This is a genomic window from Deinococcus taeanensis (genome assembly GCF_020229735.1).
Taxonomy (GTDB): domain Bacteria; phylum Deinococcota; class Deinococci; order Deinococcales; family Deinococcaceae; genus Deinococcus; species Deinococcus taeanensis.
Genome location: NZ_CP083456.1, coordinates 289,023 through 344,803, shown reverse-complemented (window position 1 = coordinate 344,803; position 55,781 = coordinate 289,023). Strand labels below are relative to the sequence as shown.

At 67.0% G+C, this 55,781-nt stretch carries 52 protein-coding genes and 1 pseudogene (2 of these 53 cut by a window edge); 17 read left to right on the top strand and 36 right to left on the bottom strand.

What is annotated here, in order from left to right:
* On the bottom strand, positions 1–401 hold the 5' portion of the coding sequence (locus LAJ19_RS15295; protein ID WP_225523372.1) for a heavy metal translocating P-type ATPase. It extends 1,828 nt beyond the left edge of the window; only the first 401 of its 2,229 coding nucleotides appear in the window; its start codon is at positions 399–401; its stop codon lies beyond the left edge, outside the window.
* Between the two features lie 413 nt (positions 402–814).
* On the opposite strand from LAJ19_RS15295, the gene LAJ19_RS15290 reads away from it, so the two are divergent.
* Positions 815–1,075 (top strand): cold-shock protein, encoded by a 261-nt coding sequence (locus LAJ19_RS15290; protein ID WP_225523637.1) that lies wholly within the window; start codon positions 815–817, stop codon positions 1,073–1,075.
* A gap of 284 nt (positions 1,076–1,359) precedes the next feature.
* Complete coding sequence (locus LAJ19_RS15285) at positions 1,360–2,295, top strand: ABC transporter substrate-binding protein (protein WP_225523371.1); 936 nt, start codon at positions 1,360–1,362, stop codon at positions 2,293–2,295.
* A 219-nt stretch (positions 2,296–2,514) separates the two neighbouring features.
* On the opposite strand, the gene LAJ19_RS15280 is transcribed toward LAJ19_RS15285, so the two are convergent.
* Entirely contained in the window at positions 2,515–2,862 is a 348-nt protein-coding gene (locus tag LAJ19_RS15280; RefSeq protein WP_225523370.1) for a hypothetical protein, read from the bottom strand.
* 460 nt (positions 2,863–3,322) lie between these two features.
* Between LAJ19_RS15280 and LAJ19_RS15275 the strand changes: the two genes are divergently transcribed.
* The gene (locus LAJ19_RS15275) at positions 3,323–4,708 is read left to right on the top strand and encodes a serine hydrolase domain-containing protein (protein ID WP_225523636.1); all 1,386 of its coding nucleotides are present in this window, start codon (positions 3,323–3,325) and stop codon (positions 4,706–4,708) included.
* Positions 4,709–4,807: 99 nt separating this feature from the next.
* On the opposite strand, the gene LAJ19_RS15270 is transcribed toward LAJ19_RS15275, so the two are convergent.
* From LAJ19_RS15270 to LAJ19_RS15245, 6 genes are all read right to left on the bottom strand, one after another.
* A complete protein-coding gene (locus LAJ19_RS15270; RefSeq protein WP_225523369.1) occupies positions 4,808–4,987 on the bottom strand; it encodes a hypothetical protein in 180 nt (59 codons plus the stop codon).
* A gap of 22 nt (positions 4,988–5,009) precedes the next feature.
* Positions 5,010–5,309, bottom strand: coding sequence for a helix-turn-helix domain-containing protein (locus tag LAJ19_RS15265; protein WP_225523368.1), 300 nt, complete (start codon positions 5,307–5,309; stop codon positions 5,010–5,012).
* 89 nt (positions 5,310–5,398) lie between these two features.
* Positions 5,399–6,094, bottom strand: coding sequence for a hypothetical protein (locus LAJ19_RS15260; RefSeq protein ID WP_225523367.1), 696 nt, complete (start codon positions 6,092–6,094; stop codon positions 5,399–5,401).
* A 1-nt stretch (position 6,095) separates the two neighbouring features.
* On the bottom strand, positions 6,096–7,685 hold the full coding sequence (locus LAJ19_RS15255; protein WP_225523366.1) for a pyrroloquinoline quinone-dependent dehydrogenase: 1,590 nt from the start codon (positions 7,683–7,685) through the stop codon (positions 6,096–6,098).
* 59 nt (positions 7,686–7,744) lie between these two features.
* Positions 7,745–8,125, bottom strand: a complete 381-nt coding sequence (locus tag LAJ19_RS15250; protein ID WP_225523365.1) for a c-type cytochrome — start codon at positions 8,123–8,125, stop codon at positions 7,745–7,747.
* On the bottom strand, positions 8,118–8,735 hold the full coding sequence (locus LAJ19_RS15245) for a TetR/AcrR family transcriptional regulator (RefSeq protein WP_225523364.1): 618 nt from the start codon (positions 8,733–8,735) through the stop codon (positions 8,118–8,120). The genes LAJ19_RS15250 and LAJ19_RS15245 overlap by 8 nt, the downstream gene beginning before the upstream one ends.
* Before the next feature lie 694 nt (positions 8,736–9,429).
* Between LAJ19_RS15245 and LAJ19_RS15240 the strand changes: the two genes are divergently transcribed.
* The gene (locus LAJ19_RS15240; protein WP_225523363.1) at positions 9,430–10,347 is read left to right on the top strand and encodes an aldo/keto reductase; all 918 of its coding nucleotides are present in this window, start codon (positions 9,430–9,432) and stop codon (positions 10,345–10,347) included.
* Positions 10,348–10,499: 152 nt separating this feature from the next.
* On the opposite strand, the gene LAJ19_RS15235 is transcribed toward LAJ19_RS15240, so the two are convergent.
* Together LAJ19_RS15235 and LAJ19_RS15230 are read right to left on the bottom strand one after the other, a co-directional pair.
* Complete coding sequence (locus LAJ19_RS15235; RefSeq protein WP_225523362.1) at positions 10,500–11,639, bottom strand: GGDEF domain-containing protein; 1,140 nt, start codon at positions 11,637–11,639, stop codon at positions 10,500–10,502.
* Positions 11,640–13,504: 1,865 nt separating this feature from the next.
* Positions 13,505–14,656: a sugar ABC transporter substrate-binding protein gene (locus tag LAJ19_RS15230; protein WP_349774840.1), complete on the bottom strand. Its 1,152-nt coding sequence runs from the start codon at positions 14,654–14,656 to the stop codon at positions 13,505–13,507.
* An 840-nt stretch (positions 14,657–15,496) separates the two neighbouring features.
* Between LAJ19_RS15230 and LAJ19_RS15225 the strand changes: the two genes are divergently transcribed.
* On the top strand, positions 15,497–16,498 hold the full coding sequence (locus tag LAJ19_RS15225; RefSeq protein WP_225523360.1) for a hypothetical protein: 1,002 nt from the start codon (positions 15,497–15,499) through the stop codon (positions 16,496–16,498).
* 74 nt (positions 16,499–16,572) lie between these two features.
* On the opposite strand, the gene LAJ19_RS15220 is transcribed toward LAJ19_RS15225, so the two are convergent.
* The 11 genes and pseudogenes from LAJ19_RS15220 to LAJ19_RS15170 all read right to left on the bottom strand — a co-directional run bounded on the left by LAJ19_RS15220 (position 16,573) and on the right by LAJ19_RS15170 (position 24,067).
* Positions 16,573–17,079 carry a hypothetical protein gene (locus LAJ19_RS15220; RefSeq protein WP_225523359.1) on the bottom strand — a complete coding sequence of 169 codons (507 nt, stop codon included), beginning with the start codon at positions 17,077–17,079 and terminating at the stop codon, positions 16,573–16,575.
* Positions 17,080–17,373: 294 nt separating this feature from the next.
* Complete coding sequence (locus LAJ19_RS15215; RefSeq protein WP_225523358.1) at positions 17,374–18,336, bottom strand: homocysteine S-methyltransferase family protein; 963 nt, start codon at positions 18,334–18,336, stop codon at positions 17,374–17,376.
* Between the two features lie 385 nt (positions 18,337–18,721).
* On the bottom strand, positions 18,722–18,997 hold the full coding sequence (locus LAJ19_RS15210; RefSeq protein WP_225523357.1) for a metal-sensitive transcriptional regulator: 276 nt from the start codon (positions 18,995–18,997) through the stop codon (positions 18,722–18,724).
* A gap of 250 nt (positions 18,998–19,247) precedes the next feature.
* A complete protein-coding gene (locus LAJ19_RS22120) occupies positions 19,248–19,373 on the bottom strand; it encodes a TlpA family protein disulfide reductase (protein WP_432804252.1) in 126 nt (41 codons plus the stop codon).
* 57 nt (positions 19,374–19,430) lie between these two features.
* Entirely contained in the window at positions 19,431–19,787 is a 357-nt protein-coding gene (locus LAJ19_RS15200; protein ID WP_225523356.1) for a hypothetical protein, read from the bottom strand.
* The gene (locus tag LAJ19_RS15195; protein WP_225523355.1) at positions 19,784–20,080 is read right to left on the bottom strand and encodes a rhodanese-like domain-containing protein; all 297 of its coding nucleotides are present in this window, start codon (positions 20,078–20,080) and stop codon (positions 19,784–19,786) included. The genes LAJ19_RS15200 and LAJ19_RS15195 overlap by 4 nt, the downstream gene beginning before the upstream one ends.
* A gap of 246 nt (positions 20,081–20,326) precedes the next feature.
* Positions 20,327–20,806, bottom strand: a complete 480-nt coding sequence (locus tag LAJ19_RS15190) for a YeeE/YedE family protein (protein ID WP_225523354.1) — start codon at positions 20,804–20,806, stop codon at positions 20,327–20,329.
* Entirely contained in the window at positions 20,803–21,378 is a 576-nt protein-coding gene (locus LAJ19_RS15185; protein ID WP_225523353.1) for a YeeE/YedE family protein, read from the bottom strand. The genes LAJ19_RS15190 and LAJ19_RS15185 overlap by 4 nt, the downstream gene beginning before the upstream one ends.
* A 61-nt stretch (positions 21,379–21,439) precedes the next feature.
* On the bottom strand, positions 21,440–22,255 hold the full coding sequence (locus tag LAJ19_RS15180) for a sulfite exporter TauE/SafE family protein (protein ID WP_225523352.1): 816 nt from the start codon (positions 22,253–22,255) through the stop codon (positions 21,440–21,442).
* Positions 22,252–22,569 (bottom strand): rhodanese-like domain-containing protein, encoded by a 318-nt coding sequence (locus LAJ19_RS15175; protein ID WP_225523351.1) that lies wholly within the window; start codon positions 22,567–22,569, stop codon positions 22,252–22,254. Before LAJ19_RS15175 ends, LAJ19_RS15180 begins: the two co-directional genes overlap by 4 nt.
* Before the next feature lie 116 nt (positions 22,570–22,685).
* A pseudogene (locus LAJ19_RS15170) lies at positions 22,686–24,067 on the bottom strand (MBL fold metallo-hydrolase).
* A gap of 326 nt (positions 24,068–24,393) precedes the next feature.
* On the opposite strand from LAJ19_RS15170, the gene LAJ19_RS15165 reads away from it, so the two are divergent.
* On the top strand, positions 24,394–24,786 hold the full coding sequence (locus LAJ19_RS15165; protein ID WP_225523350.1) for a methyltransferase family protein: 393 nt from the start codon (positions 24,394–24,396) through the stop codon (positions 24,784–24,786).
* A 47-nt stretch (positions 24,787–24,833) separates the two neighbouring features.
* On the opposite strand, the gene LAJ19_RS15160 is transcribed toward LAJ19_RS15165, so the two are convergent.
* The 3 genes from LAJ19_RS15160 to LAJ19_RS15150 form a co-directional block, all read right to left on the bottom strand.
* Entirely contained in the window at positions 24,834–25,709 is an 876-nt protein-coding gene (locus LAJ19_RS15160; protein ID WP_225523349.1) for a LysR family transcriptional regulator, read from the bottom strand.
* Positions 25,710–25,818: 109 nt separating this feature from the next.
* Complete coding sequence (locus tag LAJ19_RS15155; RefSeq protein WP_225523348.1) at positions 25,819–26,553, bottom strand: ArsB/NhaD family transporter; 735 nt, start codon at positions 26,551–26,553, stop codon at positions 25,819–25,821.
* A 58-nt stretch (positions 26,554–26,611) separates the two neighbouring features.
* The gene (locus tag LAJ19_RS15150; RefSeq protein WP_255639856.1) at positions 26,612–26,944 is read right to left on the bottom strand and encodes an SLC13 family permease; all 333 of its coding nucleotides are present in this window, start codon (positions 26,942–26,944) and stop codon (positions 26,612–26,614) included.
* Between LAJ19_RS15150 and LAJ19_RS15145 the strand changes: the two genes are divergently transcribed.
* Entirely contained in the window at positions 26,934–27,203 is a 270-nt protein-coding gene (locus tag LAJ19_RS15145) for a hypothetical protein (RefSeq protein ID WP_225523347.1), read from the top strand. The genes LAJ19_RS15150 and LAJ19_RS15145 overlap by 11 nt on opposite strands.
* A 296-nt stretch (positions 27,204–27,499) precedes the next feature.
* Here LAJ19_RS15145 and nhaA read toward each other — a convergent pair whose 3' ends face one another.
* Positions 27,500–28,804 carry a Na+/H+ antiporter NhaA gene (gene nhaA / locus LAJ19_RS15140; RefSeq protein WP_225523346.1) on the bottom strand — a complete coding sequence of 435 codons (1,305 nt, stop codon included), beginning with the start codon at positions 28,802–28,804 and terminating at the stop codon, positions 27,500–27,502.
* A 499-nt stretch (positions 28,805–29,303) separates the two neighbouring features.
* Between nhaA and LAJ19_RS22115 the strand changes: the two genes are divergently transcribed.
* A complete protein-coding gene (locus tag LAJ19_RS22115) occupies positions 29,304–29,564 on the top strand; it encodes a helix-turn-helix domain-containing protein (RefSeq protein WP_432804248.1) in 261 nt (86 codons plus the stop codon).
* 839 nt (positions 29,565–30,403) lie between these two features.
* Positions 30,404–30,601: a hypothetical protein gene (locus tag LAJ19_RS15135; protein WP_225523345.1), complete on the top strand. Its 198-nt coding sequence runs from the start codon at positions 30,404–30,406 to the stop codon at positions 30,599–30,601.
* Between the two features lie 155 nt (positions 30,602–30,756).
* Here LAJ19_RS15135 and LAJ19_RS15130 read toward each other — a convergent pair whose 3' ends face one another.
* The 3 genes from LAJ19_RS15130 to LAJ19_RS15120 all read right to left on the bottom strand — a co-directional run bounded on the left by LAJ19_RS15130 (position 30,757) and on the right by LAJ19_RS15120 (position 33,408).
* Positions 30,757–30,954: a hypothetical protein gene (locus LAJ19_RS15130; protein WP_225523344.1), complete on the bottom strand. Its 198-nt coding sequence runs from the start codon at positions 30,952–30,954 to the stop codon at positions 30,757–30,759.
* A 169-nt stretch (positions 30,955–31,123) separates the two neighbouring features.
* Complete coding sequence (locus LAJ19_RS15125) at positions 31,124–32,845, bottom strand: ATP-binding protein (protein WP_225523343.1); 1,722 nt, start codon at positions 32,843–32,845, stop codon at positions 31,124–31,126.
* Entirely contained in the window at positions 32,842–33,408 is a 567-nt protein-coding gene (locus LAJ19_RS15120; RefSeq protein WP_225523342.1) for an NB-ARC domain-containing protein, read from the bottom strand. Before LAJ19_RS15120 ends, LAJ19_RS15125 begins: the two co-directional genes overlap by 4 nt.
* A 901-nt stretch (positions 33,409–34,309) precedes the next feature.
* Between LAJ19_RS15120 and LAJ19_RS15115 the strand changes: the two genes are divergently transcribed.
* Positions 34,310–34,861: a hypothetical protein gene (locus tag LAJ19_RS15115; RefSeq protein WP_225523341.1), complete on the top strand. Its 552-nt coding sequence runs from the start codon at positions 34,310–34,312 to the stop codon at positions 34,859–34,861.
* Positions 34,862–34,897: 36 nt separating this feature from the next.
* Here the strand turns inward: LAJ19_RS15115 and LAJ19_RS15110 are convergent, their stop codons facing one another.
* From LAJ19_RS15110 to LAJ19_RS15100, 3 genes are all read right to left on the bottom strand, one after another.
* The gene (locus tag LAJ19_RS15110; protein WP_225523340.1) at positions 34,898–35,287 is read right to left on the bottom strand and encodes an IS1 family transposase; all 390 of its coding nucleotides are present in this window, start codon (positions 35,285–35,287) and stop codon (positions 34,898–34,900) included.
* A gap of 23 nt (positions 35,288–35,310) precedes the next feature.
* On the bottom strand, positions 35,311–35,640 hold the full coding sequence (locus LAJ19_RS15105; RefSeq protein WP_225523339.1) for an IS1/IS1595 family N-terminal zinc-binding domain-containing protein: 330 nt from the start codon (positions 35,638–35,640) through the stop codon (positions 35,311–35,313).
* A 171-nt stretch (positions 35,641–35,811) separates the two neighbouring features.
* Complete coding sequence (locus tag LAJ19_RS15100) at positions 35,812–36,921, bottom strand: threonine aldolase family protein (RefSeq protein WP_225523338.1); 1,110 nt, start codon at positions 36,919–36,921, stop codon at positions 35,812–35,814.
* A gap of 196 nt (positions 36,922–37,117) precedes the next feature.
* Between LAJ19_RS15100 and LAJ19_RS15095 the strand changes: the two genes are divergently transcribed.
* From LAJ19_RS15095 to LAJ19_RS15085, 3 genes are all read left to right on the top strand, one after another.
* Positions 37,118–38,509 carry a serine hydrolase domain-containing protein gene (locus tag LAJ19_RS15095; RefSeq protein ID WP_225523337.1) on the top strand — a complete coding sequence of 464 codons (1,392 nt, stop codon included), beginning with the start codon at positions 37,118–37,120 and terminating at the stop codon, positions 38,507–38,509.
* 453 nt (positions 38,510–38,962) lie between these two features.
* Positions 38,963–40,828 carry a putative bifunctional diguanylate cyclase/phosphodiesterase gene (locus LAJ19_RS15090; RefSeq protein ID WP_225523336.1) on the top strand — a complete coding sequence of 622 codons (1,866 nt, stop codon included), beginning with the start codon at positions 38,963–38,965 and terminating at the stop codon, positions 40,826–40,828.
* 582 nt (positions 40,829–41,410) lie between these two features.
* Complete coding sequence (locus tag LAJ19_RS15085; protein WP_225523335.1) at positions 41,411–42,916, top strand: protein adenylyltransferase SelO; 1,506 nt, start codon at positions 41,411–41,413, stop codon at positions 42,914–42,916.
* On the opposite strand, the gene LAJ19_RS15080 is transcribed toward LAJ19_RS15085, so the two are convergent.
* A complete protein-coding gene (locus LAJ19_RS15080) occupies positions 42,882–43,856 on the bottom strand; it encodes a ribonuclease H family protein (protein ID WP_225523334.1) in 975 nt (324 codons plus the stop codon). The genes LAJ19_RS15085 and LAJ19_RS15080 overlap by 35 nt on opposite strands.
* Positions 43,857–44,238: 382 nt before the next feature.
* Here LAJ19_RS15080 and LAJ19_RS15075 point away from each other — a divergent pair, with 382 nt between their 5' ends.
* Entirely contained in the window at positions 44,239–45,675 is a 1,437-nt protein-coding gene (locus LAJ19_RS15075; RefSeq protein ID WP_225523333.1) for a serine hydrolase domain-containing protein, read from the top strand.
* A gap of 33 nt (positions 45,676–45,708) precedes the next feature.
* Here the strand turns inward: LAJ19_RS15075 and LAJ19_RS15070 are convergent, their stop codons facing one another.
* From LAJ19_RS15070 to LAJ19_RS15060, 3 genes are all read right to left on the bottom strand, one after another.
* Positions 45,709–46,179: a histidinol-phosphatase HisJ family protein gene (locus tag LAJ19_RS15070; RefSeq protein ID WP_225523332.1), complete on the bottom strand. Its 471-nt coding sequence runs from the start codon at positions 46,177–46,179 to the stop codon at positions 45,709–45,711.
* Between the two features lie 97 nt (positions 46,180–46,276).
* Positions 46,277–46,594: a cupin domain-containing protein gene (locus LAJ19_RS15065; protein WP_225523331.1), complete on the bottom strand. Its 318-nt coding sequence runs from the start codon at positions 46,592–46,594 to the stop codon at positions 46,277–46,279.
* Positions 46,595–47,230: 636 nt separating this feature from the next.
* Positions 47,231–48,625, bottom strand: coding sequence for a hypothetical protein (locus LAJ19_RS15060; RefSeq protein WP_225523330.1), 1,395 nt, complete (start codon positions 48,623–48,625; stop codon positions 47,231–47,233).
* Between the two features lie 458 nt (positions 48,626–49,083).
* Here LAJ19_RS15060 and LAJ19_RS15055 point away from each other — a divergent pair, with 458 nt between their 5' ends.
* Both LAJ19_RS15055 and LAJ19_RS21720 read left to right on the top strand, forming a co-directional pair.
* Positions 49,084–50,937 (top strand): ATP-binding protein, encoded by a 1,854-nt coding sequence (locus LAJ19_RS15055; protein ID WP_225523329.1) that lies wholly within the window; start codon positions 49,084–49,086, stop codon positions 50,935–50,937.
* A 54-nt stretch (positions 50,938–50,991) separates the two neighbouring features.
* Positions 50,992–51,114 (top strand): hypothetical protein, encoded by a 123-nt coding sequence (locus LAJ19_RS21720; RefSeq protein ID WP_255639855.1) that lies wholly within the window; start codon positions 50,992–50,994, stop codon positions 51,112–51,114.
* Between the two features lie 1,079 nt (positions 51,115–52,193).
* Here LAJ19_RS21720 and LAJ19_RS15050 read toward each other — a convergent pair.
* Entirely contained in the window at positions 52,194–54,605 is a 2,412-nt protein-coding gene (locus LAJ19_RS15050) for a CHAT domain-containing protein (protein ID WP_225523328.1), read from the bottom strand.
* A 389-nt stretch (positions 54,606–54,994) separates the two neighbouring features.
* On the opposite strand from LAJ19_RS15050, the gene LAJ19_RS15045 reads away from it, so the two are divergent.
* Positions 54,995–55,781, top strand: the 5' portion of a protein-coding gene (locus LAJ19_RS15045) for a CHASE2 domain-containing protein (RefSeq protein WP_225523327.1). It continues 569 nt past the right edge of the window; only the first 787 of its 1,356 coding nucleotides appear in the window; the start codon lies at positions 54,995–54,997; the stop codon falls past the right edge of the window.

The window sequence follows — 55,781 nt, the reverse complement described above, 5'->3', positions numbered from 1 at the left end:
AGCCACGCGGCAGCCAGGAGGACGCCGGAGGTGATCACGAGCCGGCCCTGCGTGGTGCGGGACCACGCCAGGCTGGCCGGCGCGCGGCGGCGGCTGTGACCGGTGAGGTCAGGCCCCGCCTGGGCAGGCTGGGTGGCGGGCTGGGCGGCCGGGCTGAGCAGTGAAGGGGCGTAGCCGAGGGCTCTGAGGTTGGTTTCCAGCAGCGTGCGGGGGGTGCGCCGCTCATCAAGGTGCAGGGTGAGGGTCTGCCTTGTAAAGCTGGCGGTGACGGCTGCGGTGCCGGGAAGGGCACCGACCATCCGCTCGACCTTCAGCACGCAGCTGGCGCAGTCCATTCCGTCCACGCGGTACGTCAGGGCGCCGGGGTCAACGCCAGCCTCGGGGCGGGTGACGGAAGTCATAGGCACATGATACCTGAGCGCCTGCTCAGATGTTTGTGACGCCTGGCCCCTGAAGCGCGGCGGACCCTGCTGGGGCGCCGGCCCGGTGCCCTCCAGCCGGCCCGCTCAGCCTCACTCTGCAGGCGACCTGATCTCGCAGCTTGGAGGCAGGCACTGGGACAGAGTGTTCCGGGCTTCCGTGCACACGCGCTTGAGAAACCCGGCCCGCGCCCCGGGCCAGCAGTGAGGCCTGGAGCGGCGCCCGCGACCGACCTGCCGCCCACGCCGCTGTCTCCATGATTTGTGACATACGTCACACCAAAGATGGAGGAGGGTCGTTAAGATCAGCGAATAGTTTCCAAGTAGACCGTGATTGAAAGCGCGCGATACACTGGTACGTGCGCTTTTCCGTGTTGGAAACTCAGGAGTTGATTATGGCTGTAGGTAAAGTGAAATGGTTCAACGCAGAAAAGGGCTTCGGTTTCATTCAGACGGAAGGCAGCCCGGACGTGTTCGCACACTTCAGCGCCATCCAGGGCAGCGGCTTTAAAAAGCTGAACGAAGGCGACGAAGTCGAATTCGACGTTGAAGAAGGCCAGCGCGGCAAAGGCCCCCAGGCCAAGAACATTGTCGTGACCAAAGCGGCCCCCGTCAGCGAGTACGGTGGCGGCAACCGCCGCGACGACCGCTGGTAATTCGTACCCTCAATGAAAAAGAGCCCTTGCGGGCTCTTTTTTTGTTGCCGGCCGGGCGCTGGAACCGGCTGCTTCTCCAGGCCCCAGCCCCCTCAGCCGGCTTTACACCAGGCGGACCGTCAGCCGAGCCGGGTTCTGCGGTGGGAACCGCGCCGCCGGCCCATAAAGCGCGCCTGTGCAGACCCCTGCTGAAATCCGAGCTTGCAAGTTGGATTTCAGTCCGGCAGACTTCCAAAGCTTCTGACGGGCCGCCCTTGTGCAGCCCATCAGAGAAAAGGGGATTCATGCGCAAACGTCACCTGTTTACGGGCATGCTGCTGTGCAGCTTCAGCCTGTCGGCGGCCACCACCTACCCGGTGACCATCTCCCACGCTGCGGGCACCACCACACTGACCAAACGGCCGCTGCGGGTCGTGGCCCTCGGCCCTCACGCCCTTGACCTTCTCCTCTCCATCGGCGTGCAGCCGGTCGGCTACGGCGAGGCGTCCACGTTCCTCAAAACCCCGGCCTTCGGGTCCCCCATCCGCGACATCAAATACCTCGGCAGCCGGGTCACCTCCAGCCCCACCAACGTGGGCGACCGCTTCAACCCCAACCTGGAGATTCTGCTGTCCCTCAAGCCGGACCTGATCATCGGTGAGGACTACGCCGCGCAGGTCTACCCGCAACTGAGCCGCATCGCCCCCACGCTCCTGTTTAAAGGCATCGACCGGAACGAGTGGCAGAAGACCCTCCCCCTCATCGCGCAGGCACTCGACCGGGAGCCGACCTACAGCAAGGTTCTCAACACGTACCGCAGCGGCGTGCAGACCGCCAAAGCCCAGCTGGCGGACGCCACCCGGAACAAACGGGTGCTCGTGGTCTGGACGGCCGGCGGTGACGCCAGGAACACCTTCACCATCAGTGACAGCCGCGACTGGACCGGCGGCCTGCTCAACGACCTGGGCTTCAACGTCATCGACGGCGACAAGAAAGAAGCCGTGGTCAGCGTCGAAGGCCTGGCCGCCATCAACCCGGACGTCGTGATCGTCCTGGCGGCCGGCGCCAGCACCCCGGCGCGGGCACGGGCGGACTGGAACGCCAACCCCATCACCCGGCAGCTGCGGGCCAGCAAAGCACAGCAGGTGTACTTCTTTGACTATCACCTGTTCCGCCGCATCCGCGGCCCGATCGCGGCGCAGCTGATCGAGCGTCAGATGGTCAAGCAGATCGTCAGGTAAAGCCTGGCCGCCAGCGCGTCTGCACGCCCGCCTCCCATCCGGACTGGCCCGTCAGGGCGTCCAGACCCCCGAAAGGGGAGCAGCTGCCCAACCTCATCCCGCCCCCGTCAGTGTGACCACGCGCGGTCTGCTCCGTTCCTCCGGGAACTGGCCGGGCCGCGCGCTCACGTCTCCTGCCCCACACAGGACGGTTGCAGCGTCCCAGACCGCTCAGAGCCTTCAGCTGTCCGGATCGGCCTGCCAGTCGGTCAGTGTGTACGCCCCGGCCACCATGCCGGCCAATCCCAGGAAATACAGCCGTTCGCGGGACTCATGCCGCAAGGCGGCCAGCCCCAGCAGCACCGGAAGCGTGCCGAGCTCAATCTTCCCGTGCAGCGGGAACGGCAACACGCGCTTCAGGGCTGGCGGGAAATCAGTGAGCGCCGTGACCCCCAGGTACGAGGCCGCGAGACCCGCGGACAGCGCCTGCGCCTGCGGCGAGAGCCCAAGGAGACGGGGCCCGGCGAGCATCAGGGCGCAGGCGGCGTAATCGACGATGCCGTGACGGGTGGGGGTCAGAGGTTTCATAGGTTCAGGGTGCGGCGCCACGGTCTCATCCGGGTGGCAACCGGTTCAGGCACCCTTGAACGAGCCTGCGGGGAAACTTAAGGCCCACGCGTGAAGGGCAGGGTGACCGGTCCGCGCCGCCTGGCCACCAACTCCCGGGGATGACCAACCGCTTGTCCGGGCAAGCCTCACATGGCGGCATTCGCCGACGTCATCGGCCCGTGGTGTGAGGTTGCGCCTGTGGGCCAGGAAGCATGCGGCTGGAGACGTGCTGTATCTGCCTGCGCCTCAGTCAAGGTGCACTGGAAGGTGGGAAGTGGAAGAGCCTGGCATAAGCACCTGGGCGCTTCGTTGTTCGCTGTCTCCGCCGTCGCCGACCGGGAAATATGCACAGCGTCAGTGCAACAGACGGGACCCCTGGCGCAGGACCGGACGGAGAGCGTTTCACCATTTTCGTTAAGCTTTCACTCGGGGTGCCGTGATGACCGAAGCCTTGTGGGAGCAACCACCGCCCGGCGCCGCGTTCTATGACGCTTTGCAACAGCACGCCCAACGGCTGATGCGGCAACATCACGTTCCTGGGGCTGCCATTGCAGTGCTGACGCCGACCGAGGAGCGCGCCTTCACACTGGGAGTGACCAACGTCGAGCGCCCGCAGTCCCTCAGCCGCGACACCATCGGGCAGATCGGCTCGATCATGAAGCCCTTCACGGCGCTGCTGCTCCTGCGTCTCGTCGAACAAGGCCTGCTCGACCTCGACGCGCCCATGCGGACCTACCTTCCTGAATTGCAACTGTCCGACCAGCACGCCACGCAGCGGGCGACGCTCCGGCATGTCCTGATCCATACGGGCGGCTGGCGGGGTGACGTGTTTGCGAACACCGGGGACGGTGATGATGCGTTGGCGAAGATGGTTCGGTTGCTGGCCGAACAGCCCCAGGTGACTCCCCTTGGCGCTTACTGGTCGTACAACAACGCCGGCTTCTACCTGGCCGGACGTGTGGTGGAGGTCGTCACCGGGATGCCGTTCGAACATGCAGCGCGCCAGTGGCTGCTCAAACCGCTTGGGTTGGATCATTCGTTCTTCTTTCCTGCGGAAGTGATGACCCGTCACTTTACTGTCGGTCATGTCCGGCAGAACGACCAGACGGTGGTGGCCAGACCCTGGAATCTTCCCCGCAATTCCGCGCCTTTCGCTGGCCTGGCCTGCTCCCTGGAAGACCTGATGCAGTTCGCGCGTTTCATGCTGGGCGATGGACGCAACGCCCAGGGAGAACGACTGCTCAGTGAGCAAGGGATGGCCTCTCTGCTGCACCCGCAGCAAGAGACGACGGACGGACGTTGGGTGGGCCTGACGTGGAACGTGGCGCTGGTGAACGGCGTGCAGGTGGTGTCGCATGTCGGTTCAACGGGCGGGCAGACAGCGGTGCTGGCATTGGTTCCGAAACTGGGGGTCGCTCTCGCGTCGATGACGAACGCCGCTGCGGGTCTGGAGATGAATCGTGCGTTGCTGGACTGGTTTTACCAGCATCTCCTGCACGACGAGCCCCGGGAACCGGTCTGGCTCACGTTGAGGCACGATGAGCTTGTGGAGTACGAGGGGCGGTATCAAGTTCCCGGAGACCGACATGGCTTTCGGGTCACGGCCAGCGACGGTGAACTGATCTTCGCGTTCCAGCGGGGTGAAGGCCCGGAGGTGTTTGCTGAAACAGATCCCTGGCCCCCAGCCCGGCTGGCTTTTCATGCGAATGACCGGGTAACAGTGCAGGACGGGACTCTCAAGGGAATGAAGTTCGATTTCCTGCGTGTAAACGGAACGGTTCGCTATCTGAGGGCGTTCTCGCGGATCATGGTTTGTCAGCCATAAGGTGTGAGGCGCTCGGCGTCCCACCTGGCAAGGCCTTTGCTTGATCCTTTGTCGGCAGTCGAAATCCTCTTCCTGCCGTGCTCAGTCCACCGGGGCCGTTCACAGGAAGGCCTGCTGGGGGCCCTGACACCCGGCAGCGCGGACGCCCAGGCCCCCTTCCTTTGCGGCGGTCCGGGACACGCTGACCAGCAGGACGTCCACCTCGGTCGACATGGAACTGCCCTTTTCGTGCGACTGGCGCTGGAGCACCGCCGGGTAAAGCAGCGCGGTGCCGGACACGCCAGGGTGAAGAGCCGGAAGCTCAGCTCGCCGCGCGGGCCCGGCGCACCGGGTCGTCCGGCGCCGCGTCCAGGACGTCGCGTTCGTTGACGCCCGGGTCGAGGCTGACCAGCCCGGCCCGCAGCGCCCACCGCGCGGCGTGAACGCGGTTGCTGACGCCCAGGCTCGCGTAGATCGCGCACAGCTGATTGCGGACCGTTTTGTCCGACAGGTTCAGCTGGAGGCCGATCTCCTGGTTCGAGTACCCCAGCGCCAGGTTCCGGAGAATGTCCAGTTGCCGCGGGGTGAAGATGCCGCTGAACGGGGAAGGCGTGAGCTGCATAGGTGTCCTTGTGCCGCCGGTGTGGCGGGCGCCTCAACACGCCGAGGCGGGAGCGTGACGCCCCCACCTCGGTCCGGTGACGCGGACGCTCAGCGCAGCGCGCCGGCGTCACTCTGAATGCGGTACGCCCGGCCGCGGCTGTCCGTGAACGACAGCGTCACGGTCCCGCTGCGGGGCAGGGCAGGCAGGTCGAAGGCGTAGAAGATGACCCCGAGGTTCCGGAAGTCCGACTGGCCGCTGGGCAGCACGAAATTGTCCCGGTACGGGCCGTCCACCACCGGCCGGGCGGTGTAGGTCTTCCCGGCCACGGTCAGGGTGGCGGGCTTGTAGAAGTCCAGGTAGCTTTTTTCCCGGTTGGGGGTCAGGGTGACCTTGTGGGTCAGGTACGCCTGCTGCCACTGCTCGAGTTCGTCGTCCACCGCGTACGGACTGTGCGAGTACACCCGGAAGACGAGCTTCCCGGCGTACGTCCGGGCGAGCGCCGCGGCCTGCGCGTCTGACAGGGGCTTGTTTTCCAGGTGCGCGAGGTACGATTCGTACCGCAGCCGCTCGAAGGGCGTGCTGAGCACCACACCGTCGACTTCCGGCGAATTGGGTTTCAGGATCAGGTCGTCGTTGTAGGACTTCACCAGGTAGGGGCCCACGACGTACCCGCTCTCGCGGGTGTTCATGGCTTCCCCTTCCTGCTTGGCCTCCTGAACCTGGGCGGCACTCAGGGCGGGCAGCACGGCGGACGCGAGAGTGCTCAGCGTCAGCGCGGCGAGAATCAGCGCGGCTCGTCTCATCTCAGGGAAGGGTGTAGATCGCCACGCGCGACCCGACGTTCTTCACGCCGGCGGTGCCTTTGGAGGTGTTGCCGGCCGCCACGGCCATGTACTGCTTGCCGGCGACCGAGTAGGTGGACACGCCCCCGCCGATCGGCGCTTTGTCGATGTTGTCCTTGAACAGCACCTTGCCGGTTTTCGAGTCCAGGGCGTAGAACGTCCCGTTCATCGCGCCGGCCAGCACCAGGTTCCCCCCGGTGGAGGTCACGCCGCCGACGATGCGGATCGACGGCAGGTCGTAGCTCCACAGCTTCTTGCCGGTCGCCGCGTCGAACGCCGCGGTGCGGCCGATGGCTTTCTCCGCCGGGTCGAGTTTCATAGCGCCGCCGAAGAACAGCTGCCCCTTGATCAATCGCACCTCGCCGAGTTTGACGGTCCCGCACCAGTCCACCGCGTTGACGAACAGCGTCTGGTTGGCGGGATCGTAGGAGGGCCCGGACCACTGGGAGCCTGCGCTGTAGTTCGGGCAGATGTCCAGCCCTTCGCGCGTGGTGGGTTTCTCCTGGTTGGTGACCTTGATCATGGCCTGCTTGAACACCTGCTTCTGGGCGGCCTCGTCGTACCCGAACAGCCAGCCGGCCTTGGTGGCCACGGCCATGCGTTTCTGACCGTCCACGTCGTACAGTACCGGCGCGGCGGACGTGTCGTAGTCCTTGTCGTCGTTCGGGATCTGCTGGTAGTGGTGGCTGTACGCCCCGGTGTTGGCGTCCAGGACAGTCACGGTGTCGGTGTACAGGTTGTCGCCGGGCCGGTACTGGGCCGCGAAGTCCGGCGCGGGGTTGCCGACCGAGATGTACACCTTGCCGGTGTCCACGTCGAGGGTGTAGCTCGTCCAGGTGCTGCCCCCGCCGGTCGTGGCGGACGCGGCGCGCTTCCAGGTGTCGGCGCCTTTCTGGGTGCCGGTGGGAATCAGGTCGAAGGTCCAGGCCTTCTTGCCGGTCTTGGCATCAAAGGCGTACATGTGGGCCTTGACGCCCCAGTCCGCGCCGGCCTCCCCGATCAGGATCTTGCCGTTGTAGGCGACGGGCGCCGCACTGAGGAAGTACCCGGCGGTGGAGTCGGCCACCCTGGTGTCCCACAGAAGTTTGCCGGTGCCGGCGTCGAGCGCGATCAGGTGGGCGTTCGGCGTGCCGCGGTAGATCACGCCGTCGGCGATGGCCACGCCGCGGTTGGTCTGCAGCACCGAGGTGGAGTCCATCTTGTACTTGTGCACCCACAGGGCCTTGCAGGTGCGGGCGTCCACCGCGAAGGTGCGGGTGCTCTGGGTGAAGAACAGCACGCCGTTGTACATCTGCGGCGTGACCTGGAAGCCGCCGTCGTCGCCGGTTTCGAAGGTGCAGATCCGCTTGAGCTGCGCGACGTTGCCGCTGTTGATCTGGTCGAGGCTGGAGTAGCGCTGGGCCTTGTAGCCTTTGTTGTACATCAGCCAGGAGTCGGTGGCGGCGTCCGCGCCGTTGAGCTGGTCCTGGGTGGGGCCGGTTACGGCCGACACCGAGCTCATCAGTAAAGCAATGCCGGTACTCAGCCAGAAACGCTGTGTTCTGCCAGTCATAAGTCCCCTTGTGGGTGTTGAGTTGTGGACGTGACGGCCTGGGCCCGGACGGCCCGACCTTATTTCTTGAAGCTGTAGGCCTTGAGGTTCTTGGTGGCGAGCGCGGTGGTGCCGGGTTTGAACCCGTTGGTCTGCAGGACGTAAGCCAGCACGCTGAGGTACTCGGATTCCTTCAGGGCGCCGGGTTTGGTCATCGGCATGGTGCTCGACATGATGAAGTGGAAATCATCCACCGTGTTGCTGGCCCATTTCTTCAGGAAGTCCGGCCCGGCGAGCTTGGGCGCGCCGCCGTTGTTGAGTTTGGCGCCGTGACACGACGCGCACTGCGCCTTGTAAACCTTGGCGCCGGCGTCCGCCTGGGCCTTGGTGAAGGCCGGCGGCTTGGCCAGGGCGGAGGACGCCAGACCCAGCAGAATGAGAACCGATGACCGCTTAATCATGATGGGCCTCCTGAACCATGGGAAGAATCAACTGCGTGAGTTCACGGGTGGTGTCCTCCACGGACGCCGCGCCGCGGTACAGGCGGGCCTGGAAGAACCGGTCGAGCAGCGCGAAGACCGCCTGCGCCAGCACTTCTGCCGGCACGCGGGTCGTGACCCAGCCGCGGCGCTGCGCCCGCTGAAACAGGTCCTCGTAGGTGTGAATAAACGGCAGGAGCCAGTCCGGGTCGTTGCTGTGCGCGTTGAGCACCAGCCGGGTCAGGTCGCGGTCAAGGGTGATCAACCGGAACAGCTGATCGATGCCGTGCGAGAGCCGCTGCTCGAACGTCCACTCGTCCGGCCCGTCCAGCACCACGCGGGTGGACGCCTGCCACGTTTCGATGGTGGCGGTGATGAGGTCCTCGTAGGCGGCTTCCTTGCTCGGCCAGGTGCGGTAGAAGGACGGTTGGGTCAAGTGCGCCGCCGCAACGATGTTGCTGACCTTCGCGCCGTGCAGGCCGTGCTGCGCGAACTCCCGGATCGCAGCGAGGCGCAGCCGCTGGCCGTTTTCCAGGTGACGGCGCGTCTGGGGATGCAGTGGGGTCAGAGCCGGACGCTCTATCTTTCTCACCTCCTTTATTGCTGTGTGCCGACAATCTAGAAGCTGGTAGATGTACTCTCAAGTAGCCACCGAGTACCCTGAGCAGTGGTCTACACCACACCTTCGGCGCGGGGCCACCACCAGCCTTCGGGCGACGTACGGCAAGGCGTGCACTAATGCGTGCACTCTGGCACAGGCCGCCCGCACCTGCAGCGTCTTCGCCCCCGAAAAGCCGCACGCCCGCGGGGCCACCTCGCTTCCCTTCGCCCACACCAACCGGCGCGGTCCTGCCTCGCCACCGATGGCACCCGCAGCGTCACCCTCGCCGGACACGCCGGCATCCCCCCCCAGCCGCCGGGCAACTCGTTACTGAACCTCAACCCCGGGGGGCGTCCAGCGGCAACCCGGTCCCGACGACAGCCGGGCCACCCGCACGGGCTGTACGGCCGCCTGACGCTGCCTGGTCGGCGCCCGGCACAGCAAACGCGCCACGACCAGCCCCGCGCCGGGCCCGGCGAGCCCCGCTGAGGGCAGCGGAACGAAGCCCTGCGCCGCCCACCGCACCTCCCGCGCCGGGCGCCCCACCGGCCACGCCGGCGCCTTGTTCCTTTTTGAAGGTTTTCCCCCCGCGGCGGCCCGATCCCGCGTACACTCCACACTAAGGGGCCGTCCCAGGCCCACGGCCGCTCACCACCACACCCACCAACCCCTGCCCAGGAGAACCATGCGAACACAGAAACTCGGAACGAGCACCCTCGAGGTCCCCGTCGTGGCCGTCGGCTGCATGCGCATCAACAGTCTCGAGAAACCCGAAGCTGAGCGCTTCGTTCACGCGGCCCTGGAGGAAGGCGCCACGTTCTTCGATCACGCCGACATCTACGGCAGCGGCGCCTCCGAAGAGATCTTCGCCGACGCGATCGGCATGAGCAGCAGCGTGCGGGAGCGGGTCATCCTGCAGTCCAAATGCGGCATCCGCCAGGGCATGTTCGACTTCTCCCGCGAACACATCCTCTCCTCCGTCGACGGCATCCTCCGCCGGCTGAAGACCGACTACCTCGACGTCCTGCTGCTGCACCGCCCCGACACGCTCGTGGAGCCCGAGGAGGTCGCCGCCGCCTTCGACGAGCTCGAGCAGGCCGGCAAGGTCCGCCACTTCGGGGTGTCCAACCAGCACCCGCATCAGATTGACCTGCTCCGCCGTTACGTCCAGCAGCCCATTGTCGCCAACCAGCTGCAGCTGAGCATCACGAACACCACCATGATCAAGAGTGGCTTCAACGTCAACATGGAAAACGACGCGGCCGTGGACCGTGACGGGTACATCCTCGACTACTGCCGCCTGCACGACATCACCATCCAGCCGTGGTCACCCTTTCAGTTCGGGTTCTTCGAAGGGGTCTTCCTGAACCATCCCAAGTTCCCGGAGCTCAACGCGAAGATCGACGAGGTGGCCGCCACGCACGGCGTGAGTAACACGACCATCGCCATCGCGTGGCTGCTGCGTCACCCGGCGCGCATGCAGCCGGTGATCGGCACCATGAACATCGACCGGCTGCGCGACTGCTGCCGCGCCAGCGAGGTGCACCTCTCCCGCGAGGAGTGGTACGCCATCTACCGCGCGGCCGGCAACGTCCTGCCCTGAACCCGGCGTGGTCCCCGGAAACGGTCTCTGGCGGAAGTGCCCCCGAGAGCGCTGCGCCGCGACATGACGCCGGGTGACCTCCCCGCTCAGCTGACGTTACCCGGTGTGCGCAAACCGCGAATGCCGGACCTGACGCTGGCGGGGTCCGGTCTCTAAGCGCCCTGCCAGGTCACCTGGTTGCGGCCCGCGCGTTTGGCAGCGTACATCGCCTGGTCAGCCACGCGCAGCAGCGCCTCCTCAACCGGCGCGTCGGCTGGAAAGGCCGCCACACCAACACTGACCGTCACGGTCAGCTGCGCCCCGCCCGGGACGACAAAGGCCGGGTGCCCGGCCACCGCCTGCTGCACCCGCTGCCCCACCGATACGGCCGTGGCCTTGTCGGTGTGCGGCAGCAGAACCACGAGTTCCTCCCCGCCAAAACGTGCCACCAGATCGGCCCGGCGCACCTCGCGGCACACCACTTCAGCCAGTTCCCGTAGCACGAGGTCCCCCACCTCATGGCCGTAGGTGTCGTTGACCGCCTTGAAGTGGTCGACGTCCAGCAGCAGGACCGCGCATGAACCGCCCTGGCGCCGGGCCAGCTCCACCTGGCGGCGCAGCCGCGCCTGAAATTCACGGCGATTAAACAGGCCGGTCAGAGCGTCCCGCATGGAGAGGTCCCGCAAGGTGGCCTGCGAGTGGATCATCATGGCGGCCCCCAGCATCAGACTCAGCACAGTCACCAGGAAAGCGGCGGTCACCAGAACCGTCAGGGTGCGGTTCCACCGGGCCGCGTCCGCCAGCTGCTCCTGGGTCCGGATGCGGTCTGCGTCATGCAGCGCGCCCACCCGGTCCGAGAGGGCGCGGACCTCCTCATCAAGCGCGTGAATTCGTGCGTGAATCACCCGCAGCCCCATGGCGTTGGGATCGGGCAAGGCCAGCAGAGCCGTAATTTCACCCTGGAGGTCCCGCCAGGATGACGCGATGGCCGCGAAGTCCTGAGGGCGGCTGCCGCTCCGTACCGAGAGGGTCTCACTCAACGTTCCGTTGATCTCGCCGGCCAGCATCCTGAAATGCATGCGCTGCTCAGAGTGCCCGTCAATATGGTAATGGTGGACAGGAAGCGCCGCGCGTTGCAGCAGCTTCTGAAGTTTGAGGGTGACTTCAATGCGCTGCGTGGTGTCCTGCGTGATCCGGGCGCTGCGCTCGAAGGCGTGCTCCAGCGTCCGGAAACCGTACCCGGCCAGCCCGACGAACAGCACGGCAGTTCCCGCCAGCCCCAGCACCAGTGGGTGACGAACCCAGCGTTTCATGGGGCGTCTGTGGGAGGTCAGGTTCACCGGCATCGTTCCTCCATCGAACTGGGTCGCGCCACCTGCCTGGTGGTACCGGCCCGGGACCTGCTGTCGATGTTTGGACGCTAAACCCTCTGTCCTGACAACCGTCTGACCAGTTGGCAGTCCTGCTGGGGGTACACCCGGCGGCCAGCAGGACTCAGCAGACGCCCAGGCCCCTGGTCACTCCGGCATCCCTGAATGCACTTCTCCTATGAGCGGTGTGGGCCGCTTCGTGATGCACGACCGCGTGACCCAGGCCGTGGATGAAATGCTCTCCAGCCGCGGCATCCGCGTCGGCCCTTGGCCGAACCTCCGCACCGGCTGAACCCCTTCACCTGCTTGCACCGACACCCCAGGGAGCTGGGGTGCCTCCTGTTTCATCCGAACGCTGGTGTCAGTGTCACGCAGCCACGCCGCCGCAGCACGCCGCCTCTCTCCTGACCGGCATGCCCCCGACCTGGAGGCCACCTCATCTCAACGCGGCCCTCTCCATCCAGGTCGGCTTGCCGCGTTCCCCGGTCCGCGCGTCCCGCCCCCTGTTCTCTCCCTTCCCGCTCCTCCCCACGGTTCCTCGGGATTCGCACGGCCCCTCAAGCCAGTCCTGCACAAGCGCATCCTCGGCACGGACCATCAACTGATCCCCAGCACGGAACGCCCGACACCGATCATCCTGGGAACTGTGCTCTGGCCTTCACCCGACCGGGCGCACCGAACGATGACAAGCCGGAGGGACACACTGCGGCGGGCAGACCCCGCAGTCCCGCTGCTCCTCCACCTGAAGATTCTGAATGGTCACTGTCCTCTCCCCTTGCCCTGACCGGCAGCGCCGAACGACGACACGACCGCGAGAGCCCAGGGTCTCGCCGCCCGACCTCAGCCCGACGATCTTGACCGTACCCACTTCTGTCAGCCGTTGACCCGATACACCCGCCAGCGGACCGACCCACTGCCCCGCACGGCAGACGGTCACCGGAGTCCGTTGCTCGGCCGCTTGACGACTGCTCACCGTCATCCTCCAGTCCAGCTCGAGCCGACGACATGCCTCAGGAGTAACGCACTCAGATTCCGTCCACTTCTGCCCACGCCCCGACCGAACGTGCCGGACGGTGACCCGACAGCGAGACACCCAGGTCCATCGGGAGCGGGCCGCGTTGGTCTGTTCCTGCCGGGGGACGTGACGGGGCAGTTGCCTTCCCGGGTGACGGTTCATGCAAGGGGGGGAGCGGCTCGGGTCGGGCGCGCTGGTGCCTGGACTGCGCGGGGTGATGGTCCGGGTGGAGGCGTGGCCAAAGGTGGAGCGCGGCGGGTGCTGACTGCTGGTCCGGGTGCCAGTCGGCGCGGTGAAGTGTGACGTTCGTCCGGCCAGGGGGGATGGCGACGCCGGTCGCTCCGCCGAGTGACACGGGCTCTGTGTTCGTTGACCAGACCTGGAGCTGAGGGGAGTGAGGCGCGAGGCCTCGCTTCTCTTGTGTTGACTTGACCGGCAGGCTGGGGTCTGACGACCCGCGTCCGCCGGCAGGAGAGGACATGATCAAGCGCAAGGTGTTCAGTCCCGCAGAGATAACGGCTCTCCTGTTGGCTGCGGGATGTGCGGGCGAACGGGCGGGTGCTGTGCCCGGTTCGTGGCGTGACGCCCCGGGTGTCGGCGGACGGCACCACGGTGCTGCTTCCCCTGCTCACCGGAACCCGGACCATCATGGAAGCGGGGCGGCACCGCGAAGCGTCCGCCTTCGGTGGTGGTCAGGGGGGTGACGCTGGTGTCGTTCGGGCGGACCTCCAGGATGAGGCGGTGCTCTCCCGGGCGGCGGCGCTAAGCTCACGTGTTGGAAGCCGGCGCCTGGCTACTTGATGGACTTCTTGATCTTGTCGACCGCGTCTTCCAGAATCTTCGAGGTGTCCACCCCGGCCTTCCCGACGCCCAGCGCCACAGCGTCAGTCCAGGGACCCCAGACCTGACCCATCTCGGCCACGTTCGGCATAGGTGTCCCGTCGGAGATCACGCGTCCGAAGCCGCTCACGATGGGGTTGTTGCCCAGTCGCGTGCGTACACCGACACTGACCGGAATGCGGCCGCCCGCCTGATTAAAGGACACCTGCGCGACGCTGCTGACCAGACCACGCGCGTACGCGCCGGCTTCAGTCTTGTGTGTGCTGTAGGCATTCATCACGATGCCCTGGACACCGACGAATGGACTCCAGGGACTCGGCGCACCGGGCGGGGTAGGCACGGCGGCGATCCCGTAACTGATGCCGGCTTTCTTGATGTCGCCCATGTCCCAGGGTCCGGTCACGATCATGGCCGCCTGCCCCTTCATAAACGCGGCCTTGGCGGCGTCTCCGGTCATGCCTTCGGGGACGAGCTTGTGTTTGTAGCGCAGGTCATTCATGACCGAGAGGGCCCGGGCGGCGCCGGCAGTGTTGAGCCCGATGTCCTTGGTGTCCAGAGTGCCGCTGTTGTTCTTGAAGACGTAGGCCCCGTACGCGCTGAAAAACCCGTAGTTCACGTAGGCGTTGCCCAGGTCGGTCAGGAAGCCGAAGCGGTCTCCGGCAGTGTTTCTCTTTGCCACGCTGATGAACTCGTTCCAACTGCCCGGCGCGGTCGGCACCAGTTTTTTGTTGTAGACCAGAGCGACAGACTCGGCAAACATCGGCAGGCCGTACAACGTGCCGCGATACGTCAGGGCGGTGAGGGTGGTGCGGTCGAAGTCTGTGCGGCGCTCCATGTACGGCTTCATGGGTTCCAGCACGCCGGCCGTGACGAGCTGCCCGAAGCGGTCCTGCGGGAGCGTGACGATCAGGTCTGGGCCTTGGCCTTTTTTGGCGCTTGCGATGAGCTTATCGGCGATTTTATCGAGGGGAACCTGCACGAGGGTGACCTTGTTGCCGGTCAGGCGCGTGTAATTGTTCGTCTGGGTGCGCAGCCACGCGACCTCGGCGGTGTCGCTGAAATGGCTCCAGACGGTGAGGGTGGTGGCGGCAGCGGAACTGGACAACAGGAGGAGGGAAAGGGGGAGCAGTTGTTTCATGGGGATCCTTGGGAAATGAGACGGGGCGACCGGCAACGACCTGAAGAATGTCGCGCACCGGTCTGGTGCGCCGCGCCGCGTCAGTTCGCGGTTGATGTTCAGTTTGGTACTGCGTCCATCATGGAACCGGCTCCACGGCGTCAACTGTTGATTTTCCGTCATTTGCCTGCTCACCCCGGTGGGGGCGTTGAGCGGGCATCGGCGGTGCGCTCCCTACAGCGCCTCGACCCGGTTCTCAACCCCGCATTGACAACGGAATTTGTGCGGTGAAACATCTCTGGAATCAAGAGTGATGCCTGGGCGTGGCGCGTGGATTCACGAGTGCCACGGTACTGAGTGCCGTGGCCTGTGCGTTGCGGTGCTGGCGCAGTGAGGGGCCAGCTGCTGCGCCGAAGGACCGGCAGACTGATGTCAGTCAGGGCGTGGCCCTGGGCCAGGCGTTTGGCGTGATGACCTCAACCGCGTCGCGTGCAGGCTGGGGCCGGCGCGGCTACGGCGGGGGAAGCACGGGGAGGGGCAATGACCGGCGGGCGATCCTGATGCCGGACCAGGAACCCGGGCTTCACTTTGGCTCCGCGGAGAACGCTTCTGCGTTTTGTGCTGCTGTGATAACGGCCCGGGTGACCCACGAGAGCAGGGTTCGTCTGTCCGGGCGAGCGGAGACACCGCGTCGTAGAGACGAAGCAGTCAACTCGCTGACGGGCGTTCATCGCGTCAGACTGGGGCGTCTCAGCTGCTCCCGCATCTAAAGAATTCCTTGACAGGAGACGTCGTTCGGCCGTTCGGCATCTCCCTACAATTGTGAGTATGAGAAAGCCCTTTGCTGCTCCTGTGGTGCTCCTTGCTCAGCTCGTCCTGGGGTCCGCTTTTGCTCAGACCACGCCTACGCCTGCGCCGACGACCCGGCCCCCTGCCGCCTCGCCTGTTGCTCCCGTCTCGCCGGCGCCCTCAGGGAGCAATGGGGGCACCACCACGCGCACGGCGACGGACCCCTGCCAGCAGTTCAGCGTTTCCGCCCCGGGCAACACCCGCCTGACACCGGAGCAGGAAGCTCAGCGTGCCGCCAGTGAGCGCCGCTGCATCGAAGCGAATACGGGCAATCCCGACGTGCTGCTGGATATTCCCAACCTCAGCGTCGAGGAAATCACTCTGGAAGTCGAGAACCTCCGGGCACATGTGGCTCTGGACGCCCAGCTGGCCAACCTGCTGCGTCTCACGGCCGGCGCGGACGTCTCCATCGACAAGGTCAAGCTCACCATTAAAGGCGTGCGTGCCCAGGCTCTGCTGAAGGTCAACCTCGATAACGTGGCGCAGATTATCGACCGCACGCTCACCACCATCGACCGCAACCCCCAGATTCTTGAGCGCCTGCTGACCAGCGTGGACAACGCCGTCGGAACGGTCGGGAATGTGGCCAACACGGCCGTGCAACCTGGCGGTGTGGTGGACCGTGCCGTCGGGACCGTCGGACAGACGCTGAATAACGTCACGCAGCCCGGAGGCGTGCTCACCCAGACCGTCAACAGCCTGGGGCAGACGGTCCAGCGCACGATTGATGCCACGGGGAACATCGTGGAACGGACCGTCACCTCCGCGGGGCAGGTGCTGGGCCAGACCTTGACTGTCGGCAACATCAGCAGTCTGAAAGTCCTGCGTGAAACGAACAATGCTGCCGGGCAGATCGTGCGGCAGTTGCAGGACACCACGGGCGCCGTCTTTGAGGTCACGCTGGACAAGGACAACCGGGTCATCGCGTACCGGCTGTTGCAGGCCGCGCCGACCACCGCACCTGCGCCTGGCAGCAAGTAAGGTCCAGCTCTGAAGCAGGGGCCTCCAGTGGAGGCCCCTGCTTCTCGTCAGTTTGGACGGCGTTGGTTGCGCCTTCAGAACAGGGGCAGGATCAAGGGCAACGTCAGGGCTATCCCGTTGAGACTCAAGGACGTGGCCATTCCAACGCTCACGCTGCCGAGCGAGGTGGACAGACCAAGAAGGGCATTCAGCTGCTGCGGGGTCACGCTGGGCCGGCTGTTCTCTGCGGTGTTGGACGTTCCATTGAGGAGGGCGCCCAGGGTCACCGTGCTGCTGCCGTACACCAGCACCACTTCGCCAAGTGTGGTGCTCTCAGTCACAGGCTGCGCCAGCTGAAAGAGGCGGCTCGCGCCAGTGCGCGACAGGCGAAGCAGGGTCCCTGTCGAGAGCGTCCCTGTGATCCGGAGGCGGCCGGTGGCATCGAAGGTGGCGATCGGCTGGCGGTTGGCGTCCAGAATTTCAAAGGTGTAGGACGTGGCGGCCGGGGCGGCGGTCGCGGCTGGCGGCGGCGAGGGGGGCGTCTGCGCCGTGGCAATGGCGCAGGTCATCAGGATCGTGCTCAGCATGAGGGTTCGTTTCATCGTTCACCAGAATGCGGTCACTGGGAGGGGGAACACGTAACAACAAAGTCCGTCTTGGGAGGCACCGGCGCGTGACATCACAGAGTTTAGCCAGCCGGGCTGCGGTGCAGTTGAATCGGATCTGGAGGAACACCTCATCAGGTGGACTCGTGAAGGTCAGTGATGTTCATGACTGTGCCCCGGTTTCTGCGTGGCAGGAACTTCGTGGGGGATATCCAGGGCCGCAATCCGGCACGCAGACCACGTGGACAGGAAACGCAGAAACCGGAGAAATCGGTTCTCCCACGGTGCCGTTCAGAGATCTGCCGCAGAAGACGATGAACTCGGGGGCCTCAGGCAGGCTTCAGCCACGGCCGTGATATGGCGCAGGTCGGTGCCGCAGCAGCCACCGAGCACCGTAATCTGAGGTTGCCTCTCGAGAAGCGCGCGGTAGAGCAGCCCAAGCTCTGTCGGATTGCCAGCGTCAAGTGCCGTCATGGTGTCCAGTTCCTGGTGACTACAACGCGAGGCATTCGCGCGCAGGCCACGAATTCGCTGAGTCCAGCCGGCGGATTCACTCAGGACTGCTCCAAAGTGATCAGGGTGAGCGCAGTTGATCATGAAATAAGCCGGAGTATGACCAGTCGCCTCATCGACCGCCGTCACCGCGTCCATCAGGGAGTCACCTGTGGGCAAGCGTCCATCGGTCTCCACCGTAAACGAGACGGACACCGGCAGATCGACCTGTGCTGCGGCCAGGGCGATCCCGGTTGCCTCGTTGATGTTGGTCATGGTGAGCGCAGAAAGCATGTCCACGCCAGCCGAGGCGAGCACCCGAGCCTGATGCCCGTGGTACTCGGCCGCCTCCGTCACGCTCATGATCCGGCCGGCGTCATACCCGTCGCCACGGGGGCCGATACAGCCGCTGACCACGATCTCCACGGTATCGGTGGCAAATTCGGTCCTCAGGCGGTGCAGCAGTTCGACCGCCGCGATGTTGAGTTGGTCGAGCTCGGCCTGTCCGAGCCCGAGCGGCTCGGCCCAAGCGGGACTGGCCCGCCAGGTGGCACTTTCAAGAATGAACCCGGTGCTGAGCCGCTGGGCCAGTTCCAGATAGGGCCGGTAATACGTCTCCAGGGCTGAGCGTCCCTCTCGGGTCCCGAGCAGGACGACGGAAGCAAACCAGGGAAGATCAATGCCGTGGTTGAAGAGGAGATCGGTCTCCAAGCCGCCGTCGGTCAGGACACGGCGCTGGAGCTGAGGGAGCGGTACGTTCACCTGGTCCTCCATTCATCGGACGGGTTCATGTGAGTCCGAGGCAGCGAGGTGTCCAGCTTAACACTGCACTTGAACGCTCAGGGAGAGTTCCCCTTATCCGGTGCTGGGCGCTTTCGCGGGATTGGTGGTCACGTCGGAGGTGCACTGTTCTGGAGTGGGAAGGCAGATGATTGTGAGCAGTAAGCGTGCTCCCAGGGATCGACACGCCAGATTGTGCGCGCCGCCTCGCGGTAGGTCGCCCGGACTGGCAGGCCGCTGGCTTTCCTGTGGAAGGTGCCAGGACTTCTCTGCTCTAACAATGATCACGGCGTACCTCCGTATGGGCTGGTCAGCGCCTGCTGTCCGGGTTATCCGATGATTCCGGTGTCACGGCTGTCCATGTTCGTTAACGCAGCAGACGCGCGGTTTTGACAATTTCTTTGGTTGGCAGAGGCTCACCCTGCTCGGCCGCGCAACTCAGCAGGTACTGTTCGAAGATCGCTTCTCCCGTGGCATCCAGGGCGCTGCGGACGCCGCTGAGCAGCGTCAGGATCTCCTGACAGGGTCGCTCGTCCTCGACCATTTTGTGCAGGCCGCGGACCTGCCCCTCCAGGCGGCGCAGGCGGTTCAGGACGCGTTGCTTCTCTTTGTCGTTCGGGCTCAGGGGGGCAGGGCTGGTCATGGTCGGTTCTCCTTATCATGGCGCAGGAGGGCTTGAAATGGGCGGCATTCACTGGGCCCAGGTGGCGGGCACTCACCTGGCCGTCCCGGTCGATGACGAAGGTGCTGGGGTACCCGCTGACCTGCAAGGCCTGGCGCAGCGCACCCCCATCCACATTCGTCGCGTCGGGCACGCCCACGCTGTCCAGGAAAGCACGCACCTCTGCCGGACGCTCTCCCCCATGGATCAGGATGATGGGCTCGCCGGCGCGTCAGGCCCGCGCGAGTACAGGAAGTTCCGCGCGGCACGGTCCGCACCAGGTGGCCCAGACGTTTACCACCGCTGGCCGGCGCAGGTCGCCGGAGGCGACAGAGGAGGTCTGCCCCTGAGGTGACACCCGGGTGACCGGCACGTGATCGGCGTTCAAGGCAGACTGGGGCGCTGGGCTGAACAGCTATGGGAAGGCCGCCGCGGTCACGGTCAGCAGCAGGCTGCGGGGTAGCGTGGGTGGCCACTGACGCAGGCGCATGAGGAGGTACACCAGGCCCGCCGCTACACCCACGGGCCACGACCAGCTGCCGGCGCGGACATCCAGTACCGTGAGAAGGCGTTCGGGAATGGTCGGCGCCAGCTCCGACCAGTGCGGCAGGGCCGCCGTCAGCCGGGCCGTGACCCGGGTAACGAGCGCGGCGGTCCCGGCATGTCGAAAGTGCGACAAACCCAGCCACGTCCCGAACGCAAACAAGACGGCCAGACGCTCCCACGCGAGCACCAGCGTGCCGAGTTGCAGGGCGTCCGGCGTGAGGTTCACCGGGTGGTCGGCAGGCCCGCGGCGGTCCAGGCATTCATTCCACCGTCGACGTTGAACACGTTCCTGCGTCCGGCGTCCGCGAGGATCTGGCTGGCCTGGGCGCTGCGATTGCCGCTGCGGCAGATGACGTAGATCTTCCGGTCTTTCGGGACTTCGTTCAGGCGGGCAGGCAATTCCTGAAGGGGAAGCAGCCTGGCCCCCTGCACGTGCCCTTCAGTAAACTCAGCCGGCGTGCGGACGTCCAGGACGAACTCACCGGCCTGCTGTGCGGCATGCAGATCCTGAACGTTCACCGTGGTGTAAGTGTCCTGCGCGGATGGAGCGCAGGCGGCGAGCAGTACCGTGATCGCGGCGGCCCGATGCGGCGCGAAAGGGTGTTCATCTGACGGCCCCGACGGCGAGGACATCGTGTGGACTTGACGCCTTCAGAGGGTTGGTTGTCACGCACCGGGTCATAGGAACCTCCAGGAACCCCACAGGGTGTCCATCATTATACCCCAGGGGGTATCTATGTCCGTGCGTGTCCATGATTCAGCCCTTCAGTGCGGGAGGCGGTCTTTGATCACGCCGTACAGGTAGGTGCCCAGCAGGGCGAACGCGAGCACGATCATCACGGGCCAGATTCCCGCGCCCAGCAGGGTGAACACCGGCCCGGGACACACGCCCGCCAGCCCCCAGCCCACGCCGAAGGTCAGACCGCCGAACACGTACCGCCGCCAGCCCTTGTCCTTATCCGTGATTTTAATGATCTGTCCATCGCGACTGTTCACGCCACTGCGCCGGAGCAGGGCCGTCGTGATCATCCCGGTCAGCACAGCCGAGCCGATCAGGCCGAACATGTGAAACGACTCGAAGCGGAACATCTCCTGCACGCGGTACCAGCTGGCCGCTTCACTCTTCACGAGGACGATGCCGAAGTACAGCCCCGCGAGCAGATAGACCAGCACGCCGGTGGCTGTCTGGGTAGAGGATGTGGATGGCGCATGTACGCCGGGAATACCGGGGGTCGTTCGGGTCATCGGATTACCGCCATGAAAAAGGGAAGGAGGAGGTTTGCACTCAGGATGCCGCCAGCGAAAAAGGACACGGTCGCGATCAGGCTCGGGCCTTGCAGGGTCGAGAGGCCCGTGATGGCGTGCCCGCTGGTGCAGCCGCCGCCGTAGCGGGTCCCGAATCCCACCAGCAGCCCGGAGATGGCCAGCAGCGCCCACACGCCCGGGTTGCTCAGGTCGGTGAGTTCCGCCGGCATCAGGCCGGGACGCACCTGCACGCCCAGCTCCTGAATGGACTGCACGCCCGCGGCGCTCAAGCGGGTGGGTTCCGGGTCGGCCAGCAGGGCGCCTGCCACGAAGCCACCGAGGATCAACCCACTAGCGAACATCAGGTTCCAGCGTTCCGCACGCCAGTTGTACCGGAAGAAGCCGGGTTTCGCCGAGTCCGGCAGCAGGATCGCGCAGGCGTGCCGCAGGTTGGCCGAGATGCCAAAGCCTTTGTTGCCCAGCCACAGCAGGAGGGGCACGGTCAGGCCGATCAGGGGGCCGCCGATGTACCAGGGCCAGGGCGAGCGAAGAACATCGAGAAATTCAGTCATGGAGGACCTCAAAAAAAGGAACCGGGGCCAGGGGAGGCCCACGGTCGGAACAGGGGCAGGATCAATGTGTGGTAGAGACGGAGTGCCGGGCTTCCGCAACTGGAGTGGGATGCAGGACTTTGGGCACGTTGGTGGCCAGAACGTACGCGCCCATCACGACCAGGAAGCCGGCAAACCCGCGTTTCAGGCTGTCGTTGGAGATGTTCTTCCCCACCCGGGCTCCGAGGAAGCTCCCGGCGATGCCGATGATGGTGAACAGTCCGATCAGTCCCCAGTTCACAGAGAGGTCATGCTCAGCGAGAACGTGGACGTACTTGTAGAAGCCCGCGAAGCTTTTGGCGGCGATGATCAGCAGGCTGGTTCCGACCGCGAGGCCCATGGGGAGTCCGCCCAGCAGGACCAGTGCGGGAATGATCAGGAATCCGCCGCCAACCCCCACGAGGCCCGTGAGGACCCCCACGCTGAGGCCTTCGAGCGCGATCTTGACGGGGGAGCGCTTGTGCGCCGCGCTGCCCTCAGGACTGGCCTTCGTGGGCCGGAACATCATGACCGCTGCAACCAGCATCACGGTCGCGAACAGCATCAGCTGCACCACGCCGGAGAGGAACACACTCAGGGCGGCTCCCCCGTACGTGCCCAGCACACCGGGAATGCCGAACCACAGCACCGAACGCCAGTCGATCTGCTTTTTGAGCGCGTAGGGAATGGCCCCGAAGAGACTGATGCCCCCGACAATGGCGAGGCTCTCCGCGATGGCGAGCTTCTCAGGCTCACCGACGAGGTACACCAGGACCGGCACGGTGAGGATGCTGCCTCCGGACCCCAGCAGGCCCAGGGAAATCCCGATCAGGGCGGCACCGATCCAGGCGAAGATCATGGCTGCTCGCCGCGGTTCAGGTCACGGCCCTCGCGCATCCAGGTCAGGGTGCCGCCCGAGAGGTTCATCAACCCGGTTTTGCCCTGAGCGGCGAGGTAAGCGGCGGCCTGGGAGGAGCGGTTGCCGCTCGCGCAGATCAGAACGGCGGGGGACGAAATGTCGTTCTCACGGCCGGCCAGTTCACTCAGGGGCAGGCTGACGGCGCCGGGAATATGGCCGGTGAGGTACTCATCGCGTTCGCGCACGTCGATCAGCTGGGCGCCTTCGCGCTTCTTTGTTTCGAGTTCAGCGGTAAAGATGTCCTGGTAGGTCATGGGGGTTGTCCTTTGGATTCAGGGGTGTGCCGTCACAGGTGGGCGGGCGTGGTCTGGCTCCTGACGGGGTGGAACGCGCGCCTGGTGAGGACGTCACGCTCCACAGCTGGGGGTGCTCAGGCGCCGGTCTTCTGCCTGGCGACGGAGGCGTAGCCTCCGTCCAGGTCGGTGATGTTGTCGAAGCCTTCTGCACGCAGGACACTCACGGCGGCGGCGCTGCGAGCCCCGCCCTGGCAGTGCACGACCACGGGCTGGTCACGCGGGATCTGGTCCAGGTTCTGGGTGAGGCGGCCGGCATGCAGCTGCACGGCGCCGGGCACGTGCCCCGCGTCGTATTCACTGCGGGCGCGGACGTCGAGCACGAACGTCTGGCTCAGGTCGCCCAGTTCGCTGACGGGTGTGGCTTCCTGCGGCTGGAGGGTCAGGCCTTCGAAGCTGCCGGTGTACCCGTTGACGCGGTCGATGCCGGTCATCCACAGGCCGTGACGCAGCTGCTCGGCTTCCTGGGGGGTGCGGGCGAACAGGACGTACTCCTTTTCCGGGTCAAGGAGCCAGCCGGCCCAGGTTTCGAAGGTCTTGCCGACGGGCAGGTGCAGGCTGCCGGGCACGGCGCCCTGCTGGTACTGGGCGCGGGGCCGGGTGTCGATCAGGCGGACGCCGCGTTGCAAGGCGTTGCGCAGGTCATGGGTGGACAGGGCCTGGAGTGGCTGAACGTCACCCAGCAGCGCAGGGCCGGCTTTGTTCTGCCGTTTCATGCGCCCGTAGTACGAAGGGGCGTCCGGCTGGCCTTCGAGCAGGGCGGTGGTAAAGGCCTCGACGTTGTTGTCGGCGAGGTGGTCAGCCCACCAGGCGAACTGGCGTTCATAGCCGACGGTGGTGCTTTCCACGGCGCCGAGGGCTTTGCCGCAGGCGCTGCCACTCCCGTGGCCAGGCCAGACCTGCACGTAGTCCGGCAGGGTCAGGAACTTCGTCTGGAGGCTGGTGAACAGCTGCTGCGCGCCGATGAAGCGGGTGTCCTGGCCTCCAGCGGCTTCGTCGAGGAGATCCGGGCGGCCCAGGTCACCGACGAACACGAAGTCACCGGTGAGGAAGATCACGGGTTCCGGGGTGCGGGCGCCGTCGGTGACGAGGAAGCTGAGGTGCTCGGGGGTATGGCCGGGGTATGGACGGCTTTCAGGATGATGTTGCCGAGCCGAATCTCCTGGCCGTCGCGGAGGCCTTCGTGAGGGAAGGCGTACTGCCAGTCGGGGCCGCCTTCGTCGCTGAGGTACAGCGTGGCGCCGGTGCGTTCGGCGAGTTCGCGGCTGCCGGACAGGTAGTCGGCGTGGATGTGCGTTTCGGTAACGGCGATGATCTTGAGGCCTTCCTGGGAGGCGACGTCGAGATACCGCTGGACGTCTCGGACCGGGTCGATCACGATGGCGGTGCTGTTCTGCTGGCAACCGATGACGTAGGACGCTTGGGCCAGGTCGGTGTCGTACAGGCGTTTGAAAAACATTTGTTCCTCCGGTGAGTGGGATTCCGCTTGGAATGCCCTGCTGATGACCGGACTGTATACCCCTCGGGGGTATAGGTCAATCGCTTTTGGAAGGTCATCGGAACGCCTGATATGACGCATCAGCAGGGGTGATACGACCTGGGGCTGGAGGGCTAAAATCACCGCAGACAGTTCTCAAACCCCCTCAAAAGGCCGGATGTTGTCCTTACCGCTCACCCTGTTTCGCCGAGCCACGTTCCCGTCGGCAGACGCCTCCGGACCCCGTCCATGGCTTTCCCGTGGGGGAAGGGTCCGTCGCTGTTCAGGCCCTGCTTCTGCTTGCCATCGTGCTCCTGCCGGTCCTGGAAGGGCGCCACTCCTCGAAGGCCGGGAGAGCGGTGGGCCTGCCCCTGCGGCTCACCGGCACCGGACTCACCGTCTGGGCGGCTCGCTCCCTCGGGCGCAACCTCACGCCTCTACCCGAACCGCTTCCACATGCCACGCTCGTTGAAGCGGGGGCGTACCGATTTGCGCGGCACCCCATCTATGGCGGTCTGCTGCTAATGGCCCTCGGGTGGTCCGCTGACCGATCCAGCCGGCGTGCGCTTCTCCTCACAGGAGCGCTGGGCGCCCTGTTCGAAGCCAAAGCGCAGCGCGAAGAACGCCGCATCAGCGCTCGTTTCCCGGCATACGGCGCTTACCAGAAGCGGGTACAAAAGTTCCTTCCTGGCGTCTACTGAGCGGGCGGGTGCCTGCCCAGTCTGTGCCGGCGGGCAGAATCTAACAGTCAGGTCAACGTACTCAGGACTTCAGCGACCGCAGTGGGCAGGAGGGCCTGGGGGGCCGACACCACGTGGTACCCGAGGGTCACTTCCGGCGCCTCCAGCCCCAGGCTGACCAGCAGGCCATGGTCCACCTCCGGGCCCACCAGACTCCGCGGCAGGATCGCGACCCCCAGCCCGGCGTGTAATGCGGCTTTAACGGCCAGAAACCCGCCCAGTTCGAGGACATGTCGGGGCATCACGCCTGCCCCATCGAGGAGTTTCGCGGCCCGCTTGCGCACGCCGGACTCGGGCATGGGTTGCAGCAACGTTTCACGCGCCAGAACGCCGGGCGTCACGTACCCTTCACTGGCCAGTGGGTGGCCCGGTGGAACGATCAGGCGGAGGTCCTCACTGGAGAACCGCCGCGCTTCCAGGCCTTCGGGCAGCGCCTGGCTGGCATCCACCGTGAGGGCGGCGTCAAGTTCTCCCGCGGCGACCCGGGCGATCAGGTGAGGGGTATGACCGGAATGCAGGCTGACGGTGGGCACGCCGCTCTGAAACTGGCCAGCCAGGGTGACGGCCCGGACCGAGAGGGTCCAGGAGGCGCCCAGGCGCACATGGGACCGGCGCCGGTCCCGGTGTTCACCGGCCAGGTCGGTCACACGTTTCATGCTGCGGGCGATGGCCTGGGCGTGGGGAAGCAGCTCCCGGCCTTCTGCGGTCAGAGCGATGCCACGGGCACGCCGGGTATACAGTGGCGCGCCGACGAGTTCAGCCAGGGAGCGCAGTTGTCCGCTCACAGCCGGCTGACTAAGGTGGAGGTATTCGGCCGCCTTGCTGACACTGCCGAACTCCGCCACCGCGTTGAAGGTGACCAGAAAGTCCGGGTTGATGCGCATCCTTGAACTGTAGCAAGCACGTCTACACCGCTGGAAGCGTGGCTCAAAATGTCCGCCAGCTGGCTCTGTGAGCCCATGAGTTCGGCGACGGTACTGAAGGGCCACCAGATCAAGAATGCGCATAGGGAAGGCTCCTCAGGTCGACAGCTGGAAGGCAAGGTAGAACAGGCCCAGGACCAGCGTCACGGTGACCAGCGCGACCGGCATGGGGTAGCGGCATGAACTGCCTGAAGCTGATGGGGTGGCCCTCACGGGCAGCGATGTCCGACACCACGATATTCGCCGAGGCGCCGATGAGAGTCAGGGTTCCGCGCAGGCAGGCCCCGAGCGAGAGGGCCCACCACAGCGGATCCATCTTCACACCCAACGTGGCTTGCAGCTCTTTGAGGACGCTGGCCATGCTGATGGTGAACGGAATGTTGTCCACGAAACCGCTGATAATGGCGCTGGCAAAGCCCACCAGGAGAATCCCCAGGCCAATGTCGCCACCGATCGCGCCCGTGAGGGCCGTGGCCACCTGTTCGCAGACGACCACATGCTCCAGCGCGCTCACCACGATGAACAGGCCCATGAAGAACAGCAGCGTCGCCCACTCGACCTTCTCGAAGAGTTCCACCGGGGACAGGTCAGCGATCAGCAGCAGGAAGGTGCTGGTGGTCAGCGCAATCAGGCCCGCTTCCAGCTCGATCGGGTGGCCCACCATGAACAGCCCGAGGGTGACGGCGAACATCTCCAGCGCCTGGCGCATCAGTTTCGGGTTCGTCTTGATGGGGCGGTCGTCAGACAGGATCTGCTGGAGGCGTTCACTGGCGCCGTCCGAGTTCAGTTCGCCGCGCCAGCGCATCAGGAGATGCATCAGGGCAATGCTGACGAGGGTGCCAGGGTGGCGCAGGGGGCGACGTTCACCAGGAACTCGCCGAATCCTTTGCCGGCGACAGTGCCGATGATGGTGGGGGGTCACCGACCATGGTGGCGGTGCCGCCCGTGTTGCTGGCCAGGATGACGGCAATCAGGTAGGGCATGGGCCGGAGGCCCAGCCGGGTGACGACGGTCACGACGACCGGCGCCATGAACAGCACGGTGGCGACGTTGTCTAGAAACGCACTGAAGGCGGCCGTCAGCAGACTGAAGATCCACAGCTCACGGACGGGTTCGCCCCGGGTGAGGAGCATGGCGCGCCGGGCCACGAGGTCGAAGAAGCCGCTGCGGCTCAGGATGTTGCCGATGTTCATCATGCCGAACAGCAGGGATGGTGGTGAAGTCGATGCTGCCCCAGGCCTGGTCGGGGGTCAGCAGGCCAACCACCATGACCGCGCAGGCGCCGAGGAGGGCCGCAACCGTGCGGTGGACGTACTTCTCAAGCAGGATCATGGCGTACGTGAGGACGAACAGGGCAATGGCAAGCACGGTGAGGGTGGTGTCACTCAGGTGCAGGCCGAGCGTCTCAGACAGGGTGGCGTGGGTGGGTTCGGTCATGGTTTATCCGGTGGGTAGAGGCTGGAGGTGAACGATAAGCAGCACGATCAGATCGGTCACGATCAGCGCGCCAACAAACGTCGCGAGGAACAGCGGCAGGTCGCGCTCGGACAGGCGACTGGCCTCCTGGGAAAATGGCGAAGGAGGAGTCTGCTAACAGACTCCTCCAGTTCGGCGTATGGTCGCCGGTACCCGTCATGACGACAGGATTGTGGGTTCAGTGTATAAGGTCAGAGCGCAACGCATGGCCAGTGATGCGGGCCGGTGGATCCAGGTTTCACCAAGGACCTGGGCGCCGGAGGGCGGGGTTCTCGTTACACGGTCGCGTCCGGCCCATCGTGTGGACCAACGCCAGCCCGCGCGGCGGCACCTGTGGTCCGGCTGCCCAGCATCAGCCACGCGGCCCCCAGCGTGGCCGCCAGGACGGACGCCAGGAGAACGCCCAGTTTCGCCTGCGTGAGCAGGGCGGCGTCCTCAAACGCCAGATTGGAAACGAACAAGCTCATCGTGAACCCGATGCCCGCCAGCAGCCCGGCGCCCACCATATGCATCCAGGTCACGCGGCGGGGGAGCGAGGCCACCCCGGCGCGAACGGCGAGCCAAGCGCCGCCCACCACGCCCAGGGGCTTGCCGACCAGCAGGCCCAGGATGACCCCGAGCGAGACCGCGCCGAGGCCTCCGCTGGTCACGGTGACCCCCGCGTTCACCAGGGCAAACACCGGCAGCACCAGGAACGTGACGAACGGATGCAGCGCATGTTCCAGTCGGTGCAGCGGGCTTTGCGCACGTTCGAGCAGGTCTTCGAGATCCCGCAGCCGTGCGCCGACCACCTCGCCGCGTCCGGGCCGGGCGGCGTTCGTCAGGGCCGCCAGGTAACCGGCGGGGTTGGGCTTGCGGATGGGCACTGCGAAGGCGAGCAGCACACCGGCGATGGTGGCGTGCAGCCCAGACTTCAAGACGAAGAACCACAGCAAGACACCCAGCGCGGCGTACAGCTTCAGGCTGAAGGCCCCGCGCCAGCCGGCATACAGCGCCGCGCCCCAGGTGAGGGCCGCCAGAGCCAGGAAGGTCAGGTCGAGGCTGGAGGTGTAGAACAGGGCGATCACAATCACTGCCCCGAGATCGTCGACGATCGCGAGCGCCGTCAGGAAGACTTTGAGGCCCAGGGGAATCCGGGAGCCGAGCAGGGCCAGGACACCCAGGGCAAAGGCAATGTCGGTGGCCATGGGAACGCCCCACCCGGAGATCCCAGGTCCGCCGGCGTTCAGCGCCAGGAACAGGGCGGCAGGAACGAGCATGCCGCCCAGTGCCGCCGCGACCGCAAGCGCCACACGGCGGCGGGAGGACAGTTCACCGATCAGGACCTCCCGCTTGATTTCCAAGCCCACCAGGAGAAAAAACACGGCCATGAGGCCGTCGTTGACCCAGTGCTCGATGGAGAGGTCCAGGCTGGCGTTACCCAGGGACAGGGCCAGGTGCGTGTGCTGGGCGGTCGTGTAGGTCTCACGCCAGGGGGAGTTGGCCCAGAGAAAGGCGATTAGGGCCGTGCACACCAGCAGCAGGCCGGCGAAGGACTCACTGTGGGTAAAACGAGCGAAGGGGGACTGCGGTGCAGACATCGAACCTCCAGAAATAAAAACGGAGTCCGCACGCGCGGACTCCACCAGGTCAACGTATGGCCGTTGGGACCAGCCGCAGGGCGGCTTGCTTCCCGCACAGCGTACCATCCGTCTACGGCAGCGCGCGCCCTGATCTGCCTTAATCCACGGCCTGCGCGCTCCAATCCTTGTGCTTTAGCACAAACCTTGAGTCTCGCCGGAGCAATGAAAAAACCCCCAACGTGGTCGCTGGAGGCGGGAGCATCGGGCTTCACCCGGCCGGGACACTGTTGGAACTGGTTTGTGGAAGGAGTCTGGCCCTCAGCTTCCTGAGCCGGGCCTTGAAGTCGCTTCATGGGAACGGCGGTAGACCACGTTGATGACGCCAGGGAGCTGGGGTGAAGTTCTGGCTGTCTGGGCCTGGACCTTGCCGTGGGGCTCATGGACGTGAGACGCTGGTCCGCTGCTGTACAGGGCGCACCGTGCCCGCATGACAGGCTGCAGGCAAGCGTGAAGCGCGATGAGGGCCAGAGGGCTCGGCACCAGCCGCTCGAAGCGCCGCTCCGACGCCGCCAGACCCCTGGCGTCTGCCACTCGCGCCCGGATCATCCTGCTCAGTGCAGCCCACCCGGCGCTCACGATGAGCGAGATCGGTGAGAAGGTAGAGCTGTGTGACGACACCGTCAGTGTCTGGCGACGACGCTTCATTCAGCACGGGGGCCAGTATGGCCCCGCAGAACCTCCAAACCCACGGCATGCTGCTGCCGAGAGAGAGACATGAGTGGTTCCTTTTCAAAGGAGAGCGAGGATGAACCTACCGCGCCGACGCCAGACCCGGGGTCCAAGCGCTTAAGAAATAAATATCCGCCCGTTGCCGCTCAAGCCACAATGCTTTCTTGCGTCCAAGACGACTTTTACGTGCCCGATGAGTACGTCTTGAGGGACAGTAGAAGAACGTCTGTGAGACCTCGTGGGTGGACCGTTCCTGTGGTCAGGCGCCACCACGAGCCGCCCTGGCGCTCGGGGACCTCCCTTCTGGCCGAGTTCGATGCTGGACGCCCGCTCCGCAAGACTTGCCCTCCGCTCTGCACGCGCCTTCGCGCTCACCTGATCCGCCCGGGTCTGCTGCACGCCCACCCAGGTGCACCACCCGTTCCGGGCAATCAGTAACCAGCGGCCCTGGTCCCACGGGCAGGCCACGGCGACGCCTGATTCCGCCCCGAACTCCCGTCCCGCAACGCACCGAGGGCGCCGGCCACCGAACGCTCATGTCGCAGGTCCCGGACGCCCGCAGGGTCAGCGGCCCTTCACCCATCACCGCTGGCAGTAACGCCAGTCCTTGACGGTCCACCAGATCGTGAGCGTGCGCCGGCCCGTCCCCAGCGTCCGCTGGGGACGGGCCGGCGCGGCAGGGAGGGCCGCACCCACGGCGGCGCGACAGCCGGAGAGACCGGGTGTCGACGTGGACACGGGCCCGGTCACGCTGTGCCGGGTGTCCGCAAGGAGAGCCTGTGACGATACGCCCGTTCCCCCTCTGCATCATTTGTGAGCGCGCGCCTGGCAGAGTCAGCCTGTCCGGCGACCCCTACTGCCTGCGCACAAAGGCAGGTGGAGGCCGACATGATGACCGACGACCTGCGCCAGCAGGTGCTCGCCGACATGCAACCCGCGCCGACCAGGATTCTGACGGCCTGGGCGGCAAAGTGGCACGCAGCCGGCACCCTGACCACAGCCCGGGCGGTGGGCCTGGCCGAGCTGGCGCTGACGATCCTGTCGGAGGACCTGATTGCTCTCGCGGCTGTGCTGCGGGAGCCGTAAGCGGCCGCGTGAGCTCAGCGCCAGGAACGGCAGCGAGGCAAGCGGGCCGCTGAGGGGCAGCGGCGGCCAGGGCGCGGGGCCGGTCACCGACAGGCTCAAGTCGCTTCCAGCTCACACCGTGAGGGATCCCACCGGCAGACACACCGCTGAGCGGATCAGTGGCGGGCGGCCGGGAAGACCGGCAGGTGAAACAGGCGCCGCAGTTTCGTGACGGCGGCCCGCCACCACCTGGGGCTCTCACTGGCCTGCCCGTGTGCCGCTTCGCGCAGGGCGGCCTGGGTCGCGGCTTCCTGGCGGTAGCGGCTCAGCTTGTCGAGGCTTCCATTCATCATCGGGTCGAACTCGCTTCTCATGGCTCAGCTCCTTGCGCGGGTGGAACGGCACAGTCGTGGCGGCGGGCGGCCCTGGGGCCTGACGCGGCGCGGGCCTGGACCGACGCCTTACGTTAAGAGCCGGTCATGGTTCTCAGCACCGTCAGTCCTGGGGGGGCATCACCGGCGCACCTGGGTAAAACCTGGGGGGTCAGGGGGCGTCCGGCCTGAGCCCGGCCGCGGACGTCAGGCCGTGATCCAGGGCCCAGCGGGCCAGTTCCACCCGGTTGTGAACCTCGAGCTTGCCCAGCATGCTCGAGACGTGCTTGCTGACGGTGGTGGCGCTGATGTGCAGGCGCTGCGCGATCTTCTTGTCCGGGACGCCCTGCGCGAGCAGTTCAAGCACGTCCCGTTCCCGCCGGGTCAGCGGCGCCACGCGGTACGGGGAGGCGGGGGCCGCCAGCTGCGTGAGCAGGTCCTGAACCTCCGGGACAATGTCACCGAAGCTCATCGCTGCGCCCTGGGCACGCCAGTCCAGGTACGGCCCGCCCAGCGCCGCGCGCAGGGCGGCGTCCAGCCGCTGGGCGTGCGGCAGGAAACAGCTGTCCCAGGGCTCGCCGGTGCCGGCCCGCATGGCCTCGCTGCAGCCCACCAGCCGGCTGGCCAGCTCCAGCTGTCCGGCGTCCCGCGCGTGAAAGGCCAGGTGGGAGAGCAGGGTGTAGCGCAGCAGGGCGTTCGGCACCCGCAGCGTGTGCGCCCAGGCCGCCGCCATCCGCAGCAGCGCGACGTCCTTTTTGCCCTGCAGGTACGCTGACCAGCTCAGCAGGCCGCGGGCGAACGCCAGTCCCGGCTCACTGTTCAGTTCCAGGCTGAGCACCTCAGTCCGCTCGAAACAGCGTTCCGCGTCGGCCGGCTCTCCGAGCCGCAGGTAGGTCACGCCCATGTTGTTGGCCACGTCATTGAGCCGCTGGCGGTTGTTCGTGCCCTCGAAGATCGCCTGGACACGTCTGAACTGCGCCAGGGCGCGTTCATGGTCTCCGGCCTGGGAATGCACCGACGCGCTGATCAGCAGCACGTCGGCTTCCCCGGCTTCGTTCCCCAGCTGGCGGTAGAGTTCCCCCGCCTGCTCGAGGGCCCCCTGGGCCTGCTCCAGCTGCTGGAGGTGGCGGCTGGTCAGCCCCAGGGCACACAGCGCGTCCGCCAGCAGCGCCGGCTCCTCGCCCACGCCCGGCAGCGCGAGCACCTGACGCAGCCAGCCGTGATGCGTGAGCGTCGCGTCGCGGTCCCAGTACGCCCCAAGGGCGCGCACCAACCGGAGCGCGCGTGACGCCTGCTGCGTCTGAATCAGCCAGTGCAGCGCGGCGCTCAGGTTCGCGTCGTCGGCCCGCAGGCGCGCCAGCCACTCCTCGTCGTAACCCCGGGCGCAGCGCAGGAATTCCTCGGCCAGCGCCAGGTAATGGTCGGCGTGGCGGCCGCGCAGGACCCGCGCCTGAGGGTGCCCCTCAAGCATTTCGGCCGCGAAGTCCCGCACCGGAACGAGCAGGCGCCAGCGGGGCCCGGGCCCGTCCGCCGGCTGAACGAGGCTGTGATCCACCAGGCCGATCAGTGCCCGGCGGACCTGAGGCAGTGCGGTCACCGCTTCGAGGGCCGGCAGGGTGAAACTGCCGGCAAATGCGCCGCACGCCGCGAACACCGCCCGCTGCTCCGCCGTGAGCAGGTCTGCGCTCCAGCGGATGGCGCTGCGCAGCGAATGCCCATGATGGGGTCCGTCCCTTGGTCCGTCCGTCAGCACCTCAAGGGGCCGCTCCAGCCAGGCGAGCAGCCCTTCGGGCGCCACGACGCGCAGCTGCGCCGCGGCCAGTTCCAGGGCCAGCGGAACGCCCTCGAGCAGCTGGCAGATCCGCACCACGGCGCGCTCGTTGCCCGGCGTCAACTGAAAATATCGACCTTCCGGGCGCAGTCCACGAACAGCTGCGCCGCCGGCCCCACCGGACCCGATTCAAGCGGACCGGGAACAGGCAGGGGACCCAGCGGAAGTTCATGCTCGCCGCGGACATGCAGCGCGGCGCGGCTGGTCACCAGCAGCCGCAGCTGCGGCGCGCCGGCGGCGAGGGCGGCGACCTCCGACGCGGCCGGCGTGAGGTGTTCGAAATTGTCGAGCACCAGCAGCAGACTGCGGGACTCCAGGTGCGCGAGCAGGTCCGCGCACGCCTGGCTTGGCACGCGCAGGGCCTGAGCGATGGCGGGCACCACCTCCGACGGCGCGCGCACCTCCGCGAGGCTCACCCAGACGGCGCCGCCTTCAAAGTCCGGTCCCAGGCGGTAGGCGAGGTCCAGCGCCAGGCGGGTCTTTCCGATTCCGCCGGGCCCGCGCAGGGTCAGCAGCCGGATCCGGCGGTCGCTCAGCAGGCGGCTGGCGATCAGCAGCGTGTCTTCCCGCCCCACCAGAGTGTTCGGTCGCGGCGGAAGACGGCCCGGACCCCATGGGGCCGTCACGGCTCACCCGCCGCGGCCGTCCGGCCGCCGAACCTGCGCGGGCGGGCAGGCGCGCGGCGTGGCAAGGAGCGCAGGGTCGTTGAAGGCATGTCATCCTCGCTGCAGGGCACGAGTGGCCGGAGGCCGAAGGTGACCCCAGTGTGCCACGCCACGCGCCGCGACAGGGTGCGCCACCGGCACGTGGGCTGGTCAAGCGCGCACAGCCCGTCAGGCTGGCCGCGGGACGACCAGGGACCCGGAACACGCAGGCGCCAGGGCCCCCGGCGACACTGGCCGCGCCCGCGCCCAACGGCCCAGCGCCTGCTCGGAGACGGCCCAGCTATCGGCATGCCCGGCACGTCAATGCCGGCGTGGTCCACGCCGTCCGGGGCCCGGGATTCCTGACGCGCCACACGGCGCCTTTGCCCTGCCTGGAGTTTCGTGGGCGCACTGGCCCGGCGACCCTGACGTTCAGCGCGGCCAGGCGGGACGGCCTGACTTCGGTCAGGCCGTGGTCATCGGTGGTTTTAGCGCACAGGCTCTTGCTCAGATCGAGTCTGCACGGCCCACGCTGGTGGATGTTTCTGGGGCGACTTCTGGCGTGCTGTGCGGCGCAGGAGCACCGGAAAGCGCCACACTGCGCTTCTCCAGACGTGACGCCGCCAGGCAACGAAGAGGAGCCCCCGCCCTCCACGGCCACCCGGTGGGGGTCGGAGTCAAGGGAATGACGTGTTGCCTGACGGTCGCCTTCTCTTGTGCCTGCCTCAAAGCACTGGACATTCGCGTGCAGAGGAGTACGCTGAATGTTATCTCCGGGAGCATTGACCGTGACGGACGAACCTCGGGCGCCTGCCCGTCACGCGAGCCTATGGCGCAACCGACTGGAGTCTGCGACCTCGTGCTTGATGCACCAGGGGGACTGATGAGAAACCTGCTTCTTGCGGCCCTGACCTTCACCCTCGCCGCCTGTGGCCAGACCGACCTCGCGGCCCGGTCAAGGACGCCGGCCCTGACCGCCCAGGGGGTGCGCACCTCCAGCTCCATGAACAACCTGCAGATCTCGGGGACCGCGGTCTACGACCTGAGCGCGAGCACCTGCTCGGGCCCTCCTGGCGGCTACGAGGACTTCGTGAGCTACCCGGGGCTCGTTCTGAGCGGCAGCTTGCAAGGCTGCTTGTACACGAAGGTCGACACTCACAAGGAGACACCGAGCGGGGTCTACCTGGAAGAAGGGAGGGAGGTCTTCGTCGGCAGCCTGAATGGCGGACCGATCGGCGTGTTCGCGACGACCTACACGTTCGAGAGTAAGTTCTCCATGGGCACGGAAGTCCGTGGACGGTGCCAGCACCCCTTGGTGGCAGGCAGCGGCACCGGGGGGTTCGCGGGGGCCACCGGGCGCCTCGACCTCAAGGACATTGTGGCTGACCCAAGCGACATTTACTACATCTACAGGGGTCACATCAGTCTTCGGTGACCGACTGGCTCGCTGTCCTTCCTTGGGATCATGGATTCAAGGGAATGACGCGTTGTACTGGTGGATAAAGAGCCAGACGACGGTTTCCAGGTGAGACTGACGCCGGCAAAACGACAGCGAACGGCCCACCAGATGGGCCACCCGGGCGCGCAAGGTGGCGTTCAAGCGCTCGATGGGTTGAGTGCCGCCGATGCGGTGGAGTCCACCGAAGACCACGCTCTTATCGGCCGCGAGGCGGTCCGTGTCACACACCGCGTCCAGGTACGGTGTTTCCAGACTGTGCCACAGCCCATACGCACCCAACGTGTCACGTGGCCCCAGGAAGCACCCGACGATCCGTCGGGTGTGCCGGTCCATGGCCAGCCAGATCCACAGCGGGCGTTGATGGTTGCTCACGAACGTGCATACCTCATCGCATTCCAGCACCCTTCCGGAGGGTGCTGGAATGCTCAGGCTTTTTTTGTCACGGAGTCCGAGCTGTCCAATTCGTGTGGCACGACGCGGGCAAGTGCTTTGAGGTGCAGGCGGAACCAGGAGCGCCTGACCCCTGTCACCCGGCAGATGCCCTTATGGGAGATCCGTTCGGTGAGTAACCGGTCGACCAGGGCGACCTGCTCACTCGAAATGCGGTGCCAGGTCGGGTTGAGCGTGAACTGGGAGCTACACGCCCGACACAAGTGGCGTAGCTTGCCGCTGTGGGCATGGCCGTTTTTGACGATGCGGACGGCGCCGCACTGCGGACACTCCAGACCGTTCATGCTGCATTTCACACCCGTCATGCTCAAAAATCCACGACCTCCCAGAGCATAGGGTTGACAGGCCTTGAATACCGCTCTATATTTAAGAAATCAAGGCGCCTCATCGGCGCCTTTTCCCTTGGTGCGAGGGCGCCGGCCGTGCCGTGCCGAAGGCGCCCTGCCGCTTCTAAGCGGGGCGGTCACCGGTGACCCTCAGGGACCTTCCGTCAGACGCGCTCCCCGGAGCAGCGCCCCGAACAGCTGCGCCACCTCGTCGTCGGTGAAGTCCTCCGCGGCGTCACCCACCTGCACCTCCGCCACGCTGATCCCCGGCACGGCCGTGGGACGGACGTCGTTGACGAGCCACACGCCCCGGTCGGCGGCCAGGCCACGCGCCGCGTCCCAGAGCGGCTCCGGATCCCCGTCCATCAGCACCTGAAACCCGCTGGTGTGAGGCACACCCGGCCGGACGCGCAGGCCCTCCACCTCCGCGAGCCGGGCGGCCATGGCGCGCGCCCTCGCCACGTACGACGCGACGCGCGGCAGGTGCCGGTCCAGGCCGTCGAGGGCAGACACCACCAGCGGAAAGGACCGGTACATCACGCTGCCGTGCCGCGCCAGCCAGGGGCGCGCCTCGTCGATGAAGTCCTGCTCCCCGGCCAGCACGCAGCCGCCCAGGCCGCCCACGTCCTTGTACAGCGAGACGTACACCGAGTCGGCCAGGGCCGCGATCTCGGTCAGGTCGCGCCCGTACCCCGGCGCGCTGCTCCACAGGCGCGCGCCGTCCAGGTGCACCGGCACGCCCCGCGCCCCGGCCCACGCGCGGAGATCGGCGAGCGCCGCCCACGGCGGCAGCTGAAAGGCGGCCCGGCGCAGGGGCAGCTCGATCACCAGCGCGCCGAGCCGTTCACGGACGGCGGTCAGATCAGCGCGGGTGAACGGCCCCTGGGGACTTCCCACGCGCAGCAGGGTCAGGTCGTGCAGGCGTTCGGCGGCGCCGTCCTCATCCAGATCAATGTGACTGAGCGGGTGCAGCGCGACCGCGCGCGTCAGGCGCCGGTCGGTATGAACGCGCAGGGCGGCCATCTGGGCCACGGTGCCTTTGGGCACAAACACCGCCGCGGGCTTGCCCAGCAGCGCCGCGACGCGCTCCTCGAGCAGCTGCACCGCTTCACCCTGGCCGTACTGGTCGATCTCCAGCGCCGAGTAGGGTGAGGTGGCCAGGCGTTCGAACCACGCGCGCGGCCCGAGCGGCCGGTGAAGGCTGAGCACCCGGGTGCAGGCGGCGCGCAGTTCGGCGTTCGACGCGGGCGTGGCAGGCATGGGGCATTCTTTCATGCCCCTTGAAGCGGCTGCGGTTAGACCGGCGCGCCACGGACAGGCGCCTGTCCCTGGCGAGGCAGTGGGCGGACGCTGCCCCCTGCCCCTCCCAGGCGCCAGCGTCCGTTTCCGTCCTGCCTGCACCCTGCCGGCCCGGTCCTGCTGAGGGTGGTGGCTTGACAGGCACTACCCTGTGGTCATGTCCCTGACCGACACCGTCCGTGCCCTGGCCCCCTACCTGCAGTCGTGGCTGGAGCACCAGCGGGACCTGGCGAGGGTGCCGGGCGTGCAGGTGGCCGTCCGGGTGAACGGGGAGCTGGCCGCTTCGTTTGCGCTGGGCGTGGCGAACGAAGCCACCGGGCAGCCGCTCACGCCCCGGCACCTGTTCCGGATCGCCTCGCACTCGAAGACCTTTACCGCCACGGCGATCTTTCAGCTGGCCGAGGCCGGAGCGCTGCGTCTGGATGACCTGGCTGGCCGCTGGCTGCCGGAGCTGGCGGACTCACCTGCGGCGGAACTGACGGTGCGCGCCCTGCTGGGGCACCAGTCCGGCATCAACCGCGACGGCGCCGACAGCGACTACTGGCAGCAGTTTCACGCGTTCCCGGGCCGCGAGGCCCTGATCGACCTGTGCCGGGCGGAAGCGGTGTTCCCGCCGGATCAGTACTTCAAGTACTCGAACATGGGCTACTCGCTGCTGGGCCTGATCATCGAGGCGGCCAGCGGCCAGTCCTACGAGGCGTACGTCGCGGCGCACATCACCGGGCCGCTCGCGCTGACCAACCTCGGCCCGGAACTGCCCCAGGCGCGCGAGCCTGAACTGGCCGCCGGGCACAGCGGCCGCCTGGCCGGCACTGATCCGCGGCGGGTCCTGCCGTCCTCGGACACGCGGGCGATGGCGGCCGCCACCGGCTTTTACGGCACGGCCGAGGACGTCACGGCTTACCTGGCCGCGCACGCCCTGGGACGAAGCGAACTGCTCACGGACGCGTCAAAGCGCCTCATGCAGCGCAGGGAGTCCGAGATTCACCGGCCGGTGAAGCGCTGGTACGGCCTGGGCTTCATCATTGACCGGATCGGGGACCGCACGGTCGTCGGGCATTCGGGCGGTTTTCCCGGGCACATCACGCAGTCGTGGCTTGACCCGGAATCGGGCCTGGCGGTGTCGGTTCTCACGAACTGCCTGGGCGGCCCCGCGACCGAGTGGGCGACGAACCTCATCAAGCTGATCGACCTGGCGCTGAACGCACCGGAAAAGAGCCTTGACGCGCCAGGCACGGACCTGAACACCTTTACAGGGCGCTTCGCCACCGACTGGGGCGTGGTCGATATCGTCAACCTGGGCGGGCGCCTGGTGTCCCTGACGCCGCAGGGCGACCCGGCCCTGAGCGCCACGGAACTGACCGTGGTCGACGCCGACACCCTGATGCCCACACCGGAAGCGGGGTTCGGGGCTGTGGGTGAGCCGTTCCTGTTTCAGCGTGCGGCCTCGGGCGACATCGAGTGGATGCGCCAGGGCGGCGGGCGGGCCTGGCCCGTGGCGGCGTACCGGCAGCGCGTGGGCCTCGCCCCGCTGCCAAACCCCAGGTGACCGCAGGGGCCCGAGCCACCCCTAGAGATTGGCAAGGCGACCGACGGGTGGGAGTCCCAGCCGGGCAGTCTGTTCTGCCGGCCATTGAGCGGCAAGGAGCAAGATACGCCGGGCGCCTTCATACCGAGGGTTAACAGGGAAGCGGTCCTGGACCCGCTTCGCCACTCTTTTTTAAACAGCCGGGCGCGCAAGATTAACGCTCAGGCCAGACGCAACAGGTCACGTGAACCCGGCCACCGGCCAACCTGTGAGGTCGCCGCGTTCAATCAGAGGGACCGGGGTAAAGCCTTGACCCGCCGAAATCCAGGGGGCAAAGCCTATGGAGTGATCGCGGGGGCAACGGGTGCGGGCGCAGCGTGCCACCGTGGCCTTCTGTGCAGGTCTGGGCGGCCTTGCTGCACTCTGGCATATCGTTGGCAGCAGGAGACCAGGGATGCTTCAGGCAGGGGGCAGATGAGCAAAGGCGAGGCACAGTCGGGACGTTTGTGGTGGGCCCGGATTGGCGAGGCCAGGTTACCCGACCTGCTCCTGGCTTCCATCCTGCTGGGCACAGCGGCCGTCCAGATCGCGGTCGGGCTCGATCCGAGGGTTCAGTGGAGCCCGGCGCTGGTCCTCCCTGAAAGATGCGGCTTCGTCCTCCGGCTGGCTGCTGGCGCCTGGTTCCTGCGCACGGCAGGGCAGCCTCGGCACAGTTGGATCTGGACGGGCGTCATCGTCGTGGACAGCCTGCTGCTCACCTGGAGCTTTGCACTCATCCGGGAGACGCAGATCGAGATCCTCCTGCTGCTCGTGGCCCACCTGCCCTTTATTGGCGCGGTGCTGCGTGGGCGGAGGTTGTGGACTGCGCTGGCCGCCGTACTCCTGCCGGCCGGCGTCATCCTTGTTCAGCGTGCGTGGGCCGCGTCCCTGTGGGACCTGAGCGATCTGGCGATCTTCTGGGTGGCGGCGCTGGTGGTCGGCGGAAGTACGGTGCGGGCAACCAGCGCACTGACCGCCGCGGAAGCGCGCACACAGGAGCTGGCCGCACGACGTGAGCACGAGGCGCTGCATGACGCTCTGACTGGACTCCCCAACCGACGGCTCTACGCTGATCGGCTGGCCAACACTGTTCCCCACGCCCGGCGCCTGGGCATGGACGTGGCCGTGCTGCTGATCGACCTGGACCGCTTCAAGCTGATCAACGACAGCCTGGGGCACGCCGCTGGGGATGACCTGCTGCGGGCGGTGAGTCAGCGCATGTCGTCCGCACTCCGGCAGGAAGACACCCTGGCGCGCCTGGGCGGGGACGAGTTTGTCGTCATCGCTCAGGATATTCAAGAGCCTTCAGATGCGCTGGTTGTGGCCGCCAACCTGCAAAAGGCCTTGGGCGCCTCCATCGATGTCGGTGGGCAGAGCGTCTTCGTTACCCTGAGCGTGGGCATCACCTTTGCCCGGGGACGAAGTCAGGACCTGGATGCCGTCTTGCGTGAGGCGGACACCGCGATGTACCGCGCCAAGAGCGATGGCGGCTTCACCGTCAAGATCTTTGACGAGCGCATGGGGGAGCTGGCCTTTCGCCGGATGAGTCTGGAGGCACAGCTGCGGCAGGATCTCAGCGATCACGCCCCTGCTCTCTGGGTCGCCTACCAGCCCATCGTCGATCCACTCACGACCAGGATCGTTGGCGTTGAAGCGTTGGCGCGCTGGAACCACCACGGGAAGGCCGTCTCGCCCGAGGAGTTCATCCGAATCGCGGAGGAGTCTGACCTCATCCATGATCTTGGCCTGCGTGTGCTTCACGGTGCGCTGGCGGCCACTGCCACCTGGGCGCCACTGCACCCTCACCTGACGCTGGCGGTCAACGTGTCACCGGTTCAGCTCCGGCGGGCTGACTTCTGCGCTCATGTGCTCGCCGCACTCAGGGCCCAGGACCTCCCCCCGCAGAGACTCTGCCTGGAGATCACGGAAAGCGGGCTCCTGGAGTCCGGCAGCGCGTCCATTCAAAACCTGACTGAACTGCATCAGGCAGGTGTCCAGCTCGCCGTCGATGACTTTGGGAGCGGATACTCTTCCTTGTCCCAGTTCCGCCGCTTCTCCGTGGGGCGCCTCAAGGCGGACAGGTCCTTCGCGGGAGACCTTCCGCTGCTTCGGGCGGTGGCCGACCTGGGGACCGCCCTGCAGTGCGAAGTGCTTGCAGAGGGCATCGAGACCGCGGAGCAGCGCGACAACCTGGTGCAGTTGGGGTACCGCCTGGCACAGGGGTACTTCTGGCACAGGCCCAAACCCACTGCCGAGATCGAACAGCTTCTGGTCAGCCAGGCCTCTCACGGCACCGCGTAAGACCTGCAACGTTGAAGGGAGGCGAAAGGATCAATGCCCCACTCAGCTGCCGGTGACCTCTTTGAACGCACGGCGTGATGATGGGTGCGCGCCCCATCGTGGAGGAGATTTCCCTGCCGACCCTGTCGCCTGGGCCTCGACACCAACCCAGCAGTTGAGCAGGCCTGTCGGCAGTTCAGCCCCCCTGTTCAAGCGAGACCGGGCCCCCTCACAGACGCCGGGTCAGGCTGGAAGTTCATGACCTCCACCACCTGTTTTCGATTCCGCTGAACAGGGGGGCTGACGCTGACCCCACCCGGCTTCCGAGCCTCCGGAGGGCCGCTGCTGGAAACTCCTTGAGGCCAGCGTCTTCACTCCCGCCCTGCAGCACAGCCTCAAATGCTTCTGCACGGCCCAGGGAAGCTGACCTTGGCCACTCCGCCGGAGACCGCGACCCACCCCGGCAGGACACTCTGGATGGCCCCCATTTTCTGTCTGCAGCTCCACCCGTTCCTGCGCACCGCGGCACTCGGCGCTCTTTCAAGCCTCCCGGACTGTGACCTGGGCTCAGCAGGATCCTGGGGAAGCGTCAGACTGTCTGGCATGCCCGCCTCCTCTTTCCGGTTCGACAACACCTACGCACGGGACCTGCCGGGGTTCTACGCGCCGTGGCAGCCGGCGTCCGTGCCTTCACCGAGCCTGCTGTTCCTCAACCGGGACCTGGCCCTCGAGCTGGGCCTGGCTGCCGATGAGCTCGACGGGCCGGAAGGTGCCGCCATCTTTGCCGGCAACCAGGTGCCGGAGGGCGCCGAACCGCTCGCCCAGGCGTACGCCGGCCATCAGTTCGGTGGGTTCTCACCGCAGCTGGGCGACGGGCGCGCCCTGCTGCTGGGGGAGGTCACCGACCGGCTCGGGCGACGCCGCGACCTGATGCTCAAAGGCTCGGGCCGCACCCCGTTCTCGAGGGGCGGTGACGGCAAGGCGGCGGTCGGCCCCATGCTCCGCGAAGTGCTGATCGGTGAAGCCATGCACGCCCTGGGCATTCCGACCACCCGCGCCCTGGCCGTGGCGGGCACCGGCGAGCTGGTCGCCCGTGAACGGCCCCTGCCGGGCGCTGTGCTGACCCGCGTGGCGGCGAGCCACCTGCGGGTCGGGACCTTCGAGTTCTTCAGCGCCCGCCGTGACACGGACCGGGTCCGGCAGCTCGCCGAGTACGCCATCGCGCGGCACGATCCGGATCTCGCCGGGACGCCCGGCCGGTACCTCGCCCTGTTCCAGCGGGTGGCCCAGCGTCAGGCGGCCCTCGTGGCGCAGTGGATGAACGTCGGGTTCATTCACGGCGTGATGAACACCGACAACGTGGCGATTTCCGGTGAGACCATCGACTACGGCCCGTGCGCCTTCCTGGAGGCGTACGATCCGGACGCGGTCTTCAGTTCCATCGACCAGGGGGGGCGTTACGCCTACAGCAACCAGCCGCCCGTGACGCGCTGGAACCTGGCCCGCCTGGCCGAAGCCCTGCTGCCGCTGATCGCAGAACAGGACACCGAAGCGGCCGTCTCGACGGCGGTCGGGCAGGCGACCGAAGTGATTGACGCCTTCCCGCAGTGGTACGCCGCCGCGCTGCTGGCCGGTCAGCGGGAGAAGCTGGGCCTGCGGAGCGGGGACGACGAGGCCGACCGCGCGCTCGCGGCGGACTGGCTGACGCTGCTGCAGGAGCACCGGGTGGACTTCACGCTCGGGTGGCGCCGGCTGGCCGACGCGGCGGGCGGCGACGAGGGACCGCTGCGCGCCCTGTTCCCTGACCCGCAGGCGCCCGGCGCGTGGCTCGCCCGCTGGCGCTCACGCGCGGAGAACGAAGGCGGAACGGCCCTGGGCTGGACCGTACGGGCCGCGGGCATGCGCCGCGTCAGTCCGGTGGTCATTGCGCGCAACCACCGGGTGGAAGAAGCCCTGTCAGCGGCGTCCGACCACGGTGACCTCGCGCCGTTCCGGCGCCTGCTGAGCGCCCTTCAGCGGCCTTACGACGAGACGCCGGACCAGGCCGGGTACACGGAACCGGCCCGGGCGGAAGTCACCGCCTGCTACCGCACGTTCTGCGGCACCTGACGGGGCAAGGTCGTCCCCTCGCGCTGAACGGAGGCGCGCAGGGTGCGCCGTGACCGCGCCGCGCGGGCGGCCGGGACGCGCAGGCCAGGAGGAGAGTCCATTCACCGGGAAGCCTCTTCCGGGTCTGCTTCGGCCAGAGGCACGACCTGCACGGCGAGCAGCGCGTGAGCTGCTCGCCACGCCGCTTCCGCCCACGGTTCGTGCACCGCCAGGTCCACGAGCCCCCCCGCGTCAACGGCCTCAACGCCGCGTCCAGGGCGGCGCGCACCGCGTCCGCCTGCGTCCGTCCGGTCCCCCGCACCGGCGCGAGGTCCAGGGTCAGCGTGGCCTGGACCTGCTCGGCCGGGGCAGGCTGAAAGGTGACGCCCGCGAGCTTGACCTGAAGCGGCCCGGTGGCGCCGGGCAGCTGCTGGGGCGCCCTGAGAGGCAGCGGGCCGTCCGCCTGACGGTCCGGCGCCAGGGCCTGCATGGCCAGCACCGTATTCGCCAGCTGGGCGCCTTCCGGCGCGCCCCTGTGAAGGCGCGCCTCCAGTTCCGCCGTTCTGGCCACGCGGTGCATGTCCTGATGGTGCCGGCCGCTGTTGCGCGCAATGGGCTGCACCCAGAGGTCACGCAGGTGCGCCCAGGACGCGGCGCCCTCCGCGCTGCGCAGCAGTGGGAGCAGGGCCGCCAGGTCCAGATCACTGTAGAGCCGCGCCGCGGCGCCACCCGGCACGAGACGCAGCCCCATGAAGACCGCTTCGGCCTCTGCGTCGAGCGAGGTGCCCCCCGGACGCGCGCCGCTCACCTGCCGCACCTGCTGACTTTCAGGCTGCACGGCGCGCGCCGCCCAGCCGGAGACCGTCTGCCGGCGCTCGTGCCGGGTGCTGCCGTCGGTGTACACGTGCCAGTCCCCGGCGGCCACGGGGACTGGGGGGGGCTGCGCAGTCGACCGTGCCATAGCCCGATCATCCGGCGGCGGGCGGCCCGGATGATGAGCAGGCAGGGGGCAAAGGTACTGGACTCCTGAGCTGACCTTCAGTCAGAACCCCTGAGGACTTGAAAAAAGTTGGCTCCAGGAGCGGACTTCTGCGCTGACATCTCAAAGCTGACCTCCACACGGTCCCTTACACACCGCGCTGGGGGTCCTGTGCGGGACGCAGGGGCCCAAGGCCGTGCAGGTTGACCCATCACCACCGCTGCTTCCCATACTGGAGGGATCAGGTCCGTGAGCCGGGATGCGCAGGGATCAGATACCAGACCACGGCCTGACCCGGCGCGGATGGCCAGAGCCACGGCAGCGCCAGCACCTGGTGGATCATCACCGCCACTTACACTGAGCCGTGCCCACCTTCGCGCCCCTCCCCCGTTCTTCCCCTGAAGCACAAGGGCTATCTTCCCGGGCAGTCGTTTCATGGTTAGACGCCCTCAAGGCCGATGCCCTTGAGTTGCACAGCTTCATGCTGCTCCGGGCCGGTACCGTGATCGCGGAAGGCTGGTGGTCCCCCTACAGCCCAAAACGCGTACACCGCCTCCATTCACTCAGCAAAAGCTTCACCTCCACAGCGATCGGCTTGCTTGCCGCCGAAGGGCGGATCAACATGGACGATCCGGTGGTCTCCTTCTTTCTGGACGACCTGCCTCCCGTTGTGGACGGCCACCTCGCGGCGATGCGCGTGCAGGACCTGCTCACCATGCGGACGGGACATACTGAGGACGTGACGGGGGCCCTGTTCGATGCCCCCGACCAGGACTGGGTGCGCACGTTTCTCGCGCAGCCCGTTCCGCACCCGCCGGGCACTCATTTCGTGTACAACAGCGCGGCCACCTTCATACTCTCGGCCCTGATACAGCGCCTGACCGGTGAGACACTCCTGGAGTTCCTCCAGCCACGGCTCCTGAAGCCACTCGGCGTCGAAGCGGCACACTGGATCTCAAACCCGCAAGGCATCCACGTGGGAGCGTGGGGCCTGCACCTCGCCACCGAGGCAGTCGCCCGCTTCGGCCAACTCTATTTGCAGAAGGCGCACTGGGATGGAAAACAGCTGCTGCCTGAAACTTGGGTAGAGCGGGCAACCTCGGCTCAAGTGCCGCCAGGCGAGGACGAGACCAGTGACTGGGCGCAGGGCTATGGATTCCAATTTTGGCGCTGTCGGCACGACGCATACCGTGCCGACGGGGCCTTTGGACAGTTCTGCATCGTGATGCCGCAGCAAAGGGCGGTGCTGGCCATCACCGCCAATGTCATGAACATGCAGCGCGTGCTTGATCACGTGTGGACCCACCTGCTGGCTGAGATGGGTGGAGAGCCTCTCCCAGATGATTCGGTTGCTCAGGACGTCCTACAGGCCCTGTCCGTCAGCTTGAACCTCACTGTGGCGGACCAGGCCGGCAGATGGGAGGCGAACGCCCGCGACGAGACCTACATCTTTGACCCCAATGACGAGGGAATCCGGTGGGCGCGCTTCACATCGACTCCAGACTCCTGCCGCCTCACCGTCGCGGACGGGCGGGGCGAACACGGCATTGACTTTGGCCTCACGGATTGGCATGAAGGCCGGACGACCCTCTGGCCGGGAGGGGAAGAGCCTATCCTGGCGCGGGCGGGGGAACAACCAGACGGGGCCATTGTCCTCGCGATGATCCTCGTTGAGGGAGGATTCCACTGGGAGGCGCTCGTGAACCCAAGTGCAGGAACCCTGGCCTTCCGGCTTGCACCCGACGATTTCCCCGGTGGAAAGACGCTGCTCGCACGGCGGCGTGAGAATTCACTCGCGTAGCGGCTCAGCAGGCGTCAGCGGAGTCCTGAACCGTCACCCGATCACAACGGCCGGCCCAGCCGCTGACGTGATCGTGCCACACAGGTACTCCTCGTACACGTCTTCAGCGGACCGCCCCGGCGGCAATTCAGGCGAGAAGATACTCCACGTGCCCAGCCAGTGGACGCTGCCGATCACGTAATCGAGCGGCGCGGCGTTCCACAGGGTCCGGTAATGCTCGTCCCAGCCGAGCACGTAATCGCTCTCCACGCCCAGACGAACCGCGATGCGCCCCCTGAACCGCTCGCGGACCTCATGCATGTCCTGCAGGTACGCGGGGAAATCATGGTCGGCCATCGCTGTGCCCGGAAGGCGGTGAGGACCGCTGCCCAGATGGTAGATGGGGCTGTGATCGCTCAGGCCGATCTCCAGCAGTCCAGCCTGGACGGCCGCTTCGACATACTCCTCAAGTTGTCCGTGGGCATGCCCGCAGGGGTAGTGGTGGGTGTGGTAATCGACCAGCATGGCTCTCCTTCATGAGCGGCGGTGCAGGGCGTCGGTGGCGAGGGTCCTGGCGAGGCCAGAGACACGCTGGCCTCAGCGAAGCCGGTCCGGCCGGTCTTCAGGGGTCTTTGAGCTCAATGACGAAGTTGCGGTAGGGGGTGTTCCCGACATTAACCAGCTTGTGGTGCAGCAGCCCTTCGCCGGCTTCGAGAAACACGACCTGGTCCGCTTCATACTGCACGTCCCGGGCCTGAGCTGGACCGGCCGGATGAACGTGCTGCAGGTGGCCTCCCTGCACCACGATGAAGCAGAAGTCACGCCGGTGGACGTGGGCTCCGAGCGCCTCACCGGGGGCCAGCGCCAGGTCCCACACCCGGACCCGCTCGTTTTCAAACATCAACCGCGTGCCCACCTGGTTCCCCGGTTCGGGCGTCATAAGGCCTCCTGGAGGGTGATGGCGAGAGCGGCGGGGCCACCATTCCCTCAGGGGAGCATAGGCGCCGCGTCAAGGGCTGACCACGGCGTGAAGTGAAGGAGCCGTTCAGCAAAGAGGCCACGGGAAGGGCGTGCCTTCCTGCGCGGCCCAGGTGACCGGGTCGGCCCAGGCGCACTCTCCCCCACCTGGCGCAGGCCGCTTGCTCCACCACAGCGGCGCCGCCTGCGTCCTCAGGACCTTCCTGCAGGAGCAGTTCCACTGCCCGGCCGGGGCTGGGCACCCGGCGCCGGGCGATCGTCGTGAAGCCGCCGCTTCAGGCCCGGGGACGGGCGTCGCGCAGGGCCGGGCAGCGCGAAGAGGAGGACGCCCGTGAAGACGATCACCACGGCGCCCTGAACACCGGCGTTCCAGTGGGCGCTGGCCCTGCGGGAGAACGCCGAGTCCTCTGCGAACGAGCTCAAGGCACAGGGAAAGGCGCCGGGCGTCACGACAGCGGCGTCCGGGCGGGGGAATGCACGGACCAGTCCGGCGCGGGCGCGCAGCTCACCGGGACGCGCCGCCCGAGCAGCAGCTGAGCCCAGGGCCTGAGGCGCGAGCGCACCCTACGCGGCGTACGCCCGCCGCACGTCCTGGGGGTTATTTACAGGTGCCCCAGGTGCCGGCGACCTGCACGAGGCCCTGGAACTGCCCGGACGCGCAGAACTGCACGTCGGTCGTGTCGAGCGCCTGGCCGCTCGGGGCGGCGAGCCGGCGGGTTTCGCGCGTCTCGTCGAACGCGTAGGGGTTGAGCATCACGGGCATGGTCGCGAGGGCGGGCACGCCCGTGGCGAGCAGGATGAGTTCCGTGCCGGGAACCGGCAGGAGGGTGTCGCGGCGCGCGACGGGCGTGAGGTCGTCGGTGTAGCGGGCCATCAGGGCGGCGTTGTTCATGGGGTACGGGCCGAATTTCTCGTCCCAGTAGCGGCGGTTGGTGGGCATGCTGGCGAACACGGCCTTCTTCCATTCGCTCGTGGCGGCGCCGAGACGGCCGAGCGTTTCGTCCCAGAGGGTCTGACCGTTGCACCACACGCCGCTGACGCCGATGTTGCGGCAGGCGTTGTCGTGCACGATCGACCCGACGCTCACGCCGATGGTCACGTAGCCCATCTCGACGCCGTCCGCGCGGGTGGGCCCACGGGACCATTTCGCTTCGCTGCCGAGCATCCAGCTGACGCCGGCGCATTTCACGCCGATGGCGCCGTAGCACTGCTCGGGCACGGCGATGGTCTGCCCGCTGGTGTTGAACCGGGCGTCTTTGGCGTACTGCACGTAGGCGCTGTTGGCCGGGCCGTTGCGTCCCCCGTTGCGGCGGCGGTACTCCTCGCTGGTCATGAGTTCGCTCCACAGGCGGTCGATGCTGCTGGCGCCGCGCAGGGCCGCGTCCGCGTAGGCGCGCGCTTCGCCGCCACTCGCGCCGCGTCCGAGCACCTGCCCGTACGTCTGCTGCGCGCCCCACTCGGCGTGGGCGCGGGCGAGCGCGTCGACACTGAGGTTCTGCGAGATCGTCTGCGGCACCCAGTACCCGTACTCGCTGTCGGTCGGCGGGCGCTGCAGCGCGGTCTGGTAGGACTGCTGGACGCGGCTGCGCGCCTCACTGGTGCTCAGGCCCTGGGGAGTACTGAGGGCACGCTGGACTTTGCTTTTGAGGTCCGGGTAGGAGGACCAGGCGCCGTAGAGGTTGATGTTGCATTCGTTGCCCTGCGCGCGGCGGCGCGTGACTTCGAACACGGCCTGCCCCACCCAGGGGTCCGGGCAGACGGCGGCGTGCATGACTTTCGCCTTGAGGTCCTCGTAGGAGGACCAGCTGCCGCCGCCGTAACGGTTGACGCTGCATTCGGCGCTGCCCGGCAGACGGCCGAAGACGTCCACGAACGCCCCATTGATCCAGGCGTCGCTGCACGGGCCGCTGCGGCCCTGCGCGCCGGCGGTCGACAGGACCGCGAGGGTCAGGGTCGTCAGCACGCCACCGAGGAGTCTGGTGTGATGGTTCACGTTCTCATCGTATGGGTCAAAAACTTTCAGATTTATTTCAAGCTGAAGGGGCTATTCGAGGTGCGGGTAACCCCCGCGCAGCGTTTCAGAGCCGCAGGCGGGTCCGCCTCCGGGAGAACGGGATGGTCCCGCGACTGTGCCGGTGCTCCAGCTGGTGACGTGCCCGGGCGCCCCTGCCGGAGCCCGCGTGCGGCACACTGCCGGACCGGCACAGGGCCACAGCTCCGGGCGGCGGACCCTCATGTTTGACGCGGCTGCGCCGCCCGTCATCAGGGCGGCGGTCGAGCCCAGCGATGACTGCCCTGTCGGTGCTGTCGTCCCGCGGCGCCACTTCCGGGTCCTGCGGGCCGGGGGGCCTGATTGGACCCGGCGCTGTGGGCTGAGCCCGGCCCAGGATGGCCGTGTTGAAGTGAACCCGCGGCGGCGGCCCCCAGAGGACACAGGCGTTATGGTGAAGCATGACTTCCCTGCCCGGCTCCCCGCTGGAGCCCTTCGCTTCACTGGCAGAGCACCTGCAGCAGATCACCGAAGCCCTGGCCGCCACGAGCACGGACCGGGAGGTCATCGACGTCGTGCTGACCCCAGCGGTGCAGGCCCTCGGCGCCGTGGCCGGGATTGTGCTGCTCGTTGACCGGACCGATCAGCAGCTGAAGATCGCGGGCAGCCAGGGCTACGAAGACGGACACCCGACCATCTGGCAGGAAGGATCCATCGAGAACCACGTCCTGCTGGCCGACCTTCTGCGCATGCGTGAGGCGCTGTACTTCGAGGACGCAGGCGCCCTGAAGGCAAGCTACCCCGACCTCGAGCGCCGCACCGGGGGACGCGCCCTGGTCGCCAACGCGGCGCTTCCGATGTTCCTGGACCACCGGCCGCTCGGGGTTATCGTGCTCGACTTCACAGAACCACACCACTTTCCCCCGGAGGAGCGGCGCTTCCTCAGGATCCTCGCAGCCCAGTGCGCCATCGCGCTGGGCCGCGCGGAAGCCACCAGAATGCTGGAGGCCCGAGTTCAGGACCGCACCCGGCAATGGGAGGAACAGACCCGGCAGCTCGAGGAGGAACGGGCCGCCCACGCCGCCTTCGTGGCATTCACCGAAGCGGTGGGCAGCGAGACGGACCTCTCCACGCTGGTCGAGCGGGCCATCACCCTGCTGCACGAGACCTGTGATGTGGAGGCCGTTTACTTCGAGCGTAACGGCGAGCTGTTTACCGCCGCCGGCTGGAGCCCATCGGCCGACCCCACCCTGCTGCCTCTCCTCCAGCAGGGGTTTCCCCTGCAGCACTCCAGCATCGCCCGGGGGCTGCAGGGGAACACCGCCACCTACATCGACCACTGGCGCGACACCGGCCTGCTGATTCAGGAGTCCGCCATCTACCAGGCGGTCGCCGGCTACCCCTACTTCATGGAGGACACGCTGCAGAGCGTCCTGCTGATCGGGTCACGGACCTCGGCGACCTGGGATGAACGGCGCAAAGGGATCTTCCGCGCGGTGGGCCGCAGTCTGGACCTGGCCCTTGACCGGGCGCGGCAGACCCGGATCGTGACTGCCCAGCGGGACGCGCTGAACGCCCGCACGCAGGAGCTCGCGGACTCGACGGCGGAGTTGCAGGCGTTCTCGTACTCGGTGTCGCACGACCTGCGGACCCCGGTCCGGCACATGACCGGCTTCCTGGAACTGGCGCGCAAGGCGCTGGATGGGCGGCTTGACGAACGCAGCGCACGCTACCTCGATATCGTCGAGCAGTCAGGGCGGCAGATGAACACCCTGATCGACGGGCTGCTTGACCTGTCACACGCGGCGCAGCGGACCCTGGAGCCGGGTGTGGTGGACCTGAACGAGGTCATGGCGCAGATCCAGACGACCCTGCTTCCCGATCTGCTGACCCGGAACGTCACGTGGGAGGTGGCCGACCTGCCCCAGGTGTGGGGAGACCGCGGTGCGCTGGCCCAGGTGCTGACCCAGCTGACGGAGAATGCGCTGAAGTTCACCCGGACCCGCGATCCGGCCCGCATCCAGGTCTGGGCCGACGACCAGGGCGGGGTCTGGCGGGTGTGCGTGAAAGACAACGGGCTGGGCTTCGATCCGCGCTATCAGGACCGGCTGTTCAATCTGTTCCAGCGGCTGCACCGGGCCGACGAGGTCAGCGGGACAGGCGTGGGGCTGGCCAGTGTCCGCCGCCTGATCCTGAAACACGGCGGCCAGGTGTTCGCCCAGGGGCAACTGGGCGAGGGGGCCACCTTCGGCTTCACGCTGCCCAAGCGGCGCCCGGCCGAGCACGCCACCTGGGCAGAGAAAGACAGTCACTGAAGCCAGTCGTCGTGCCATGCCCCCGGGCAGTGGGCGCCTACGGAGCTCAGCCGGATGAGTTCTGGCGACAGTTCCTCTGCCGCTGAGGTGCGGCCACGCCTGTACAACCCGTCAGGGCAACCGCCCAGCGAACTCGCTCCTCTTCAGCAGGTGCTCCTGATGGTCGCCTACGCCTGAACAGGGGACGAATTCAAAGGGCGTGTCCGGATGGACCGGAGCGACGCCACTGAGCAGCTGGGACATGGGAGGCGCGCCTTGTCTCTGCCGGCGAAGGTGGGCTCCGGCGTGGACGTCAATGGCCTGGCCGTTGATGACGTTCACCGCGAATGTGAAGGCGCCCGGCTGTCTGAACCGGGCTGACCCGCGCGGCCGGGAGAACGACGACGCGAGGAAGGCACTGAAGGACACGCACGCCCTGTCCTGCCTCGACGCGCCGCTGGGAAACGACAGGGCGTGGGCCAAAGCAGCCGCCTGGCGCCTGAGCGTTCTGGACCTGTTCCCGAACAGCCGGAAGGCCGCCCAGGACGTCCCGCTCCTGGACCAGCAGACCCTCGGCCGCGTTCTGCAGATGGCCGGGCCGGGAGGCGTGGCCGCGTTCCGAGCCTCCAGCCCCACACCTCACCACGCGGCACAGCCCGTCCTGTCTCAGCCGCCGCTTCCACGGTCTGCGTCCGTTGTCCTGCGTGCCATTCCAGGTTGGTCACGCCGCCAGCGTTGAGAGTGGCACCACCTGATCCGGCTGGCACAGTCCTCCGCGTGACCCACACGTCCTGCTCAGGTCAGCAGGGCAAGAACCAGCCGGATCAGGCCATAACCGCCGGCCAGAGCAGCTGCCACCATCACCACCAGAACACCGCACCGGAGCAGTTCGCCCCACATTCAGGACCTCGTGCCCACGGTGGTCTGGGACACCGCAGCCATCACAGCGCCTCCGGAGCTGCCGGTGTTTCTACACAACAGGGCGGCCGACGTCCGTTTTCCAGTGACCGGTCAGCGGTGGCAGACGAGCTCGCTGCGATTCTCATTCACCGCGGAACGTATCACGAGAGCAGCAGTGGAGGGGCGGTCATGGTCGCTCGGCACCGGCAAGGCGGGTCTGGCTGGCACTTGAGCGGTTCAGCATCAGCGTGCACCCCCGCTTGTGGCTCGCGTGTTCCGCGCTCAGCAGGGGCGCCGGAAGCGGCCAGAGCGGCGGCGCCGGCTCTGAACGGGCCGTGCCGCTCGTGGCCCTCTTCAGCCGCTGCTCCCGGCCGTTCTCACGGCGGGTCCTGGGACCGAAGGAACGAAAGCTCACCCGTTGGGTCACGCGCCAGAGAGGAAGAACGCCGCCCAGTCCCGGGGGGATGCCCCCCGCGCATCAGGTTGAGCTTGGCCAGGCGCAGCGCTTCGGCGGCTTCCAACCCGCCGCTATACCGGGCATAGAAATCCGCCATGAGCGCCGCCGTCTCGCGGTCCGGCACCTTCCATTGGCTCAGCATGACCTGGCGCGCTCCGGCGGTGAGAAACGCCTGATTCAGCCCGGCGACGCCCTCCCCCGCCACCGCGTCGCCCAGACCGGTCTCGCAGGCGGAAAGCACCACCAGATCAGTGCTCTCCAGGGAGAGTCCGGCGAGTTGCAGGCCGGAGAGAAGGCCGCCCCCCGCGCCACCGTTCACGGCGTTCTGGGCGCCAGAAAAGGCCAGGCCGCTGCGCAGCATCGGATTGGGCAGCAGACCGCTCTCCCGGGAGGTGCCCAGGAAAAAGCCGTGGGTCCCCACGTGCAGCACCCGCGGCGAACGAAGGGAAAACAGGTTGGTGTCTGTGGCGTCGGCACCGAGAAAGACCCGCGTGGACGTTCCCAGCAACCCCGACACGAGTCGGGCTTCGGCTTCCGTGCCTGGCAACGCCGAAAACACCGTCCCGCGCAGGAGTCTGGCGAGGGTGGCCACGGCGGCCGAACTGCTCTGGACGCCAGCAGCAGACGGGAGGGCAAGGGCCCGGCTTGCAGCGGAGGCGGGCGGTCCCGAGGCCACGCCCGCACTGAACGTAGGATTTCCGAACACCGCGGCCGGTTCAGGGGCGGAGGTACGGACCCGGCGCCGCTGGCGCAGGAGCTCGCGGCCGCTCGGGATATACCTCACCACGAAGCGTTCCATCACGGTCTGCTGTCCGTCCGAGAGCAGTTCAAACGGAAGAAAATTGAGTGGCCCGTCCGGGGAGATGACCAGTGAGCGGGCGCCCGTGAGGCCTGGAAGGACAGGGCGGATCAGCAGGTCGTAGAGCCACGTTGCCTGGGGGCGCAGCGCGTCGAGGCTCAAGCCGGCCTCAGCCCCTTTCCGCAGGGTCTCGTACTGCTCGGCCAGTCGTCCCGCCACCGGGAGCCACTGCACATCGAATCGGCCCTCCCTGCTGTAGGCAAAGACGAACACGTTGGTGTCCGTCCATACGTAGTCGAGGTAGACCTCTCCGGGCTGCAGGACGTCCCTGAGGTCGCCTGCCGTGATCCGGCCGGGCAGCACGGTGTCCTGATACCGGCCCAGCCCACCGGACAGCTGCACTTCAAGGCGGGACATCGCCGCCCTCAGTTCGGCCAGTCGCGCGGCCGTGCGTGCGCCATCGGCCACCGTCAACGGCTGCGCCGTCGAGAGCGCCGCGAATTCACGGCGCAGCGTCAGGTAACTTTCTATCTGGGTCCGGACTCCGGCGTCAGCGTGCGACATCAGCGAGGCCAGGCCATTTTCCAGGGCGTACGCTGACCCTTTGAAGGTCAGCCAGTGGTCAAAGGCCGCCTGAGCGTGAGGCTGGCTCTCTGTTTCGTTGACCATCCGCTCAATGAACACCGCTTCGAAGTACTGTTCGAAGTGGCGGTGGGCGAGGGCGTTGTAGCGGACTTTGCCTTCGTTATCCAGCGTCTGAAAGGCAGCCTGTTGATGGGTCAGGAACGCCTGAACATACAGGCGGCTGAACTCAAGCGCCTTGAGGTTGTCGAAGATGCCGGGAGGAGCGGAGCTGTACAGTTGAGCGAGCGCCGCGTACTGCCGCGCCGTGGCGGGATGCTCCGGTCCGTACGTTTTCCGGTACACCTCGAGGGCGCCCGTCAGGTGCTGCAGCGCCTGAGACGTGAGCCGCAGCCGCAGTTCGGTCAGCCCGAGCGCTTCAGCCACCCCGGCCGTCTCAGGATCAACCGGTCCCAGTTCCCTCTGGTACAGGTCGAGGGCACGCTGCAGGGCGTCGCGCGCCTGTGGGTCGCGTGCACTGCGAACCTCCAGGCGGCCCAGCGTGAACAGCACCCAGCCGGTCGTGAGGTTACCGGCGGGGACAAGCGCCTCAAGTTGGGCGAGTGCACCGGTCAGGCGGTCACGCGCCTGCTCCAGCTGACCCAGTTCCAGGTGCAGCGTCCCCACCACCGCGCCCAGTTCAGCGACCTGCAGCGGCGCGGCGTCACCCTGCCGCTGGGTTCCCGCCAGGGCCTGCTCAAACGCATCGAGCGCCTCGGCGGGGCGCCCCAGGCGGTACCAGGCACTTCCGATCTTCTCGAGGAGGCGCACAGACTCACTGGCGTCCGGGCCCAGCCTGGTGATCCGCAGGGCAAGCGCGGCCTGATACGCTGCCAAGGCGTCCTGGAGGCGGCCCTGATCGTCATGCAGCTGTCCCTGGGCTTCCAGGGTCACGTCGGGAAGCTGGGGCACGCCTGGAAGGCGCTGGTCTGGCGCCGCCTGTCCTGAGTCAGGCGGCGCGGAGCCCGGCCCCGCGGCAGCCTGCGCAGGCGTTATGGCTGAAGCCCCCAGCAGCACGGCGACCAGGAAGCCCCCGCAGGAGCGGGCGGCCCTGAATTTCCTTGCTTGCTGCGTGTCCGTCACCTGCACCTCATGCCAGCGAATCTCTGCCTGTGAAACGTGCCCCGAGGTCCAGAAACAGGTCCGCCGGATCACGTGATCGGTTCTTCCGTCCGGCAGGTGTCTTGTTGCAGAAGTATTCGTTGAGTATTTTAAGATAATTTCAGCCCGCTGCCACGGTCTGGGCGTCCGGACTCCCGCTGTCCTCATCTCATGAGCCCGCCTGGGCGATGGACCACTTCATGTCTGATCCGCCCGCCACGCCCGGTTCACCGGCCCAGGTGCCCTCTCAAGCTCCGGGCCAGGCTGACGCTGCAGGTCAGCCGCGGACCTGGCGCCGCGCCCTCCAGGAAAGTGCGCTGGCGGTCATCATCTTCTGCTTTTTGTCCTGGGCGGTCCACAGCCATCACCTGGGCTGGCTGTCAGACAGCCTCGCCGATGCGCAGGACAAAGCCTACGACACACTGGCGGCCCTGGAGCACCACTTTCCCAGTCCGCTGGCTCCACCTCCAGGGACACCCAGGGTGGTCTTTGTCGACATTGACGACGCCACCATCCAGGCAGCCAACATCAGCCCCTACCTGTTTCACCGGGGGCTGCTGGCCGAACTGCTGCAAAAACTCAGTGCCGCGCAACCCAAAGCCATCTACGTGGATCTGAACCTGAGTGCCTCCAGCCAGGAACCCAACCTGACCCGGCAGGGACTGGCCCGCTTTCCACGTTCGCCTGGGGATGAGGCTCTCCTCAAGGTCCTGACGGCGCCGCGTGCCTTCCCGGTGCTGCTGTCGCAACCCGCCGTCCTGGGAGAGAACGTGATGCAGCTCGGTGGGTCCACCTGCTGGGTCACTCCGGCGGTCATTACCGACAGCGGGGACACCGTACGCCGCATTCCACGCCGCTGGCAGGACGGCCCGTATCCTGCCTCCGAAGCGCTCCTGCTGGCGGCCCAGCCGCAGGGGTTCCAGTGCCCTGAGGCGAAGCGCGCGCAGGCGCCTCCGAAGGACATCTACCGCACCGCCCTGTACGGGG

What these genes read in the sequence shown, in the direction of transcription:
- LAJ19_RS15290 (WP_225523637.1), top strand. Translation starts at nt 815, where the DNA reads ATGGCTGTAGGTAAAGTGAAATGGTTCAACGCAGAAAAGGGCTTCGGT.
- LAJ19_RS15285 (WP_225523371.1), top strand. Translation starts at nt 1,360, where the DNA reads ATGCGCAAACGTCACCTGTTTACGGGCATGCTGCTGTGCAGCTTCAGC.
- LAJ19_RS15280 (WP_225523370.1), bottom strand. Translation starts at nt 2,862, where the DNA reads ATGAAACCTCTGACCCCCACCCGTCACGGCATCGTCGATTACGCCGCC.
- LAJ19_RS15275 (WP_225523636.1), top strand. Translation starts at nt 3,323, where the DNA reads ATGACCGAAGCCTTGTGGGAGCAACCACCGCCCGGCGCCGCGTTCTAT.
- LAJ19_RS15265 (WP_225523368.1), bottom strand. Translation starts at nt 5,309, where the DNA reads ATGCAGCTCACGCCTTCCCCGTTCAGCGGCATCTTCACCCCGCGGCAA.
- LAJ19_RS15260 (WP_225523367.1), bottom strand. Translation starts at nt 6,094, where the DNA reads ATGAGACGAGCCGCGCTGATTCTCGCCGCGCTGACGCTGAGCACTCTC.
- LAJ19_RS15255 (WP_225523366.1), bottom strand. Translation starts at nt 7,685, where the DNA reads ATGACTGGCAGAACACAGCGTTTCTGGCTGAGTACCGGCATTGCTTTA.
- LAJ19_RS15250 (WP_225523365.1), bottom strand. Translation starts at nt 8,125, where the DNA reads ATGATTAAGCGGTCATCGGTTCTCATTCTGCTGGGTCTGGCGTCCTCC.
- LAJ19_RS15240 (WP_225523363.1), top strand. Translation starts at nt 9,430, where the DNA reads ATGCGAACACAGAAACTCGGAACGAGCACCCTCGAGGTCCCCGTCGTG.
- LAJ19_RS15235 (WP_225523362.1), bottom strand. Translation starts at nt 11,639, where the DNA reads ATGAAACGCTGGGTTCGTCACCCACTGGTGCTGGGGCTGGCGGGAACT.
- LAJ19_RS15225 (WP_225523360.1), top strand. Translation starts at nt 15,497, where the DNA reads ATGAGAAAGCCCTTTGCTGCTCCTGTGGTGCTCCTTGCTCAGCTCGTC.
- LAJ19_RS15220 (WP_225523359.1), bottom strand. Translation starts at nt 17,079, where the DNA reads ATGAAACGAACCCTCATGCTGAGCACGATCCTGATGACCTGCGCCATT.
- LAJ19_RS15210 (WP_225523357.1), bottom strand. Translation starts at nt 18,997, where the DNA reads ATGACCAGCCCTGCCCCCCTGAGCCCGAACGACAAAGAGAAGCAACGC.
- LAJ19_RS15190 (WP_225523354.1), bottom strand. Translation starts at nt 20,806, where the DNA reads ATGACCCGAACGACCCCCGGTATTCCCGGCGTACATGCGCCATCCACA.
- LAJ19_RS15185 (WP_225523353.1), bottom strand. Translation starts at nt 21,378, where the DNA reads ATGACTGAATTTCTCGATGTTCTTCGCTCGCCCTGGCCCTGGTACATC.
- LAJ19_RS15180 (WP_225523352.1), bottom strand. Translation starts at nt 22,255, where the DNA reads ATGATCTTCGCCTGGATCGGTGCCGCCCTGATCGGGATTTCCCTGGGC.
- LAJ19_RS15175 (WP_225523351.1), bottom strand. Translation starts at nt 22,569, where the DNA reads ATGACCTACCAGGACATCTTTACCGCTGAACTCGAAACAAAGAAGCGC.
- LAJ19_RS15160 (WP_225523349.1), bottom strand. Translation starts at nt 25,709, where the DNA reads ATGCGCATCAACCCGGACTTTCTGGTCACCTTCAACGCGGTGGCGGAG.
- LAJ19_RS15155 (WP_225523348.1), bottom strand. Translation starts at nt 26,553, where the DNA reads ATGCGCTGGCGCGGCGAACTGAACTCGGACGGCGCCAGTGAACGCCTC.
- LAJ19_RS15145 (WP_225523347.1), top strand. Translation starts at nt 26,934, where the DNA reads ATGTTCATCATGCCGAACAGCAGGGATGGTGGTGAAGTCGATGCTGCC.
- LAJ19_RS15150 (WP_255639856.1), bottom strand. Translation starts at nt 26,944, where the DNA reads ATGATGAACATCGGCAACATCCTGAGCCGCAGCGGCTTCTTCGACCTC.
- nhaA (WP_225523346.1), bottom strand. Translation starts at nt 28,804, where the DNA reads ATGTCTGCACCGCAGTCCCCCTTCGCTCGTTTTACCCACAGTGAGTCC.
- LAJ19_RS22115 (WP_432804248.1), top strand. Translation starts at nt 29,304, where the DNA reads ATGAGGGCCAGAGGGCTCGGCACCAGCCGCTCGAAGCGCCGCTCCGAC.
- LAJ19_RS15135 (WP_225523345.1), top strand. Translation starts at nt 30,404, where the DNA reads ATGATGACCGACGACCTGCGCCAGCAGGTGCTCGCCGACATGCAACCC.
- LAJ19_RS15130 (WP_225523344.1), bottom strand. Translation starts at nt 30,954, where the DNA reads ATGAGAAGCGAGTTCGACCCGATGATGAATGGAAGCCTCGACAAGCTG.
- LAJ19_RS15115 (WP_225523341.1), top strand. Translation starts at nt 34,310, where the DNA reads ATGAGAAACCTGCTTCTTGCGGCCCTGACCTTCACCCTCGCCGCCTGT.
- LAJ19_RS15105 (WP_225523339.1), bottom strand. Translation starts at nt 35,640, where the DNA reads ATGACGGGTGTGAAATGCAGCATGAACGGTCTGGAGTGTCCGCAGTGC.
- LAJ19_RS15100 (WP_225523338.1), bottom strand. Translation starts at nt 36,921, where the DNA reads ATGCCTGCCACGCCCGCGTCGAACGCCGAACTGCGCGCCGCCTGCACC.
- LAJ19_RS15095 (WP_225523337.1), top strand. Translation starts at nt 37,118, where the DNA reads ATGTCCCTGACCGACACCGTCCGTGCCCTGGCCCCCTACCTGCAGTCG.
- LAJ19_RS15090 (WP_225523336.1), top strand. Translation starts at nt 38,963, where the DNA reads ATGAGCAAAGGCGAGGCACAGTCGGGACGTTTGTGGTGGGCCCGGATT.
- LAJ19_RS15085 (WP_225523335.1), top strand. Translation starts at nt 41,411, where the DNA reads ATGCCCGCCTCCTCTTTCCGGTTCGACAACACCTACGCACGGGACCTG.
- LAJ19_RS15080 (WP_225523334.1), bottom strand. Translation starts at nt 43,856, where the DNA reads ATGGCACGGTCGACTGCGCAGCCCCCCCCAGTCCCCGTGGCCGCCGGG.
- LAJ19_RS15070 (WP_225523332.1), bottom strand. Translation starts at nt 46,179, where the DNA reads ATGCTGGTCGATTACCACACCCACCACTACCCCTGCGGGCATGCCCAC.
- LAJ19_RS15065 (WP_225523331.1), bottom strand. Translation starts at nt 46,594, where the DNA reads ATGACGCCCGAACCGGGGAACCAGGTGGGCACGCGGTTGATGTTTGAA.
- LAJ19_RS15055 (WP_225523329.1), top strand. Translation starts at nt 49,084, where the DNA reads ATGACTTCCCTGCCCGGCTCCCCGCTGGAGCCCTTCGCTTCACTGGCA.
- LAJ19_RS21720 (WP_255639855.1), top strand. Translation starts at nt 50,992, where the DNA reads ATGAGTTCTGGCGACAGTTCCTCTGCCGCTGAGGTGCGGCCACGCCTG.